Origin of the sequence: Mesorhizobium sp. BR1-1-6 (genome assembly GCF_020165355.1) — a bacterium.
Taxonomy (GTDB): domain Bacteria; phylum Pseudomonadota; class Alphaproteobacteria; order Rhizobiales; family Rhizobiaceae; genus Mesorhizobium.
Genome location: NZ_JAIUHZ010000001.1, coordinates 727,205 through 784,875 on the forward strand (window position 1 = coordinate 727,205; position 57,671 = coordinate 784,875).

Sequence of the window (57,671 nt, forward strand, 5' to 3'; positions counted from 1 at the left end):
TGAAGTACCGCGCCAACAATGGCGAGGACTATATCCTCAACCTCATCGACACGCCCGGCCATGTCGACTTCGCCTATGAAGTGTCGCGCTCGCTCGCCGCCTGCGAGGGCTCGCTGCTGGTGGTCGACGCCAGCCAGGGTGTCGAAGCCCAGACGCTGGCCAATGTGTACCAGGCGATCGACAACAACCACGAGATCGTCGTGGTGCTGAACAAGGTCGACCTGCCGGCCGCCGAGCCCGAGCGCATCCGCGAGCAGGTCGAGGAGGTGATCGGCATCGACGCTTCCAACGCCGTGCTGATCTCGGCCAAGACCGGCCTTGGCATTCCCGACGTGCTGGAGGCCATCGTCCACCAATTGCCGCCGCCGCGCGAGGGCGACGCGACCGCGCCCTTGAAGGCGATGCTGGTCGACAGCTGGTACGACGCCTATCTCGGCGTCATCGTTTTGGTGCGCGTCATCGACGGCGTCTTGAAGAAGGGCCAGACCATCCGCATGATGGGCACCGGCGCCAAATACCTGGTCGAGCGCACCGGCGTGTTCACGCCCGCCCGCATCAATGTCGAGGAGCTCGGCCCCGGCGAGTTCGGCTTCTTCACCGGCTCGATCAAGGAAGTGGCCGACACCCGTGTCGGCGACACCATCACCGAGGACAAGCGCCAGACCGCGCACGCGCTGCCCGGCTTCAAGCCGGCGCAGCCGGTGGTGTTCTGCGGCCTGTTCCCGGTCGACGCCGCCGATTTCGAGGATCTGCGCGCCGCCGTGGGCAAATTGCGCCTCAACGACGCCTCCTTCTCCTACGAAATGGAAACCAGCGCCGCGCTCGGCTTCGGCTATCGCTGCGGCTTCCTCGGCCTGCTGCATCTGGAAATCATCCAGGAGCGGCTGGAACGCGAATTCAACCTCGACCTGATCGCCACGGCACCCAGCGTCGTCTACCGGCTGCTCCTCAATGACGGCTCGGTGAAGGAATTGCACAACCCGGCCGACATGCCCGACGTGGTGAAGATCTCGGCCATCGAGGAGCCGTGGATCCGCGCCACCATCCTCACCCCCGACGACTATCTCGGCGGCATATTGAAACTCTGCCAGGACCGGCGCGGCATCCAGGCCGACCTCTCCTATGTCGGCAAGCGCGCCATGCTGACCTACGACCTGCCGCTCAACGAAGTCGTCTTCGATTTCTACGACCGGCTGAAGTCGATCTCCAAGGGCTACGCCTCGTTCGACTATCACCTCACCGACTATCGCGAGGGCGACCTGGTGAAAATGTCGATCCTGGTCAACGAGGAGCCGGTCGACGCGCTCTCCATGCTGGTCCACCGCACGGCGGCGGAAAAGCGCGGCCGCCAGATGTGCGAGAAACTAAAGGAGCTGATCCCGCACCATCTGTTCAAGATCCCTATCCAGGCTGCCATAGGCGGCAAGGTCATCGCCCGCGAAACCATCTCCGCCCTGCGCAAGGACGTCACCGCGAAGTGCTACGGCGGCGACGTGAGCCGCAAGCGCAAGCTCTTGGACAAGCAGAAAGAGGGCAAGAAGCGGATGCGCCAGTTCGGCAAGGTGGATATTCCGCAGGAGGCGTTTATTCAGGCGCTGAAGATGGGGGATTGAGCGGTCCGGCCTCCGGCCGGACGCATCGACCGGGGGCGATGCGAGCGCAAGTCCGTGTGGGAGCTGCCGGAGGCAGCGGGTCCTACCCCCCCCGGGGGCTGCGGCAGTGCGGTGACCTGATCTGACGCCGCGACAACAGACTACCTGCCGTTGCCCATGCTGTGCGGAGGGCCCATGAGTAGGTCTAACGGTCCAAAAGTATTTTCTCTCATCCGGATATTGATCGGTTCGATGTCATCCGTTGGGAAGTGACTCACTATCGCCCAACCCGAGCCGTCTCGACGAACATACACGGGCCTATGTGTGTCGAGGTCTAGGACCTCCATAGTTCCAAGATGAAGTGCGGTAGGTGTGTCCCACATGACACCATGCAAAATGGAGCCGCCATTGACCCTCTCGACTCTTCTCACAACCAGCGGCAGGAAACCGTTCTCCTGTAGTACGGTTTTGAGCACCCTCAACTTTGGCCGGCCAGTACGGCCGAAGGGCGAATATTTGAGCCTTTTGTTGGTGCAAGGGTGTAATGTCCATGGTGGACCAAGGCAGTCGAAAAAGGCACCCCCGCCGCGCGGCCCGGAAATATAGTAGACGCCAATTAGACAGACCGGGCACTTGGACCACGGGCCGTTGCCGTAGCTTGGGATGGTGGCACGCTTCCATCCTTTCCATCGGAAGGTGTGTGATCGCGAATGTCGGCCGCCGCTAAAGCCGCATGCGCAATTAGGTTGATGGTTCCGACCGTTACAAGGCATGCCCGCCTCCAATCGAACTCAACATACGCGAGTCGCACACCACCGCGAAGTGCTCCCAATATGCCGGCATCCAGTGGCTTGTTGCTTTGGAGTAAAGTGAGATCGTTGGCGTAGAGCTGTGGCTAGCCCCAGTCTCCTGCCGGCATCACTGCTACGCCTCTGCTGCGGGAACTATCTGGAGGCAACACCTAAAGATTGTAGTTTGCAGCACTCCTACTCGCTCAAATAGTAAATAAAGATGGTTAAGATTCGGTTGATTCTCTGGATTCGAATCGCTATATATGGACTCGTTGATGGATTCGAACGAGATATAGCGACTGAATGCGTACCCTTGAAAACGATTTGATAATGCCTGCGCTGAACATTCTTGCCGATGCTGCACAACCGGAGATTGGGATTTCGACCGCCGAATTAGCTAGGAAACTGCGCGAACAAGTGGAACCAACTGCGGAAGATCGGGAAATCCTCCAAGGGCGGACGGATGACCGACTGAGCCAGGTTATCCGCAATCTTGTCAGCCACCGCACCTTGGAGCGCAGAGGCTTAGCCATTTATTACAAAAATCCAATCACAGGTCGCGGCCTCTATCGGCTCACGGAAATGGGGAATCGCACTCTCAACGAGGCTCGCAATGATCGATAGCCAGCCAGATGCACCGTACAGAGAATCTGCCCCGCGCGGTGCATCAAGAAAGTTTTCGGTATCGAGCCCACAACCCCTTCCCGATCTGACGAGGTCTGATCCACCTAGTCAGTTTCGGCAGCCGCCGCTGGGCGGTAGCAGTCGGGGCGCGAATGCTCCGGCTTCATTCACTGACCTGGAAATAGTTTCAGGTCAGAACATGCGAGCGAATGACGGCATACTACAACGAAGTGACCATGATTCATCTGCGAATTGTCGTCAACCGTTATTCCGTCGCACCTTTCTAGAAAGGAAAGGCAATGCACGACCGCAAGGTAACGCCGGACATGGTGCCGGTGATCAAACTGGCCCGGGATTTGGACTATAATTACGCGATAATCGCATCGTACTACCAGATCAATCAGGGCCGCATCGCAGACGTTATGAAGGGGCGCTTGTTCCCCGACATTCCGCCTGCGGTGGCACTCCCGGCCGACTTCCCGATGGCGGTGGCGGCTTAAAGAGATGGAAGCGGGGCGGCCTGTTGGTCGCCCCCTCCAGAGCCGCCTAATTTTAGCCTCCCTTCAACAACACCTTACCTTGGCTTATCCTCTCTCCGGCTTGGGGAGACATCACATGCGCACCACTCTGGACATCGTCGCCTCTCTCGGCCTCGCCATCGGCGGCGTCTTTGGCCTCGCCGGCACCTTCGTCGCCAGCGCGCCACTCCGCGAAACGCTGTGGGCGATCGACGGCGTGGCTCTGGTTGTGGCCGCGGCACTGCTCACCATGAAATATCAGCGGCTTGGCAATGACTGCGTCGCGGCCGGTTTCCTGACCTTCCTGGCCGGCGAGAGCCTGCTTCTGGCCGGCAATGCGACGGGGCTAGAGGCCAGCGTGCCTTCCTATGTTGGGGGCATCACGCTGTGGGCGGCGGCGCTGGTGCTGGTCAGCGCGCAGAAAACCTTCGCTTTATGGATGCGGCTCACCGCAGTCGTTGCTGCATGGGGGCGGGGCGCTGACGCCGCTGACCTTCTCCCCTTGTGGGAGAAGGTGGATCGGCGCGCAGCGCCGAGACGGTTGAGGGGTGTTCCAGCGGAGTGAGGCGGTGGGGTTTTCTGGTTCGGTTGGTTGTCGACGTCCGCGCCAAGCTGGAGCACCCCTCATCCGACCTCGCTTCGCCAGGCCACCGCCCTGGGGCGAGCCACGGGTCTCGCCCCGTCCTTCGGACCCCACAAGGGGAGAAGGAAGAACCAGCGTTGGCGCCGCCTTACCTGACGGTCGAGCGGCTGGCACTGGAGATGCTGATGGGGCGGCAGGATGGCGCTTGTTCCTCGCCCCACGCAGTGGGGAGAGGTGGCCCGGCGAAGCCGGGACGGAGAGGGGCCAGCGCGGCGCTGGGAGGTTGTTTCAGGGGTTCAGGACAGCTCACCATGGTCGCGCCTTCTCCTGCGCCGGCTTTGGCTTCGCGGAGGGCGTCCCCCGCTCCGTCCCGGCTTCGCCGGGCCACCTCTCCCCCACCTTCGTGGGGGAGAGGAAATCAGGGCAGCGCTACCCCTCCAACCAAACCTTCTCGAAATGCTGCTCCAGCGCCTGGTGCTGCTCGCACCCTTCCACCCCTTTGCGATAGGTCCGGTAGACCGAGCGCCAGTAGGGTTGGATGATGATGCCGGAATCGCGCAAATTCTTCTCGATGCCGGCCATGATCTCCTTGCGCTGGGCGGCGTCGGGGGTGGCGAGCGCCTTGTCGAGCAGTTCGTCGAACTCCTTGTTGGCGTAGGCGCTTTCGTTCCAGGCGGCGCCGGATTTGTACGCCAGCGCCAGCACCTGGACGCCGAGCGGGCGGCCGAGCCATTCGGTACAGGAGAAGGGATATTTGCTCCAGTCGTTCCAGAAGGTGGCGGCGGGCAGCACGGTGCGCTTGATCTTGAGGCCGGCCTCGCGCATCTGCGCCGCTATGGCGTCGCCGGTGCTTTTTTGCCATTCGACGTCGACCGAGATGAGGTCGTATTCATGGTCCGCCTTGCCGGATTCGGCCAGCAGCTTCTTGGCCGCCTCGACGTCGCGCTTGGCCGGGCCGATATCGGCATATTCGGGGTGCATGGGGCCGACATGGTGGTTGTCGGCGGGCTTGCCGCGGCCGCCGAGGCCGAGCGCCAGCACGGCCGAGTTGTCGACGGCGAGCTGGGCGGCGCGGCGCATCTTGATGTCGTCATAAGGCGCGTTGGCGACGTTGAAGCGGGCGACGATGGTGGAGCCGGTGGCGATCTCGGAATTCTTCAGGCCCATCTGCTCGGTCTGCGAGACGGCATCGGAGGCGGTCTCGTGGTCGGTGTCGATCTCGCCGGATTCGAACGCCGACAGCATGGCGTTGGGGTCGGAGCCGTAGTCGATCCACTGGATCCCATCCAGGTGGAATTCGCCCTTCCACCAGGGCTTGTCCTTGCGCTTCACCTCGGCTCCCGTCTCGGCATCCCACTTCACCAGCTCGCAAGGGCCGGTGGTGATCGAAAGTGCCTTCAGCGGATCGCCGTCGCCCTCATAGGAGCGGTGCATGATCAGCGCGGGATAATCGGCCATGCCGGCGATCAGGGAAATGTCTGATTTGGGCAGGTTGAGCTTGATCGTGAAGTCGTCGACCTTCTCGATGCCGCCATCGACCACCTTCTTGGTGTCGGCATTGACCAGCGCGCCCATGCGCGCGGCGACCGAATTGCCGGCAACGCCGGCCTCGCACCAGCGGTTGAGGTTGTGGACGACATCGTCGGCGTTGAAGGCATCGCCGTTCGACCAGGTGATACCCTTGCGCACATGCAGCGTGAGCGTCTTGGCGTCGTCGCTCATCTCCCATTTTTCGAGCAGCCAGGGCTCGAACGAGAAGTCGGTGTTCCAGCGCACGAGATATTCGTTGCAATGGCGCGCGACATTGGACATTTCAACGCCGTCGAAGGTGCGCGGGTCCTTGAAACCCTTGACGTTCATGGCGACGCGCAGCACGCCGCCCTTCTTGGGCTCCGCCGCGCGGGCGGGCGTGGGCGCCAGCCCGCCCAGGGCAAAAGCGCCGGCGGCGCTGACGCCGAGCCCGGCCATCAGCGCCAGATATTCGCGCCGGTTGATGGCGCCGCTCCTGAAATCCTCGGCGACGGGTTTGGCTTTCGGGTGCAGTTTCCTGTCGGTCAGCATGAATTTCATCGTCGTTCCCTCTTGTTGGGCGCCCGGCCGACCGCGTGCGCGGGGGCGGATGCGGCTCGCCGGACGCCATTGCCTGAGGGATGATAGGGCGAGCTTACGCAGCGGAGTGTTCTGGAATCCGCAGGACTTGTGCGCTGCTCCGCAGGAGGTTCGCATGAAGGGGGCGCGCGAAGGCCTTCACCTTCGTTATCCACGGGCCTGCGCGGCGTCGCTGCGCTCCTTGCTTCGCCCGTGGATGACGAGGTCACCCCCAGATCATCAGCGCGGCCAGCCCGACGATGCCGACCACCAGCCGCCACCAGCCGAACAGCGCATAGCCCTTGCGCGAGACGTAATCGAGCAGCAGGCGCACCACCAGCAGCGCGGTGACGAAGGCTGCGACGAAGCCGACGGCGATGATCGGCAGGTCGGCCGACGTCAGCACGTTGCGGTTCTTGAACAGGTCGAAGGCGAAGGCGCCGACCATGGTGGGGATGGCGAGGAAGAAAGAAAATTCCGCCGCCGCCCGCTTGTCGACGCCAAGCAGCAGCGCGCCGACGATGGTCGATCCCGAGCGTGAGGTGCCGGGGATCAGCGACAGGCACTGGAACAGCCCGATCTGCAAATAGAGCCGCGTCGGGAAGCGTTCGACGTCGCGGTACATCGGCTTCAGCTTCATGCGGTCGACGACGAGCAGCACCACGCCGCCGATGATCAGCATGATGCAGATCAGCCGCGGCGATTCGAACAGGATGGTCTTGATGAAATCATGCGCCAGCGCGCCGATGATGGCCGCCGGCAGGAAGGCGATGAGGATGCCGATGACGAAATGCCGCGTCAGCCGGTCATGCGGCAGGTCGAGCAGCATCTGCCACAACCGCCGGAAATAGACGCTCAGAATGGCCAGGATGGCGCCGAGCTGGATCAGGATCTCGAAGGCCTTGCCCGTCGAGTGGAAGCCGAGAAAGTGGCCGGCGAGCAGGATATGCCCGGTCGAGGACACCGGAATGAACTCGGTCAGTCCCTCCAGCAGACCGAGCAGCAGGGCTTCGACGATTGTCTGGCTTTCCATTGGCTACCTCGGCATTCGCTGGATGGGCTGACAGGGCTTGCTTGTCATGGCGCCGAACTCCCCCTATAGGTCGCAACACCCTGACGGCCCGCTTACCGGGCGGCCAAGACTTACCGGTGCGCCCGGCGATTCGCCAGTGTAGCAATCCGGAATTCGCCACACCCGGGAGGAGCGCGATGCGCGAATTCCGGATTCTGAGCCACACTGCCAACTTCAAGTTCTGGTGTGGTTTGAATTTGAAGTTCCTGAACGCGGATGCCGTTGAGGGGACAGGAACTTCAAATCCAAACCACCAGTGCGCTTTATCATCGCGGAACCATGCTGACGCTTTTCCATCATCCCATGTTCGCCTCCTGCCGGTTCGTGCGCCTCGCTTTCGGCGAGTATGGCGAGGAACTGGCGCTGATCGAGGAGAAGCCGTGGACGCGGCGCAAGGAGTTCTTGGCCCTGAACCCGGCCGGCACGCTGCCGATCCTTTTGGCCGAGGGCGATGTGCCGATCGTCGGCGCCACGGTCATCTCTGAATATCTCGACGAGACGCGCGGCGTCCTGAAGCGCGACAAGCGCCTGTTCGCCGAGGACCCGATGCAGCGCGCCGAGATCCGCCGGCTGACCGACTGGTATCTCCACAAGGCCGAGAGCGAGGTCACCCGGCATCTGGTGCGCGAGCGCGTGCTGAAGCCGGTCATGCCGGAAACCGCCGGCGGCGGCTCGCCCGATTCGGCCGCCATCCGCGCGGCGCGGGCCAACATCCGCCAGCACATGAAATACACCAACTGGCTGGCCGGCACCCGCCACTGGCTGGCCGGCTCGAGGGTCACCTATGCCGACCTCGCCGCCGCCGCCACCCTTTCGGTGCTCGACTATCTCGGCGAGATCGACTGGCGCGAGCACACCGCCGCGCGCGAATGGTACACGCGGGTGAAGTCGCGGCCTTCGTTCCGGCCGCTGTTGACCGACCGCGTGCGCGGCCTGTCGCCGGTGTCGCATTATGCGGACCTCGACTTCTGACGCCGCAAAACTGCGCGCGCTGATCGACGCGCAGGCGCGGCGCGCCGGTTTCGAGGCGGTCGCCGTCACCACCCCCGATGCGATCCCGCTGGCGCCGGCCCGGCTCGCCGCCTTTGTCGAAGACGGGTTCCACGGCTCCATGGGCTGGATCGCCGAGACGCTGCAACGCCGCAGCGAGCCGTCAAGCCTGTGGCCGCAGGTGCGTTCGATCGTCGTGCTGGCGATGAATTACGGGCCGGACCACGATCCGCGCGACCTGTTGGCCAGGCGCGACCGGGGCGCGATCTCGGTCTACGCGCAAAACCACGACTATCATGACGTGATGAAGGGCCGGCTGAAGGAAATCGCCGGCAAGATCGTCGCGCGGGCGGGAGGTGACGTCAAAGTCTTCGTCGATACGGCCCCCGTCATGGAAAAGCCGCTGGCCGAGGCCGCCGGGCTCGGCTGGCAAGGCAAGCACACCAATCTGGTCAGCCGGCAGCATGGTTCCTGGCTGTTCCTCGGCACCATCTTCACGACGGCCGAACTGGTTCCAGACCTGCCGGAGGAGGACCATTGCGGCTCCTGCCGCGCCTGCCTCGACGCCTGCCCGACCGATGCCTTCCCGGCGCCCTACCGGCTCGATGCGCGGCGCTGCATCTCCTATCTCACCATCGAGAACAAGGAGCCGATCCCGCATGAATTCCGCGAGGCGATCGGCAACCGCATCTATGGCTGCGACGATTGCCTCGCCGCCTGCCCGTGGAACAAGTTCGCCAAGGTGGCGTCCGAGGCCAAGCTTGCTGCGCGCGAGGACCTACGCGAGCCGGCGCTGGCCGATCTCCTGCGGCTGAACGACACGGCCTTTCGCGCTTTCTTTTCCGGTTCGCCGGTCAAGCGCATCGGCCGCGACCGCTTTGTCCGCAACGTGCTGATCGCTGCCGGCAATTCTCGCGATGCCGCGCTTGCCGGCGCCGTGCGCGCCTTGCTCGCCGACGCCTCGCCGCTGGTGCGGGGCGCGGCAATATGGGCGCTGGCGCGGCTGGTGCCCGAGGCCGAATATGCCGAACGCGCCGCGACCGGCCTGGAAACCGAGAGCGACGCGGCCGTGCGTGAGGAATGGGCGCGGCCGGTTCCAGCCAGGGCGCCTGCATGAGCGAAAAGCGGATATTCATCTTCGGCGCCGGCTATTCGGGCAAGGCTTTTGCGCGCGCCAACAGGGAGTCCGCCACGACGGTCGGCGGCACGACGCGCTCCGTGGAAAAATTCGAGGCGCTCCGCCAGGCCGGCATCGCGCCGCTGCTGTTCGATGGCGCGCTGACCGGCGAACTCGGCGACGCGCTGGCGACAACAACCCATCTGGTGATCTCGACCGCGCCCGAGGAGGCCGGCGATCCCGTGCTGAATGCCGCCCGCGAGGCGATCGTCCGGATGCCCGCGCTCGAATGGATCGGCTATCTCTCCACCGTCGGCGTTTATGGCGACCATGGCGGCGCCTGGGTCGACGAGACGGCGCAATGCCGGCCGGTGTCGAAACGCTCGGCGATGCGGGTGGCGGCCGAGCAGGACTGGCTGCGGCTTGGCCGCGAGATCGGCCGGCCGGTGGCGGTGTTGCGGCTCTCCGGCATCTACGGCCCCGGCCGTAACGCCTTGGTCAATCTGGAAAACGGCACCGCGCGGCGGCTGGTCAAGCCCGGCCAGGTGTTCAACCGCATCCATTGCGACGATATAGCCGGCGCGCTGTGGCATCTCATCGGGGATGATACGGGCGGCATCTTCAACGTCACCGACGATGAGCCGGCGCCGCCGCAGGACGTGGTGGCCTATGCCGCCGCGCTGATGGGCATCACACCGCCGCCTGAAATTCCCTTCGAGGCCGCCCAACTTTCGCCCATGGCGCGGTCCTTCTATGGCGAGAACAAGCGCGTCGCCAACGCGGCGCTCAAGGCGACGGGCTACCGGTTCCGCTTCCCGGATTACCGCGCCGCCTTCGACCATATGTGGGCAAGCGGCGACTGGCGCGACGGCGCGCCGCGCAGCCCGATGAAACGCTGACGCATTCCGTGACACGGTTTCGGGCCGGAATGCGTCGGAAAAGAAAACAGGGCGGTTGACCGGTTTGTGAGAAACGGAACCGCTCCGGCGATCGAAGCAACGTCCATTGCGTGCTATGATTCGGGCTTGGGTTTGCGGCGGGGGTTCATGGAGACAGCGATGCGGCTCGGCAAGCGTTCACAGCTGGCGGCTTTTGGCCTGCTCGCCCTCACAAGTCTCGCCGCGCCGCCGGCAATGGCCGAGGAACGCGCCAAGGACCTCTTCGGCGCCGAGAAACTGCCGGCGGCGACCGCCCCGCAATCCTTCGGCTTCTACTCCAAGGGCTGCTTTGCCGGCGGCGTTGCCATCCCCATGGACGGCCCGACCTGGCAGGTGATGCGGCCGTCGCGCAATCGCCGCTGGGGCCATCCGGCGATGATCGCGCTGGTCGAGAAACTGTCGCGCGATGCCGTCGCCGACGGCTGGCCGGGCCTTTTGATCGGCGACATCGCGCAGCCGCGCGGCGGCCCGATGCTGACCGGCCATGCCTCGCACCAGATCGGGCTCGATGCCGACATCTGGCTGACGCCGATGCCCAGCCGGCCGTTGTCGATGGCGCGGCGCGAGACGATGAGCGCGACCTTGATGGTCGACGAAAAGACGCATCTGGTGAAGGACGCGCTGTGGACGTCGGCGCATACGCGGCTTTTGAAGCGCGCGGCGAGCTATCCCGAGGTCGAGCGCATCCTGGTCAATCCCGGCATCAAGAAGAAGCTCTGCGACACCGTCAGGGGCGACCGCTCCTGGCTGCGCAAGATCAGGCCGTTCTGGGGCCACGACTATCATTTCCACATGCGCATCGGCTGCCAGCCGGGCTCGCCCAACTGCAAGGCGCAGGAAGCGACCCCGGCCGACGACGGCTGCGGCAAGCCGCTGGCCTGGTGGTTCACGCAGGAACCGTGGCGGCCCAACAAGAACCCGGATGCGCCCAAGGCGCGCGACCTGATGACCATGGCGAACCTGCCGAGAGAATGCCGCGCCGTGCTCGACGCGCCCGGGCCGGCTTCGGTCGAGGCCGCCACCTATCACGGCGGCGCCGTACCGGTCGCGGTCGCCGCGCCCGAACCCGAGGCGCCGTCGCTGCCCGCCACCGCGGCCAGCGGCACGGCCGGCCTGCCGGGCATGGTGAACGCCTTCACCGCGACGCCCGAGATCGGCGTACCGGTGCCGCGGCCACGGCCGGGAAACTGACCGCGTCAGTTGACGCCCCGGCGCTTCGCCGCCGTTCATTCGTCACCCCGCGAGCAGGAGGGCCGGCATTGCAAACGCAGGATATAGGCCTTCGCCGCGTCGTCCGGTGGGTGGCCCTTCTGAACCTGGGCTACTTCATCGTCGAGTTCGCCGTGGCATCTGCGATCGGCTCCGTGTCGCTGTTCGCGGACAGCGTCGATTTCCTGGAAGATGCCTCGCTCAATTTACTTATTCTCGTTGCCCTTGGCTGGGGCGCACGCAGCCGCGCAAGGGTCGGCATGGCTCTGGCGGCGATTCTTCTGGTGCCTGCCTTGGCAACGCTCTGGACGGCTTGGGTCAAGTTCAACCTGCCGGTCGCGCCGTCGCCGCTGCCGCTGTCGCTTGCGGGCGCCGGGGCTTTGGCCGTGAACCTGTCTTGCGCGTTCATGCTGGCGCGCTTCCGCCATCACGGCGGCAGCCTGACAAAGGCCGCGTTCCTCTCCGCGCGGAACGACGCCTTTGCCAACGTCGCCATAATCGCCGCGGGCCTTCTCACCGCGGTGATCTGGCATTCTGCGTGGCCCGACCTGATTGTCGGCCTGGGAATTGCCGCCATGAACGCCGATGCGGCCCGCGAAGTCTGGTCCGCTGCCCGCGAGGAGCACAAGGCGGCAGCCTAGTCGCGGCCGTTCGGCTTCATAAATCGGTCGTGCGCACCATCGGTTTCGAAAACCGTTTCCCTTTTCAAACTCATGCGCTAGTCAACGGGAGAACGGCAATGGGCCGTCGGGCGCCGGGGACGGACGACAAAGCATGCCAAACACAGGCGACGACGACACGGCGCTGCGGTTCCCGATCCTGATCGGCGACATCGGCGGCACCAATGCGCGCTTCTCGGTCGTGCTCGACGCCAATTCGGAAGCCGGCGAGCCGGCGATCGTCCAGACCGCCAGCTACAACACAATCGACGAGGCGATCCAGGCGGCGGTGCTCGACCGCTCCTCGGTCCGCCCCAATTCGGCGGTGCTGGCGGTGGCCGGCCCGGTCGATGGCGACGAGATCGAGCTCACCAATTGCCCGTGGATCGTCAAACCCCGGCAGATGTTCGCCAGCCTCGGCCTCAGCGACATCGTCGTGCTCAACGATTTCGAGGCGCAGGCGCTGGCCGTCGTGGCGCTCGGCGAAGAGCACATGGAAAAGATCGGCGGCGGCGCGCCGGAGCCCAATGCAGGCCGCGTGGTGCTCGGTCCCGGAACCGGGCTCGGCGTCGCCGGGCTGGTGCACGCGCTGCGCCACTGGATCCCGGTGCCCGGCGAGGGCGGCCACATGGACATCGGCCCGCGTTCTAGCAGGGATTTCGAGGTCTTCCCGCATATCGAGAAGATCGAGGGCCGCATTTCGGGCGAGCAGATCCTGTGCGGACGCGGCCTGGTCAACGTCTACCGGGCGGTGGCCAAGGCGGACGGCAAACCGTCGCCCTTCACCACGCCGGCCGAGATCACCGCAGCGGCACTTGCCAGGACCGATCCGGTTGCGCAGGAAGCGCTGGAGATATTCGTCACCTGCCTTGGGCGCACCGCCGGCGATCTCGCCTTGGTGTTCATGAGCCGTGGCGGCGTGTTTCTCACCGGCGGCATCGCGCAGAAGATCGTGCCGGCGCTGAAACAGGGCAATTTCCGCGCCGCCTTCGAGGACAAGGCGCCGCACAGCGAACTGATGCGCACCATGCCCGTCTATGTCATCACCCATCCGCTGGCGGCCCTTCTGGGCCTCGCCGCCTATGCCAGGAACCCTTCGCTGTTCGGCGTCCAGACCGCGGGCCGCCGCTGGCAGGCCTAGGCTGGGCCGCATGACGGACCAGGCGTCCGTCCGGTCCCCGCGACGAAGTTAATCAGCCGCGGGCATAGGCAAGCCAGCCGCTTGGCGCTAAGAGGGGCGCCAGAAGGGATGCTGTGTGCAGCCCGGTCCCACCAAGCGGAAACCACGAAGCGCTGCCGATTTGACACTCCAAGCTCCACATAAGCAGAAAGCCACTCCCGGCGAGGTCTGGGCGGTGCTGCGCCGTATCATCGCCGAGAACGGCCGCGACTACCTTTGGTCCTACATCTTTGCCGGCGCCTGCCTGCTGGCGGTATCCGCCACGACCGCTTTCACCGCCTGGATCATGAGCCCGGTCGTCAACCAGATCTTCTATGAGCGGCGCGGCGATCTGATCGTGTGGATTTGCGCCGGCGTCATGGGCGCCTTTCTCGTGCGCGGTTTCGCCGGCTACGGCCAGGCGGTGACGCTGGCGACCGTCGGCAACAATCTGGTTGCGCGCTACCAGCGCCGCATCTTCGATCACCTGATGAAGCTCGGCGTCGGTTTCTTCAACGACACGAGATCGGGCCGGCTGGCGGCGCAGGTCAACGAGAACGTCAACGGCATTCGCGACCTGCTGTCGATGACGCTGACGTCGATCGCGCGCGACGGGGTGACGCTGTTCGGGCTGCTCGGCGTCATGATCTACCAGGATCCGGTCCTGTCGCTCAGCTCGCTGGTGATCGGGCCGCCGCTCATCTACACCGTTGTCTACCTGATGCGCCGGGTGCGCCGCATCACCCGCGAATCGGTGCAGATCAACTCCCGGCTGATCGGCGCCATGCAGGAAGCCACGCAAGGCATCGCCATCGTCAAGGCCTTCACCATGGAGGACGAGCTGTCGCGACGCATCAGCCAGCTCGCCAACAGCGCCGAGCACCGCGGCAACAAGATCGCCCGGGTTTCGGAACGGCTGTCGCCGATTTCCGACATGCTGGCCGGTCTCGCCGTCACCGGCGTCATCGCCTATTCCGGCTATCGTGCGCTCGTCCTCGGGCAGCCGCCGGGCGCCGTCTTCTCCTTCATCACCGCGCTGATGCTGGCCTACGACCCGGCAAGGCGGCTGGCGCGCATGCAGGTCGGCATGGAGCGCGCTTTGGTCAATGCGCGCATGATCTACGAAATCCTCGATCTCGAGCCGCAGCAGGGCGATGCGCCGGGAGCCGCCGAGGCCAATTTCACCACGGGCGAAGTGCGGTTCAACAATGTGAGCTTCCGCTATGTCGAGGAGGCACCGGTCCTGCAGGACCTCAGTTTCGTCGCCGCCGCCGGCAAGATGACGGCCATCGTCGGCGCCTCCGGCGCCGGCAAGACGACGCTGGTGGCGCTGCTGCAGCGTTTCTACGACGTCGAGTCGGGCACGATCGAGATCGACGGCCAGGACATTTCCAAGATCACCAAGCAATCGCTGCGCAGCTCCATCGCCTATGTTTCGCAGCAGCCCTATCTGTTCGAAGGCACCATCCGCGATAACATCCGCTATGGCCGGCTCTCCGCCACAGATGCCGAGATCGAGCAGGCCGCGCGACTGGCCCAGGCCGACGGCTTCATCCGCCAGCAGCCGCTGGGCTACGACACGCCCGTCGGCGAAAACGGCGCGTCGCTGTCGGGCGGCCAGCGCCAGCGTGTGTCGATCGCCCGCGCCATCGTCCGCCAGGCGCCGATCCTGCTGCTCGACGAGGCGACCTCGGCGCTTGACAATGAGGCGGAAGCCAAGGTCCAGGAAGCGCTGACCCACGTCATGGAGGGGCGCACCACCATCGTCATCGCCCACCGGCTGTCGACGGTGGTCAATGCCGACCACATCATCGTGCTGGAACAGGGCCATCTGGTCGAACAGGGCACCCATGCCTCGCTGATGGCCGACCCGCACAGCGTCTATTCCCGCTTCCACCGGGTGCAGGGCAGGAAGGGCCTGGGGCTTGTCGATGACGGCGCGCCGATCCAAACTCCGGCGCCAGGGCCGACGCAACCTATCGAGACGCAGGGCATCGCCGGGAGCGCGAGATGAGTGAAACGCCGACAGCCGACAGACCCGCGGGCGATATGGGCCTGGTGGTGGTGGGCGCCGCCGGCCGCATGGGCCAGACGCTGATCCGCGCCATCCACACAATGCCGGGCGCACGCGTCGCCGGCGCGATCGAGCGGCAAGGATCGCCCTATCTCGGCAAGGATGCGGGCGAGCTTGCCGGCATCGGCATCATCAATGTGCCGATATCGGACGATCCGCTGCCGGCCTTCGCCGGGGCGGACGGCGTGCTCGATTTCACCGCCCCGGCTGCGACCGTCGAATTCGCCGGCTATGCGGCGCAGGCGCGCATCGTCCATGTCATCGGCACGACCGGCTGCTCGGTCGACGACAATGCCAGGATCGCCGCCGCGGCGCGCCATGCGACGATCGTCAAGTCGGGCAATATGAGCCTCGGCGTCAATCTCCTGGCGGTGCTGGTCGAACAGGCCGCGCGCGCCCTCGACGCCGGGGATTTCGACATCGAGATCCTCGAAATGCATCACAGGCACAAGGTCGACGCGCCGTCCGGCACCGCTCTGCTGCTGGGCGAAGCCGCCGCCGCGGGGCGTGGCGTGCCGCTTGCCGGCAACGATGTGCGCGTCCGCGACGGCCACACCGGCGTGCGCAAGCCGGGCTCGATCGGCTTCGCAACCCTGCGCGGCGGCTCGGTGGTCGGCGACCACAGCGTGATCCTGGCCGGCACCGGCGAACGTATCACGCTGGCCCACCATGCCGAGGACCGCACCATCTTCGCCCGCGGCGCCGTCAAGGCAGCCCTGTGGGCGCATGGCAGGAAGCCCGGCCTTTACTCGATGCGGGACGTGCTCGGGCTTGCCTGAAACGACCCCGGACCATCTTCATCCACATGCAATTCCGGACAGAAAACCGCTTCCCACTTCTGCTGGAATTGCTCAGATCCCAGAGGAGCAAAAATGTCGAGAACCCTCGTGCTCGTGCGCCATGGCCAGAGCGAATGGAATTTGAAGAACCTGTTCACCGGCTGGCGTGACGTCGACCTGACCGAACAGGGCCACGCCGAGGCCAAGGCAGCCGGGCAGAAGCTCAAGGCACGCGGCCTGAAGTTCGACATCGCCTTCACCTCGGCGCTGGTCCGGGCGCAAAAAACCTGCCAGCACATTCTTGACGCCGTCGGCCAGAGCGACCTGGAAACCGTCCGCGACCAGGCGCTGAACGAGCGCGACTATGGCGACCTCTCCGGCATCAACAAGGACGACGCGCGCAAGAAATGGGGCGAGGAGCAGGTGCATGTCTGGCGCCGCTCCTACGACGTGCCGCCCCCCGGTGGCGAAAGCCTGAAGGACACCGGCGCCCGCGTCTGGCCTTATTACCTGCACGACCTCCAGCCGCATGTGCTGCGCGGCGGCACGGTCCTGGTCGCCGCCCACGGAAATTCGCTGCGTGCGCTGATCATGGCGCTGGACGGCAAGTCGGGCGAGGAGATCGTCAAGCTGGAGCTCGGCACCGGCGTGCCGGTCATCTACACGCTCAACGCCGATTCCACCGTGGCGTCGAAGGAAGTGCTGGAGGGCTGACCGGCAAGCGTCCCGGTCACCAAATTGTCAAAGTCGGCGCCGCCCCTCATTGTCCTGCCGGACATTTCTCCCCGTATAGTGACGGGGAGAAAGGGCTGGCCGCAACGCTGGTGATTGGCGAAACCGTTGATGAAAGCGCCCCTCTCCCCGTCACTATACGGGGAGAGGATGCCGGCAGGCAGGTGAGGGGCGGCGCCAACGCCCGAAACTGAGCCGGCGCGCGGCAGCCCTCGAAAAAAAACCGCGTTGACACGCACCGCTTGCCCGCTTATTGAGCCCGCACCAGCCCAGATGGCGGAATTGGTAGACGCGCACGGTTCAGGTCCGTGTTCCGCAAGGAGTGGAGGTTCGAGTCCTCTTCTGGGCACCAAATTCCCGTTTCGAACCGTTCGACGGTTCAGAGACTCTAAGGAAAAGCCCGGCTCGTCCGGGCTTTTTTCGTACCGCCGATTCGTCGGGCCGCCTGGTTGTCCACCACCCAGGTATAATCCGATATCTGCTACGGGTATGTTGTGCTTACCTTCATAGGTAAAGTGTCGGCATGAGCAGTTATCTCAACGTAAGCGCAGACGATGTCCAAAATCTTTCAGACTCCGACCTTCGCGAGCTCGTTGCTCGCCTTGCACAAGCGGACGTGAGGTCAGCGGGATTCTCAACCAATGCCGTGACATGGGGCGGCGACCAGCGTGCCGAAGACGGTGGTATCGACGTACGAGTTGCCCTTGGAGCTCTAGAGAAAATCTCCGGAAACATACCCGCGTCTCAGACAGGTTTTCAGGTCAAGACTGAAAATTTTGCGAGCGCCGATATCGTCGAGGAAATGATGCCAAGGGGGGCAATTCGGCCATCTATTTCGGAACTCGCGGTAAGGAAAGGGGCCTACGTAATAGTTTCCTCGAAATCGTCAGTCGCGGATAGCGCACACAAGCGCAGATTGGCGACAATGAATAAATGTCTGTCGGAAGCTGGATTGGCAGGTAAAGTAACAGTCGAGTTTTATGATCGCAGACGAATTGCCACCTGGATTGAAAAATATCCTTCACTTGTTGCGTGGGTGCGTGAACTCTGCGGGCGCAGCGCGCAGGGATGGCAATCCTTTGGCGCTTGGGCTCATCGTGAGACCGATGTGAACGCAACATATATGCTCGATGAAAAGGCCAAGGTGCTTGTCCCGGACGCAAGCGATGGCATCACGGTTGCCGCCGCAATCGATCGCATCCGGCGCGATCTCAACAAGGAAAGGGCGTCCGTTCGTATCACCGGATTATCCGGTGTAGGCAAGACCCGCCTTGTGCAAGCTCTTTTCGACGAAAGGCTGATTACGTCAAGCCCGCCCCTCAACCGGAACGAGGTCCTGTATACGGACCTTTCCGACGATCCGCGCCCAGTTCCAATACACCTAGTGGAAGCGCTGCACGCTAGAGAGGACCGTGGCCTGCTAGTCGTCGACAATTGCGGCTTCGATCTTCATCAACGCCTTACCGAGAAAGTACAGCAGCCAAACAGCGTGCTCTCGCTCGTGACTGTTGAATACGATCTTCGAGAACATATTCCGGAGGGTACGAGTTCCTATCGGCTAGAGCCGTGCTCTGATGAGTTGATAAGGCAGTTGGTCAGCAACAGGTATCCGAACCTGACACGCCAAGACGTCGAAACGATCTCGGATTTTTCAGGGGGGAATGTTCGTGTCGCCTTTGCTCTCGCGGAAACGTCATCCATTGGGGGGCAACTGTCGAAGCTTGAAGACGAGCAACTTTTTATCCGCCTCTTCCAACAAACGAAGGCCGAAGACAACGAATTGCTCAGGGCCGCAGAGGTCTGTTCGATGCTCTATTCGTTCGAAGGGGAGCTGGAGGGGGGAGACGATGCAGAGCTACCTATGCTGGCGGCCCTTGCTGGAACGTCCTTTAACCGGCTGTATGCTCATGTTGAGGAGCTGAGAAGGCGCGGGTTAGTTCAGCAGCGAGGCCGATGGCGGGCCGTGCTTCCACCAGCGATTGCCAATCGCCTCGCGCAAAGGGCATTTCAGAACTTCCCCATTCAAACGCTCCAAAGAACTTTTGTCGACAAGGCGAGCAAAAGAATAGCTCGATCGTTCTCTAGGAGGCTGGGGTATCTGCACGACGAAAAGGTGGCCATAACGATAGCATCCGAGTGGCTAGGCCGAGATGGCTTGCTTGGAAAGCCTGACACACTGAACGAATTGGGCCAAGAGATGTTCGGGAACATCGCTGCGGTCGATCCGAGCGCAGCAGTAGCCGCAATTGCTCAAGCTACAGAAAATCCCGATTTTCTTTCTACTAGAAATGCTGCGCGTTCAAAATTTGTTCGAGTGCTCAAGTCAGCCGCCTATGAGCCCCATCTTTTCGAAAAGTGTGTTGCCACATTAATGCTATTCGCGAAAGCGGAGGGGCCAGGATACAATCAGAACTCTGCCAACCAGGCGGTTAAATCGCTGTTTTACGTTCAGTTTTCAGGAACGGAAACTCCTCATCAAGCGCGGGCAGCGCTGGTCCGACGCTATCTCTCGTCAGAGGAGATCAGTGAGCGTGAATTTGGGCTTACGTTTCTCGGCGCAGCCCTCAAGACCTCAAACTTCATGCCCTCACAGACGTTCGATTTCGGCGCTCGCACTAGGAGCTATGGCTGGCACCCGAGAACCAAGGACGATGTGCAAAAGTGGTTCTCGGGTTTCGTTGAGATAGCTATGGAGTTTGGAATTGCGAGGACCATTGTTGGTGCAAAGGTAAGATCGACATTCGCCGACAAATTTCTGGGGCTTTGGTCGCGCACCAGTCTATCAGAAAAGCTTGAAGTCGCGGCCAATGTTTTCTTCTCGATTGACGGATGGCCTGAGGGCTGGCGTGCTGTGAAAACAACCATCCGTAAGGGGGCGAGTGGAAAGGCGTCCGAACGCTTGCTTGTGCTTGAGACTGCGTTAGCACCAATCGACCTTGTGACGGAAATACGAGCGAAAGTACTGACGGGGGGCCAATTTCTGGTGGATGATCTAGCGCCGGGCAGTGATTTGACTCCCTCAGAGCAATATCGGTCCTGGTCGGAAACTATGCGCCAACTCGGACAACGGGCAGGGGCAGACCGAGATGCACTTTCAGAGTTGGCCTCAGACCTGACCATTAACTTTCAGGGGGACGGTTGGAGCTTTGGTGTGGGTGTGGGAGAGACAATTAGTGATCCCGTTTCTTACTTGGAGGAAATCAAACAAGCGATTTGCCGCTCCGGTTCTCGTGATCTGAATTTTGGGTTCATACGTCCCTTTCTACATGGCGCCGGAAAAACGCACGCCTCGGCCATTTCCAAATTTATGGATGTGGCCGTGAGCGACGTACTCTGGGGTCCGTACTTTCCAACACTGCAGACAAGTGTCGAGCTGAATGAAGACGCCGTCGAACGACTGATCTTATCCGCCGATTTGGCATTAACCGCTACCTTTCGCTTTGATAGTTTGGGCGGAGGGATGGTCACGGAGACACTATCCGCAGAGCAAATTTGTCGCCTAGTTCTTGCGATTTCCGCAGCCAGAGATGGTCAAAAATATGCAGCGCATGTTCTCGCAATGGTCATTCATCTTGCCGACGACAAGTCCGAAGATTACAGACGGGAACTTCGGAATACTTGCAGGCGATTCCTTTGCAGTCTCGACTTAGATCAAGACATACGAGACGACCATTATTTCGAAACGGTTTGCAGCTTTGCCTTCGAAGGGGGCGATGCTGAAGCAGACGCTTTGGAAATAGTGCGTAAACTTCAAAGAAAGATCAGTCGACATGAATATTATCGTCTACCTGGTCTTCTAAATCCTATGTTCAAGCATCATGCGCCTGCACTTCTAGACGAGATATTCAAACCAGACAATGATGGTGGATATCGAACCGCTGGCGCCATTATCAGCGCGACTGCTTGGGATTATCATCAGCGGCCGATAAATTCTGCGCCACCTGAAGCCGTAGTTCTTTGGTGCTCGGCGGATTTCGCTACCCGTGGTCCTTTTATTGCACATCATTGCGTCGTTTTTGATCATGATCGGGATGAAAATACAAAGGGTTGGTCCCCGCTAGCCTTGTCATTGATAGATTGTGCAGAAGACCGGTTAAGGATATTTCACATCTTTGTAGATCGGATAGAGCCAACAAGTTGGTCAGGGTCACGTGCAGCGCTCGTCAGATCTCGTGCCGCCCTGCTCGATCAACTTCATGGGAGGCATAAAGACATACCTCTTGATGAAATCAACGAAGCAAAAGCCCGCCTGGAGCAACAAGCAGCCGAATATCAGAGATATGAACGGCAACAGTATCGTGATTGGGACGAACGTTTTGAGTAGCCGCACACGAAACTGCGATCAGGGCTTTCAAATTCCCTTCGAACCGCTCGGTCTGATTCAGAGATCCAAGAAGAACCTCCCCTTCCGGTCAGTCCCCGAAACAAACCACTTCAACCCTGGCGGCCGCTTCGCTGCGGTCCAGCCATGGCCCCTTCCGGCAGCCCGACCATCTGCCGAAGGCCAGAGGTTCTTAAAGGGCTGAAAGGCTGCCGAACCGTTTATCGCACGGAGCCTGTCACCGTCCGGTCGACGGCGGGAACGGATTTGCGGTCGTTGCCGGCAAGTGCGGCGATGATCAGCAGGCTGGCGACGACCGGGACGAACAGAACCGCCACGCGGGCTTGTACGTAAAGAATGGCGCGCCATTCATTGCGCTTGTCAGGGCTGTCGCTCATCATACACTCTCTGTCATGCCCCTCCCGGGCGGTGACATAGCGACGAACGGTTAAACAACCCCTTCCGAAATCGTTAACCGGCGGGAATTGCGCTGGCTCAGTTCAATCCGATCCGCTTTGCGCCTTGCCGGAACAATGCCTCCGCGTCCGCCTCGAAACGGAACGTGCCGATGAAATCGTCGGCGCGGTAGTCCGGCAGCGCCTTGCGGAGGGCGGCGGCGAAATTGTGTGCCTCGTCGAGCCGCCCGGCCAGCGCCAGGCAGTGTGCTGCGATCGCCAGGATGATGGCGTGGGCATTGGGCCGCGCCGCCGCCTTTAGCGCCCATTCTGCCGCTTCCTCGAACTGGCCGAGCCGCACATGCGACATGGCGCGCGCGCCCAGCATGCCGAACAGCAGCGGGTCGAAAGGGCTGAGATGGCGCGAATGGTCGGAAGAGCCGATCGCCGCCTGCGGATCGCCTGACTGCGAGTGGACGAAGGACAGCGCATAGTGGCCGAGCGCGAAATTGGGGCTGAGCTCCACTGCCCGTTCCAATTCGAAGAGCGATCCGTCCTGTTCGCCGCGCAGCCACAGCGCCCGGCCCATCGCCCAGTGCGCGGCAGGGTTCTGTTCGTCAACCAGGAGACTGTGCCCCGCTGTCTCGTAGGCTAGCGCGCTTTCGTGGTCGCGGTCGCCCCAGCGCTGGAAAGCGCTTTGCCAATGGGTGAAGGACAGGCCGGCATGGGCGCGGGCGAAGGTCGGGTCGAGCGCCGTCGCCACGCCGAAGAAATGCTGCGCCAACTCGTTTTCCGGCTGGGTGAAGCGATACATGTGCCAGAGGCCGCGGTGATAGGCCTCCCAGGCGTTGAGCGAGTTGGGCGCCTTCAGCATGGCGCGGTTGCGCTCGACCGTCTCGATCTCGGCCGAGATAGACGAGACGATCGCGTTGCCGATATCGTCGAGCACGCCGAAGAGGTCGTCGGCCCGGCGCTCGAAACTCTCGGCCCAGACGATCCTGGCCGTGCGAACCTCGATGAGCTCGACGGCGATGATGACGCGGCCGGCCACGGTGCCCACCGTGCCGGTGGCGACATAGTCCACATTCAGCTGCCGCCCCGCTTCCTGCGGCGCGATGTTTTTCTCGGCGAGCGCGAAGACCGAGCCGCGCGCGATGACGAAGAAATCCCTGAGCTTGGCCAGACGCGTGATGATGTCATGGGTCAGCCCGTCGGCGATCCCGCCGCGCGTGCCGCAAGGGCCGGCAGTCTCGACGAACGGCATCACCGCCAGCGAGGCGTGGCTGGGCTCCACGCCCGCCGGAGCGGGCGACGGCGGCGATGCCGCGATGCCGGCGGGCTGCGCCGCAAGCCGATCTACCGCCGGCCGATCTACCGACGGCCGATCCGACGGCCGATCCGACGGCCGATCTTCCGCTGGCCGATCTTCCGCTGGCTTGTCGCGCAGCGCCTGCCAAGCCGCGCGCACCGGTCCGAAGTCGAGCCCATCCGATTGGAACAATTGCGCCGTCGCCGTCAGGTGCTGCTCGGCCGCGCCGATGGCGCCGCGCCCGGCCAGATGCGTGAGCAGCGCCAGATGCGCGCGGCCGTCGAACGGCGCCAGCTCCACCCATCGGTCAAGACCGGCTGCTGCCGCCTCCGAACCGGGCGGAACCGCCGCGACAAGGTGCTCCAGCACGGCGGCGTGAGACGACTGGAAGCGGCGGCGCTGCGCGATCAGCCAACTCTCGAAAAACGGACTGCGGTCGAGCTCCAGACCGTCGAGAAAGTCGCCGGCGAACAGCTCCGACAGCGATCGCAGGCGCTCCGCGTCGAGGGAGGCGATCCCTTGCGCGGCGGCGGCGCTAACCTCCAGCGCGTCGACGAAACAGCCGTCGAGGCGCAATGCGACCGTGTCGTCCTGTGTCTCGACCCGACGGTGCCCCGGCTCGTCGAGGACGGCGCGAAGCTTGCTGAGGCACCAACGCAACTCGCCCCTGGGGTCGTTCGGAACATCCCACAAGAGCTCGCACAGCCGAGCGCGTCCGACCGGATGCGGCGCCAGCGCCAGATAGGCAAGCAGCGCGCGCAGCTTGCGCGATGCCGGCAATTCGGCCCGCACGCCATCGCGCACGACCGCAAACGGCCCGAGCAGGCGCACGGCAAGAGCGGGCTTACCGCGATCCAGGCTCGGTCGAGCGGATTCCACGTGCATTTCCACGCTTGCTCCCACGCTTCCTCCCACGTTGGCCGGTCGGCCCTCGTTTATCACCGAACACGGCCTGAACGCACCCGGTTGCGAGTTGCGCGCCGGGATGCGGGCAGCCGCATTGCCGGCACGTCGAGCGACCCTAGCGCGGCAAGGTCTCGAAACCTCGCCGCCCAAGCCGCCGGTTTGTAACCGGCCCGTGACCGCAAGGTACCAACACAGACGAGGAGACCAGACATGTTGCAGCAAGCAAGAATCAGAACCACGGCCGGCCGCGGCCGCCTGTTCGACAGCATTTTGGACACGGTCGGCGACACGCCGGTCATCCGCATCAACAATCTTGGCCCGGCCCACGCGACGATCTACGTCAAGGCCGAGTTCTTCAACCCGGCTGCCTCGGTGAAGGACCGGCTGGCGCTCAACATCATCGAGGAGGGCGAGCGCAGCGGCGCGTTGAAGCCGGGCCAGACCATCGTCGAGGCCACCAGCGGCAACACCGGCATCGGGCTCGCCATGGTCTGCGCGCAGAAAGCCTATCCGCTGGTCGTCACCATGGCCGACAGTTTTTCCGTCGAGCGCCGCAAGCTGATGCGCATGCTGGGTGCCAAGGTGGTGCTGACGCCGCGCGCCGAAAAGGGGTTCGGCATGTACAAGAAGGCCGTGGAGCTGGCCGAGGCCAATGGCTGGTTCCTGGCGCGACAGTTCGAAACCAGGGCCAACGCCGCCATCCACGAGGCGACGACGGCGCGCGAGATCATCAATGATTTCGCCGGCTCGCGGCTCGATTGCTTCGTCACCGGCTACGGCACTGGCGGCACCGTGGTCGGCGTGGCGCGCGTGCTGCGCCGTGAGCGGCCGGATGTCCGTATCATCCTGTCCGAGCCGGCCAACGCCCAGCTCATCGGCAGCGGCAAGGCGCAGCAGCGCGGTGCCGACGGGGCGCCCGCCGCCAGCCACCCGGCCTTCGAGCCGCATCCGATCCAGGGCTGGACGCCTGATTTCATCCCCAACGTGCTGCAGGAAGCGGTCGATGCCGGTCTCTATGACGAGGTGATGCCGATCGCCGGGCCCGAGGGCATCAAATGGGCCAAGGCGTTGGCGCAGAAGGAAGGCATCTTCACCGGCATTTCCGGCGGCGCCACCTTCGCCGTGGCGCGGCAGGTCGCCGAGAAGGCGCCGGCCGGATCGGTGATCCTGTGCATGCTGCCCGACACAGGCGAACGCTACATGACGACGCCGCTGTTCGACGGCATCGATGCCGAGATGGACGCCGACGAGACGGCGCTGTCGCGCTCGACGCCCGGCTGCCAGTTCCCGGCGACTTGACGGGAGGCTGTCATGGACGTCGCGCAGGAAACCCCTGGCACTGTGGCCGAGGAGACGCTTGACCCCCTGGACTGGGCCGATGTGCAGGCCCTGTCGCACCGGGTCATCGACGATGCCGTCGACTATCTGCGCGACGTGCGCGACCGTCCGGTCTGGCGGGAGATGCCGGCTGACGTGAGGGAGGTCTTCGCCGCACCCCTGCCGCGAACGCCGGCGCGGCTAGCCGCCGTCTATGGCGAGGTCTCCCGCACCGTGATGTCATACCCGATGGGCAACATCCATCCTCGCTTCTGGGCTTGGTACATGGGCTCGAGCAACTTCACCGGCGCGCTCGGCGATTTCCTGGCGGCGATCCAGGGTTCCAACCTCGGCGGCGGCAACCATGCCGCCGGGCTGATGGACTGCCAGGTCGTCAACTGGTGCAAGCAAATGCTGGGGTTTCCCGTCTCGGCCAGCGGCACGCTGGTCAGCGGCGGTTCGATGGCAAACATGATCGGGCTGACGGTGGCGCGCAACGTCAAGGCCGGCATCGACGTGCGCGAGCACGGCGTTGCCGCCATCGAGAAGCCCCTGCGCTATTATGGCTCGGACCAACTCCATTCCTGTCACCGCAAAGCCATGGAGGCGCTCGGCCTCGGCAACCGGGCCTTGCGGCGAATACCGACCGATGCCGGGCTGCGCATCGACATCGCGGCCTTGCGGGCGGCAATTGCCGAGGACCGCCAGGCGGGCTTCAAACCGGCCTGCGTCATCGGCAATGCCGGCACCGTCAACACCGGAGCGATCGACGACCTGCGGGCGCTTGCCAAGCTGGCGCATGAGGAAGAGCTCTGGTTCCATGTCGATGGCTGCATCGGCGCCCTGGTCGCCATCGCTCCGCAGAACGCCCATCGCGTCGCCGGCATCGAATGGGCCGATTCGATCGCGCTCGATCCGCACAAATGGCTGCACGCGCCGTTCGAGGCCGGCTGCGCCCTGGTCAGGGACGCCCTCGCGCATCGCCGTACCTTCGCCGTGACCCCCGAATATCTGGAATCGACGCCGCGTGGTCTCGCCTCCGGCGAATGGCTGCACGACTACGGTTTGCAGACGTCGCGCGGCTTTCGCGCGCTCAAAGTATGGATGGCGCTGAAGGAGCATGGCGTCGACAAATTCGGCCGCCTGATCGACCAGAACATCGCGCAAGCGGCCTATCTCGCCGGATTGATCGAGGACGAGCCGTCGCTGGTGCTGATGGCGCCGACCACGATCAACATCGTCTGCTTCCGGCATCGGCTTGCCGGGGCGTCCGGCGAGGAGCTTAAGCGGTTCAACACTGAGATCATGCTGCGTTTGCAGGAACAAGGCATTGCGGCACTGTCGGACACGACGGTGCAAGGCCAGCATTGCCTGCGCGTGGCGATCACCAACCACCGGACCCGGCGCGACGATCTTCACCTGCTGGTGCGGGAAACGCTGCGGCTGGGACGCCAGATCGCGGCGGAGGCGGCTTCCTAGTTCGCGGCGGCCATGCGAGTCTGCCGGCATGATTCGAAAGGTCCAATCGTGACGCTCTTTCGCGCGGCCACACTCGCGGCATTGGTTTTCACCACCTCGGCTGGGGCTGCCGACATGGCTTTCTTCGTCAAGAACCAGCGCGGGCAGGCCGTTGCGGTCGAACTGTTCAGCCGCGACCGCGAAACGGTCTGGCCGGGCGACGACAAGGTGTTCCTGATCGATCCCGGCTCACGCAAATCGGTGCCGATTTCGTGCAATGAGGGCGAACGCATCTGCTACGGCGCGTGGGTCAACGGCAATGACGCCATCTCGGCCGGCGTCGGCCCGGACAACGACCGGCCCTGCGACGATTGCTGTTTCATCTGCGTGCACCATTCGACCGAGACCGTCGACCTGGTGGAGTAGCGCCAATCTCCCCAAAATTAGTCCGGGATTGTCGCGGTCGCCCCCTTTAGCGATCGCTCGCCCCGTGCAATGCCCGCAAGGCGGCCGGGTGGGCCGTTTATTTTTGGGGGATATCATGTTCTACGCCTATGCGCGCCGCTCGCTGGCCGCGCTGTCTCTTGCCATACTGCTGGTGCCGTCGGCCCATGCCGGCGACGTCACCTTCGCCATCAAGAACAGCCATCCCAATGCCATGCGCCTCGAGCTCTACAGCCAGGACCGCGACTATGTGTGGCCGGGCAACGGCAAGGATTTCTACCTCGATGACGGCGAGACCAGGCAATTGCCGGTCTCCTGCGACGAGGGCGAATCGATCTGCTACGGCGCCTGGGTCGACGGCGACGAAGGCACCTATTGGGGCGTCGGCCCCGGCGACAAGGAAAAATGCGACGATTGCTGCTATACCTGCAGCGGCGGCGAGACCGAGGAAATCGAACTGGTTCCCTGACCGGCTTGCCAGCTTGACGCTTTTCCTGCCTGGGGCATAGCCTGCAAGAACAGCACCCAAAGCACGCCGCATCCAGGCGGCGTGCGTCAGGCAACAGGAGCAAGGCGATGGCAGGTCCGGTCGAGGGCGAGAAGATAGACGTCGGCTTTGCCGGCCGGCGCTGCATCCATTCGCGCAATTGCGTGCTGGGCGATCCGCATGTCTTCGTGCCGAACGCGCCGGGAGAGTGGATCCATCCCGACGCGGCCAGCGTCGAGAAGATCGTCGCCATTGCCGAAAGCTGCCCGTCAGGCGCCATTACCTATGTCAGGAAGGATGGCGGGCCGCAGGAAAGGCCGCCGGTGGTCAACACCGTGCGCATCAGGGAAAATGGCCCGCTGGCCGTCCACGCCGAGATTATGCTCGACGGCGAGACGTTACACCGCGCCACGCTCTGCCGCTGCGGCGCGTCGCAGAACAAGCCGTTCTGCGACGGCAGCCACAACAAATCAGGTTTTGCCGCCACCGGCGAGCCGGCGCTGAAGGACACGCCGGCGCTGGACGCGCGCGACGGGCCACTCAAGGTTACGCCGACGAAAGACGGGCCGCTCAAGCTCGAAGGCAATGTCGAAATCGTCACCGGCACCGGCCACACGGTCGACCGCACGCAACGCGCCTTCCTATGCCGCTGCGGCCATTCGGCGAACAAGCCGTATTGCGATGGGTCGCATAAAAAGGTTGGGTTCGTGGGGTAGGTTGACCCTGCCATTGAAGCTGCCAATCTCCCCCCTCGTGGGGGAGATCGAACTCCTCCCGTGGCCCAGCGCTCTCAGCTTTATCGTCCGGCCGCTATAGGTTAAGGGCGAGAAGTATTTTCCTATCTGCTCGGGCCATCATCAGACATGACCAAGACCAAGCCAAAACCTCTTTTCCTCGGCATCGACACCGGCGGCACCTACACCGATGCCGTGCTGTGGTCCGAAACCGAAGGCCCGCAGAGCGGGCCGAACAAGGGAAAGGTGCTGGCCAAGGCCAAGGCTCTGACCACCAGGCACGATCTCGCCGTTGGCATTTCCGGCGCCGTCGACGCGGTTCTGGAAAAAGCGGTCACCGATCCGGCCGCCATCAAGCTTGTCTCCATGTCGACGACGCTTGCCACCAACGCGCTGGTCGAGGGCCAGGGTGGCCGCGTCGCGCTGGTGATGATCGGCTTTTCCGAGGCGGACCTTGCCCGCGATGGGCTGAAGGCGGCATTGGGCACCGATCCGGTCGTGTTCTGCCCCGGCGGCCACGATGTGCATGGCAATACCGCCAAGCTCGATCTGTCCGGCCTCGAGGCGGCGCTGCCCGGACTCGGCGGCTCGGTCTCGGGCTTTGCCGTCTGCGCCTATTTCGCCACCCGCAACCCGGCGCACGAGATCGCCGCCCGCGAGCTGATCCGGGAGAAAACCGGCCTGCCGGTCACCGCGAGCCATGAATTGTCGGCCAAGCTCGGCGGCCCGCGCCGGGCGCTGACGACGCTGCTCAACGCCCGGCTGATCTCGATGATCGACCGGCTGGTGGCGGCGACCGAAGGCTTTCTCGAGGCGCGCGGCATCGCCGCGCCCCTGATGGTGGTGCGCGGCGACGGTGCGCTGGTGTCGGCGGCGTTCGCCCGCCAGCGGCCGATCGAGACCATTCTCTCCGGCCCGGCCGCCAGCCTGGTCGGCGCGCACCACATGACCGGATTGGAAAACGCGGTGGTTTCCGACATCGGCGGCACCACCACCGATGTTGCGGTGCTCGACAAGGGACGGCCGCGGCTCGATCCGGAAGGCGCCACCGTCGGCGGCTTCCGCACCATGGTCGAGGCCGTCGCCATGCGCACCTTCGGCCTCGGCGGCGATTCCGAAGTGGCGTTGGAAGACGGCGCTCTCAACCCCAGGCTCCTGCTTGGACCGCGCCGGCTGGTGCCGCTGGCGCTGGCCGGCATGGTGCATCGCGAGGCCGTTCTGGCGGAACTCGAGCGCCAGCTGCGCGCGCCGAACACCGGCCGCATGGACGGCCGCTTCGCGGTGCGCACCGGCGTGCCCGACCGTCTTGCCGCCGGGCTGACGGCTCCGGAAGCAAGGCTCTATGAAGCGATCGGCGCAATGCCCTTGCCCCTCGACAGGCTTTTGACCTCGAATGCCCAGAACGCTACCCTGAACCGCCTGGTGTCGCGCGGGCTGGTGCACATTTCAGGTTTCACCCCGTCGGATGCGGCGCATGTGCTTGGCAAGCAGGCGAACTGGGATGCCGCGGCCGCCCGCCTCGGCGCAGAGCTGTTTGCCCGCAAGCGCGACGGCCGCGGCCAGGCGATCGCGGCCTCTCCCGAGGCGATTTCGGAGCGCGTGCTGGCGGCGCTGACGCGCTGGTCGGCCGAATATATCCTCCAAACCGCCTTCGCCGAGGACGGGCTCGACGGCGCGGCCACCGTTGCGCATGCGCTGGTGCAGCGCGCCGTCGACGCGCATCCCGGCATTGCGCGCCTGAGCGTCGCGCTCGACCGGCCGGTGATCGGCCTCGGTGCCTCCGCGCCGCTGCACTATGCCGGACTCCCGCCATTGGTCGGCAATGACTGCGTGGTGCCTGATGACACCGATGTCGCCAACGCGCTCGGCGCCGTTGTCGGCCAGGTCCGGGTATCGGCGGAGGCGCGCGTCAGCCAGCCCAAGGAAGGTCTGTTCCGTCTTGCCTCGGGCGAGACCGTGCGCGATTTCCTCGACGAGGCGGCGGCGATCGCGGCCGCCGAGGCCGATGTGCGCAGCATCGCTGCGCAGCGCGCCAGGGATGCCGGCACTGACAGCGCCGAGATCGATGTCGCGACCGAATTCCGCGTCTCCACCGTCGAAGCCCAGCGTATGTTCATCGAGGCACATGTGGTGGCGGTGGCTTCGGGCAGGCCACGGATCGCGGTGTGATGGAGGGTGTAATCTCCCCCCTTGTGGGGGAGATGGCCGGCAGGCCAGAGGGGGGCGCTGTCCCGCCAGCGTCTCGGAGCAGCGCCCGCTCATACTCGACGTCGACCGACTGCACGAAATACCGAAACTTGCCGAGGTCGGCATTCCTTCGCGCCCCCCTCTGCCCTGCCGGGCATCTCCCCCACTTGGGGGGAGATTGGCAGCGTCGCCGCCGGCACCAAGCCTAAAAACCGCGCCTACCTGCCTTGCCTTCACCCTAAGCTGAATTGACCCTGCACTCCCAACATGCCAAAGGCCCGCGAAAGCCTTTCATCTGGAGTAGCCTGATGACCGATCGCGTCGAAATCGCCGGATTGCGGATCGCCCGCGAACTTCATGACTTCGTTGTCAACGAGGCCGCTCCGGGCACCGGCATCGACCCGGACAAATTCTGGAACGGCTTTTCGGCCATCGTCCACGACCTCGCGCCGAAGAACCGGGCACTGCTGGCAAAGCGCGACGCTATCCAGGAAAAGCTCGATGACTGGTATCGCGCCAATGGCGCGCCGGTCGACATGGAAGCCTACAAAACCTTCCTGAAGGAGATCGGCTATCTCGTCCCCGAAGGCCCGGTCTTCTCGGTGACGACCGAAAAGGTTGATCCCGAGATCGCCGTCGTCGCCGGGCCGCAGCTTGTGGTGCCGGTGATGAATGCGCGCTATGCGCTCAACGCCGCCAATGCGCGCTGGGGCTCGCTCTATGATGCGCTTTACGGCACCGACGCGATTCCCGAGACGGACGGCGCCGGGAAGGGCAACGGATTCAACCCCGCGCGCGGTGCGAAAGTCGTCGCCTGGGCCAAGGACTTTCTCGACCAGTCGGTGCCGCTCACATCGGGCAAATGGGCCGGCGTCAACGGCCTTTCGCTGGCCAATGGCGCGCTGCGGCTCAGCGCCGGCGCCGGCTCGACCACGCTTGCCGATGTCAGGCAGTTCGTCGCTTATCGCGGCGATGCCGCCAACCCGCAAGCCGTGCTGCTGGTCAGCAACGGCCTGCATATCGAGATATTGATCGACCGCGATAACCAGATCGGCCGTACCGATCCGGCCGGCATCGCCGACATCATCCTGGAATCGGCGCTGACCACCATCCAGGACTGCGAGGATTCGGTCGCGGCGGTGGATGCGCAGGACAAGGTTGTCGTCTACCGCAACTGGCTTGGCCTGATGAAGGGCGACCTGGCCGAAGAGATCACCAAGGGCGGCCGGACTTTTGTCCGCAAGCTCAACCCCGATCGGTCCTACACCTCGCCAAATGGCGGCACGGTGACGCTGCCCGGCCGCTCGCTGATGCTGGTCAGGAATGTCGGCCACCTCATGACCAATCCGGCGATAACGGACCGAGACGGCAACGAGGTGCCGGAAGGCATCATGGACACCGCGCTGACCGCGCTGATCGCGCTGCACGATATCGGGCCGAACGGCCGCCGCGCCAATTCCCGCGCGGGCTCGATGTATGTCGTGAAGCCCAAGATGCATGGACCCGAGGAAGTCGCCTTCGCCGTCGAGATATTCGATCGCGTCGAGGCCTTGCTCGGCATGGCCAAAAATACCATCAAGATGGGCATCATGGACGAGGAGCGGCGCACCACCGTCAACCTCAAGGAGGCGATCCGCGCCGCCAGGGAGCGCGTCGTGTTCATCAACACAGGCTTCCTCGACCGCACCGGCGACGAGATCCACACCTCGATGGAAGCCGGCCCGATGATCCGCAAGGGCGACATGAAGCAGGCCGCCTGGATTTCCGCCTACGAGGCCTGGAATGTCGACACCGGGCTAGAATGCGGGCTTGCCGGCCATGCCCAGATCGGCAAGGGCATGTGGGCGATGCCCGATTTGATGGCGGCGATGCTCACCGAGAAGATCGCCCACCCCAAGGCCGGCGCCAACACCGCCTGGGTGCCTTCGCCGACCGCGGCGACGCTGCACGCCACCCATTATCACAAGGTCGATGTCCACGCCGTCCAGGCGGCGCTGAAGAGCCGGCCGAAGGCCAAGCTCGACGACATCCTGTCGGTGTCGGTCGCGGTGCGGCCCAACTGGTCTCCGGCCGACATCCAGGCGGAACTCGACAACAACGCGCAAGGCATTCTGGGCTATGTCGTGCGCTGGATCGACCAGGGCGTCGGCTGCTCGAAAGTGCCAGATATCAACGATGTCGGCCTGATGGAGGACCGCGCCACGCTGCGCATCTCCTCGCAACACATCGCCAACTGGCTGCATCATGGCGTCTGCACGGCCGACCAGGTGATGGAAACGATGAAGCGCATGGCTGATATCGTCGACCAGCAGAACCAAGGCGACCCGCTCTACCGGCCGATGGCCGCCGATTTCGACGGCTCCGTCGCCTTCCAGGCCGCCTGCGACCTCGTCTTCAAGGGCCGCATCCAGCCCAACGGCTACACCGAGCCGGTGCTGCACGCGCGGAGGCTGGAACTGAAGGCGAAGGGAGCGGCCTGAACCGGAGATTTGGAGCCGGCGGCGTTCCGTTCCCCTCCTCTCGAGCGAGAGCGCGCTACGCCGCCTGTGCCACCCGCTCCGAACTCATCCGGTAAGAGATCGCTTCGGCCAAGTGAATGCGGCCGACGGTCTCGCTGGCGTCGAGATCGGCCAGTGTTCTCGCCACCTTCAGCACACGGTGATAGGCCCGCGCCGAGAAGCCGAGCTTTTCGCTGGCGTCCTTGAGCAGCGACAGGCCCGATGCGTCGGGCATGGCGATCTCCTCGATGACCGCCGGCGCGCAATGCGCGTTCGTGGTGGCGCTGGTGACGCCGAGCCGTTCGAAGCGCTCGCGCTGGAGGGCGCGGGCACGCGCCACGCGCAGCGCCACGTCGGCGCTCTTCTCCGCCCGGTCGGGCCGGATCAGGTCGCTGGCCGAAACCGCCGGCACCTCGATCCTGAGGTCGATGCGGTCGAGCAGCGGGCCCGAGATGCGGGCCTGGTAGTCGGTGCGGCAGCGATCGCCGCGCAAGCAGCGATAGCCCGGTTCGCCGGCCATGCCGCATCGGCACGGGTTCATCGCCGCCACAAGCTGGATGCGCGCCGGATAGGTGACGCGGTGATTGGCCCGCGCGATCATGCAGTCGCCGGTCTCCAGTGGCTGGCGCAACGCGTCGAGCGTCTGCGGCGTGAATTCGGGAAATTCGTCGAGGAACAGCACGCCGTGGTGCGCAAGCGACACTTCGCCCGGCCGCGCCCGGATGCCGCCGCCGACCATCGCCGCCATCGAGGCCGAATGGTGCGGCGCGCGGAACGGCCGCCGGTCGGTCAGCTTGCCTTCGCCGAGCTCGCCGGCGACGGAGGCGATCATCGACACTTCGAGCAATTCCTTCGGCGCCAGCGGCGGTAGGATCGACGGCAGCCGCTGCGCCAGCATCGATTTTCCCGATCCGGGCGGGCCGACCATCAGCAGGTTGTGCCCACCGGCCGCCGCCACCTCCAGCGCTCGTTTGGCGGTTTCCTGGCCCTTGATATCGGCAAGATCGGGCAGGTCGCGCGCCGCGGCATGGATGCCGGCCTCCGGCCGGGACAGCACCTGCGTGCCGCGGAAATGATTGGCGATGGCAATCAGGCTGCGCGGCGCGAGTATGTCAAAGTCCTTGCCGGCCCAGGCGGCTTCCGGGCCGCAGGCGAAGGGGCAGATCAGGCCCTTGCCTTCAGAATTGGCCCCAATCGCGGCCGGCAAGGCGCCGGCGACGGCGGCGATAGTGCCGTCGAGCGATAGTTCGCCAAGCACGACATAGCCGGCCAGCATGTCGCCCGGAATGGCGCCAAGCGCCGCCATCAGGCCGAGCGCGATCGGCAAATCGTAGTGGCTGCCCTCCTTGGGCAGGTCGGCGGGCGCCAGGTTGACAGTGACCTTCTTGGACGGCATCGACAGGCCGGAAGCATGCAGTGCCGCCTGCACCCGTTCGCGGCTTTCGGCCACCGCTTTGTCGGCCAGGCCAACGATGTGCATGTTGACCTTGCCGGGCGCGATCATCACCTGCACGTCGACCGGCACGGCCTCGATGCCTTGGAAAGCAACCGTGCGAACCCGCGCCACCATGTCTTGCCCCCGGATCTGGGCTTGCCCCAAGCCTTTTGCAATCAGGCCGCGAAGGGCCTGGGCCGGAGACAATCACAGTTCCTCGGCTAAATCAAGAACATTACAGGAACATGCAATCGCTTAAGTTGCGGCGCGATTGTCTCCGGTTGCAAAAACGGAACATGGTTAATACAAAATGAAAACGGCTATTTCCGCTTGGCCTCCACCGCGTCCCAGAACAGGCTGGCGATGTCGGCGCCGCCGAAGCGTTTGACTTCGCGCACGCCGGTCGGCGAGGTCACGTTGATCTCGGTCATGTAGTCGCCGATGACGTCGATGCCGACGAGGATGAAGCCGCGTTCCCTCAGTGCCGGCCCGATGCGGGCGCAGATCTCGCGCTCGCGCTCGGTCAGCTCGGTCTTCTCGGCGCGGCCGCCGACATGCATGTTGGAGCGGGAATCGTGCTCGGCCGGCACCCGGTTGATGGCCCCGACCGGTTCGCCGTCGATCAGGATGATGCGCTTGTCGCCCTTGCGCACGTCCTTCAGGTAGCGCTGCACGATGTAGGGCTCACGGAACAACTGGCCGAACATTTCGAGCAGCGAGGCGAGGTTGCGGTCGGCCTCCAGCAGGTGGAAGATGCCCGCGCCGCCATTGCCGTAGAGCGGCTTGACGATGATGTCGCCGAATTCCTTGCGGAAGGCGGCGACCTCCTGGGGATCCTTGGTGATCAGCGTTTCCGGCATCAGGTCGGAAAACTCGGTGACGAAGATCTTTTCCGGGCTGTTGCGCACCCAGGCCGGGTCGTTGACCACCAGCGTCCTGGGGTGGATGCGCTCCAGTATGTGCGTGGTGGTGATGTAGTTCATGTCGAAGGGCGGATCCTGTCTCAGCAGGATCACGTCCATCTCCGACAGGTCGGTTCGCACCTTCTCCCCCAGCGAATAGTGGCTGCCCTTCTCGTCGCGTACCTGCATCTCCTCGATGCGGGCGAACACCTTGCCGTCGCGCAGCGACAGCCGGTCGGGCGTGTAGTGGTAGAGCTGATGGCCGCGCCGCTGCGCCTCCAGCGACAGCGCGAACGAAGTGTCTCCGGCGATCGACACGGTGGAGATGTGGTCCATCTGGACGGCGATTTTCAGCTTCATGGCAGGTCCCCAGCACGGTCGATGAGAGAGCGATATAAGGGTCCCGGCGCCTTCTGCCAATCGGGCCACGCCTCTAGCGGTCGAAGACCAGCCTGGAATAGCCGAGAAAGGACAGCGCCATGGCGGCCAGCGAAGCGAAAGCAAGGGCGGCCAATGGCGGGGTTGTCGGCAGGACGACAAGGATGGCGCAGTAGACCAGATAGTTGGCGATGCTGGTGGCTATGCCGATGCTGCCATAGCGGGCACCTTCCCGCACCAAGCCGCGGCTCGACGGCGAGAAGGTCAGATGCCGGTTTATCTGCCAGGTGACGCAGAGTGCAAAGCCGATGGACAGCATGCGGGCGCTGAAAGGGCCGAGCGGCGTGACGGCAAGCAGCAGCCAGAGGGCGGCCGCGTCGGCGACGAAGCCGATGCCGCCGGCAAAGAGGAAGCGGATAAGACGGCTCACCGCTTCATGCGGCGCGAGGCGTCTTGCCTGGGCCGGCCTTCGCGGCAGTCGGCTCGCTGGCGCGCTCGCGCCGCTCTATGCGGCCCGAAGGCATCGACAGGTAGAAGATGCGCTTCTGTTCGGCGCGGCCGCGCGACACCGAATCGAGGATCACCCCAGTCACACCAGCCAGCATCGAGAGCAAGAGCAGGCCGACCGACAGCACCCATGTCGGCATGCGCGGCACCAGCCCGGTCTCGGCGAATTCGACCAGCACCGGCGCCATCAGGAACAGGCTCGACGCCAGGAAGACCAGGGCGAAGGCGCCGAAGAAACGTAGCGGTTGCGTTTCCTTCATCAGCATGGCGAACATCCAAAGGATCCTGGCGCCGTCGCGAAACGTCGAAAGCTTCGACGACGAGCCGTCCGGCCGCTTGCCGTAATCGAGCGCGATCTCGCTGACGGGCAATTTGAGCTGCGAGGCATGCACCGACATTTCGGTCTCGATCTCGAAGCCGCCGGAGACGGCCGGGAAGCTCTTGACGAAGCGCCGGGTGAAGACGCGGTAGCCCGAGAAGATGTCGGTGAAATCGCTGCCGAACAGCCCTTTATAGAGGCTGTTGAAGACGCGGTTGCCGAAGGCATGGCCAGTCCTGCCGGCATCGTCGGTGACGCCGCGCCGGGTGCCCACCGCCATGTCGGAGCGCTCGGTCAGAAGCGTGTTGATCAATTGCGGCGCGTCTTCCGGCGCATAGGTGCCGTCGCCGTCGGCCATCAGGTAAATGTCGGCGTCGATGTCGGCGAACATGCGCCGCACCACATTGCCCTTGCCCTGGCGCGGTTCGCGCACCACGATGGCGCCGGCGGCGCGGGCCCTGAGCGCGGTCAGGTCGCGCGAATTGTTGTCGTAGACATAGACCGTCGCCAAAGGCAGCGTCTCGCGGAAGCGCCGCACCACCTCGGCGATCGTCAATTCCTCGTTGTAGCAAGGCAGCAGCACGGCGATGGAGGGTTCGTAGCGAAGCTCTTGCGGCATTTTCCTCTCCGGGTGCCTCGCCGCCACGCGCGGTTCGCGCCGAAAGTCAGGCGCGTTCAGGCGGTTTTACTATTTATTGAAGCCGTTAAGGCTAGGTTTAAGGCCGACTTCACGAGTGTCGATTGGCCGAAAAAGCCCGGCATTCCTGCCAGGGGCGATGGGATGAGCACAGCCAGCAACGGCGCTTCCACCTGGAAGTCCGACATAGCGTTTGCGTTGCTTGCCGCCTTGCTGCTGCTGGCGCTCGATCTCTATGCCGGATTCCCGCAACTGGCCAACCCGGCCGGCGACAATGACAGCCTGCTGCAACTGGTGGAGGTTCGCGACCTCCTGGCCGGCCAGGGCTGGTTCGACCTGCACCAGTACAGGATGGGGCTGGAGGGTGGCTTCGTCATGCACTGGTCGCGGCTGCTCGACGCCCCGCTGGCGCTCGGCATGCTTGCCCTGTCGGCCCAGACGGGCAGTGCCGCTTTGGGCGAGCAGGTCGTGCAGGTGCTCTGGCCGCTCCTGCAATTCTGGCTCGCGCTGTTCTCCATCATGCGCGCCGCGCGCGCTTTCGCTGGCGAGCACGCGGTCTTGCCCGCCGCGGTGGTCGGCGGAGCGGCCCTGTATTATCTCGGAATCTTCTCGCCCGGCGCACTCGATCACCACAATGTCCAGCTGATGCTGACCTTGGCCGGCTTGGCTTTGCTGCTTGAAGCCCCTCGCCACCGGCCCGCCGCCCTGTTTGCCGGCGCGTGCGCCACCCTGGCTTTGGCGATCGGCATGGAAAGCGCCCCCTATGCTGGAACCCTGGGCGCCATCGTCGCCCTGCTGTTCCTCGTCAGCGGTGGCGGCGAAAGGCTGATCGCCAGGGATTTTGGCTTGGGCGTCACCGCCGTCTCGGCCCTTGTTTTCATCACCACCATACCGGCGTCGGCATGGGGGCAGACGCAGTGCGACACCTTCTCGACCGTGCACTTCGTGGTTGCCGCGCTTGCCGGCGCCGGCCTTGCGGTCATCGCCCGATGGGGCGCCGCCAATGCGACGTACGGCCGTCGCCTGGTCTCGCTCGGCCTGCTGGCGTTCGTGCTTATCCTTGTCGTGATGTTTCTGTTCCCGCAATGCCTGGCTGCCCCCTATGCCGGCCTCGACCCGCGCCTCCAGCAGATGTGGCTCGGTCATATCGACGAAGCGCAGTCGATATTCCAGCTCGTCGCGGCCGATCCGGCCAGAGCGGTGGCGCGCTTCGCGACGCCGCTGGTGGCGATCGTCCTGATGGCGCTGCGTCTCGGCAAGGGCGGCTGGCGGCGGCAGGACAGTCTCGTCGGCGCGCTGCTGGTGGTGGCTTTCCTGGTCAGCGCCTGGGAGGTCCGCGGCTCGACCTTCTCCATCGCCTTCGCGGTGATCCCGCTTTGCGCCTGGATCGCCAAATGGCGGCAGCGCGCCGAAAACAGTCCGTCCGGTGGCTCCGTGCTCCGTATGGCCGCAGCCTGGCTGATCTCGGTCAATGCGGTTTGGTCCAGCGCTGCCGAGGCGGCATCGAGCGCCTTCCAGACCGGTGCGGCCGTCACCGACGCCGGCATCGATGCACCTTGCAACAGCAAGGCCTCGTTCGCCGCGCTCGCCCGCATGCCTCACACCACGGTGCTGGCCATCTCCAATCTCGGCTCGCCGATCCTGGCCTTTACCGGTCATCGCGCGCTCGCTGGGCCCTACCACCGCAACGTCGCCGGAAACCTGCTCGTATTCGATGCCTTGCTGGGCTCGGCCACTGACGCGAAAGCCGTCGTGGCAAGCCATCGCGTCGGGATTGTCGCGCTCTGCCGCGGCAATCCCGAAACCAGGCTTCTCGCAACCAAGGCGCCTGACGGCTTTCTGGCCGGGTTGATGCATGGCAGCGTGCCGGATTGGCTGGAACCGGTGGCGGAGACCCAGGGCACGCCGCTGGAGCTCTATCGCGTTCGCCCCGCCGGCTGAGAATCCGCGTGAGCGACGACGCCGTTGAGCCCGGACGGCTTTGCGGAGGGCAACGCGCTCTAGCGGCGAAAAATCGATTTTCCCGATACGTTTCCTAAAGGGTTTGCTGCCAGTCTCGGAAATAAATTCCGACTTCGAGAAACAGGGACACCGATGCAAACTTCGTTTGGCACCGGTCAGGCAAACAGGGAGAGCACGGATCTGGCATTCACCGATCCGTTGACCGGGCTTGGCAATCATCGCCGCTTCTTCGACAAGGTCGATCGCCTGATCAGCGACCGTGCCGACGATCCCGCGCCCTTCACCGTCGGCATTCTCGACCTTGATGGTTTCAAGCCGATCAACGATCTGTTCGGCCACAAGGCCGGCGACGACATCCTGATCCAGGTGGCGATGCGGCTGCGCGCCTCGATGGACGGCCACTCCACCGTCTGCCGCATCGGCGCCGACGAATTCGCCTTCCTCTATCCGCTGGTGTTCAGCGAGGAGGCGGCGGCCGAAAAGTCGCGCATGCTGATCGAAATCCTGTCGGCCCCGTATGATGTCGGCGAACGCACCGCCAGGCTGTCGGCCTCCGTCGGCTGTTCGCTGTTCTATTCCGGCGACGAGACCACCGAGATCCTCATCAACAAGGCCGAAACGGCGCTTTACCATGCCAAGCGGTCCGGCCGCGGGCGGGTCGTTGTCTATACCCGCGAAATGGAAGAGGCGGCCAAGCGCGTCACCCGCATCGAGCAGGCGCTGCGCCGCGCGGTCTCGGCCGGCGAGGTGGAGCCGCATTTCCAGCCGATCGTCGACCTCACCACGCGCCGCACCATCGGCTTCGAGACGCTGGCGCGCTGGACCGACCGCGATCTCGGCTCGGTGCCGCCGACCGTCTTCATTCCGATCGCCGAGGAGCGCGGCATCATCGGCCCGCTGTCGCAGCTAGTGCTGCGCAAGGCGACCGAGGCGGCGAGAAGCTGGCCGAAGGACCTGTTCCTGTCGTTCAACCTGTCGCCCTCGCAGCTCGTCGACCAGAACACCGGCCTGCACATATTGGCGATCCTCGACCGTACGGGCTTCGATCCGCGCCGGCTGGAGATCGAGATTACCGAGACCGGCCTGATGAACGATCCGGCCTCGGCCGCGCAGATCGTCGAGGACCTGCGCCGCGTCGGCATCCGCGTCTCGCTCGACGATTTCGGCACCGGCCAGTCCTCGCTCGGGCGGCTGCGCGAATTCCATTTCGATAAGTTGAAGATCGACCGCGCCTTCGTCTCCTCCATTCTCGATGACCGCCCGTCGGAGCACATCATCCGCGCCATTCTCGCAATGTGCGAAGGGCTCGGCATGGATGTCGTCGCCGAAGGCATCGAGGAAGAGGCGCAGGCCGACCGCCTCGTCCAGTTCGGCTGCGCCGGTGGGCAGGGCTATCTGTTCGGCAAGCCGGCCGATGCCGACGCCACGCTCGGCTATCTCCGCGATTCCTTCCGCGGCGCCTTGCGCGCCAAGGCAATCTGACCGGGCGATTGACCGGTCCTCGATCGAGGACCGGCCGTGCCTGTGCGTGGTCTCCAGGCTTTTTGTCAGACATAAGCCTCAAAATCCGTCTTTTCGCCCTTGCCCGCCGGATCGGTCTGGCTAGGATGCGCGCCGGTCAACCCAGGAGACGAAAACCATGATGCCATCGGCACGTTTTGCCGACCTCGAAGGCGCTTCGGTGCTGATCACCGGCGGCGGCTCCGGCATTGGCGCGGCATTGACCGAGGGTTTCATGCGCCAGGGCGCCAAGGTCGCCTTCATCGACATCGCCGACAAGCCCAGCACCGCGCTTGCCGACCGCATCGAGAAAGAGCTCGGCCGCCGGCCGCTCTACCTCAAGTCCGATCTGCGCGACATCGAAGCGCTCCGGGCGTCTGCCGCGAAGGCGGCCGAAGCGCATGGCGACGTCACCGTGCTGGTCAACAATGCCGCCTGGGACGAACGCCACGCCGTCGAAGACGTGACGGTGGAGTTTTGGGACAACAACCAGGCGATCAACCTCAGACCGCATTTCTTCACCGCGCAGGCGGTGGCGCCGGGCATGAAGCGGGCCGGCGGCGGCTCGATCATCAATTTCACCTCGACCTCCTACCTGATCAACCACCCCGACATGCCGGCCTACACCGCCGCCAAGGCGGGCATACTCGGCCTCACCAAGGGTTTGGCCGGCAAGCTCGGGCCCGACCGTATCCGCGTCAACGCCGTCGCGCCCGGCTGGGTCATCACGGAACGGCAGCAGGAACGCTGGGTGACGGAGCAGGCGCTTGCCTCTCATGTCGCCAAGCAGTGCATCAAGGACGTCATGCGGCCGGACGATTTGGTCGGCACCGTGCTGTTCCTGGCCTCGGACGCCTCGCGCATGCTGACCGCGCAAATGCTGATCGTCGACGGAGGTTTCCTGTGAGCCCCGGGTTTGCCGGCCCCCGATTTGTCGGCAATGTGCCGGCGGTCGCGGCGCTCGATTGGGGCACGACCCGGCTTCGTGCCTGGCTGATCGACGGCGGCGGCAAGGTGCTTGCCGAGCGTCGCGGCGACGACGGACTGATCACCGCGCGCGAGAAGGGCTTTTCCCGGGTTCTCGAGGGTCATCTCGCCGCCATGGGCGCGCCGGAAACGCTGCCCGTCATCATCTGCGGCATGGCAGGCTCGCGCCAGGGCTGGCTCGAAGCGCCCTATGTCACCGTGCCGGCGCCGATCGGCGCCATCCTGGCCGGCGCGGCCCGCATCCCGGGGGAGAGCCGCGACATTCGTATCGTGCCCGGCCTTGCCCAACGCCTGGCCGATGCGCCAGACGTCATGCGCGGCGAGGAGACACAGCTTGCCGGCGCCGGTTTGCCGGCAAAGGGGCGTGAAATCGTCTGCATGCCGGGCACCCATTCGAAATGGGTTCTGGTTGAGGACGGCGCCGTTGCCGGCTTCGGCACATGGCCGACCGGCGAGCTGTTCTCGGTGCTGGCCGCGCATTCGATCCTGCGCCATTCGCTCGGCGAGCATCCCAAGCCGGTCGACCCGCAGAACCCTTTCTTCCGCCGCTGGTGTGGTGCGGCGTTGACCGAAGGTGGCGACGTCACCGCAAAACTGTTCTCGATCCGCGCCGCCGGTCTGCTCCAGGACATGAAGGCCGACGATGCCGCGGCCTGCCTGTCGGGCCTGCTGATCGGCGGCGAGATCGCCTCGGCGAGGCGCCACCAGGCCGCGGGCGCCACATCGGTGGTGCTGATTGCCTCCGGCGCGCTTGCGGCGCTTTATCGGCAGGCGCTCGGCCTTGCCGGGCTTGGCGTGCGGACCGTCGACGCGGATGAGGCGGTGCGTGCCGGCCTGGTCGAGGCGGCGCGCGAAAACGGCATGATCGCCAGAACCGGAGTTGCCTGATGAACCAGACCGCTGCGTTCCCGAAGCTCAAGCGCGGGCTGGTCGCCATCCTGCGCGGCCTCAAGCCTGCCGAGGCGGTGGCGATCGGCCAGGCGGTCTTCGATGCCGGCATCGAGGCGATCGAGGTGCCGCTCAATTCACCCGATCCGTTCGCGTCCATCGCCGCCATCCTCAAGGCGCTGCCGCCGGCCGCGCTGGTCGGCGCCGGCACGGTGCTGACGCCGGCCGATGTCGATGGCTTGCACGAAGCCGGCGGCCGGCTGCTGGTCAGTCCCAATATCGATGCCGAGGTGATGGAACGCGCCATGCAATACGGCATGGTCACCATGCCCGGCGTGTTCACGCCCACGGAGGCCTTCCTGGCGATCCGGCTCGGCGCCTCGGCGCTGAAATTCTTCCCGGCAAGCGTGCTCGGCGCATCCGGTATTTCCGCCATCCGCGCGGTGCTGCCGGCTTCGACATTGGTCGGCGCGGTCGGCGGCGTCTCAGAGAAGGACTTTGCCGGCTACAAGGCGGCCGGCGTCACGGTTTTCGGGCTTGGTTCCAGCCTGTTCAAGCCGGGCATGAGCGTCGAAGACGTGGCCGCGCGGGCCCAGGCGGCGGTGACGGCCTGGGACGCGGTGTTCGGCGGAGACGCAGGATGAGCGAAGCGATCGTTTCGGTTTTTTCCGACCATGTCTGCCAGCTCGGCGAGGGGCCGAGTTACGACCCCGCCACCGACACGCTCTACTGGTTCGACATCGTCAAGGGCCATCTCCTGGAAAAGCGCCTGTCCGGCGGCGCGACCCAGGTGCACGAGCTTGGCCGGATGGCCAGCGCTCTCGCCATCATCGACGACAAGCGCCAGCTGATCGCCACCGAAACCGGGCTTTTTGTCCGCGACGTCGCCACCGGCAGGATGACGCTGCACACACTTGTCGAGGCCGACAATCCGGTCACCCGTTCCAACGATTCCCGCGTTCATCCCTGCGGCGCCCTGTGGACCGGCACGATGGGCAAAAGCGAGGAGAAGCGCGCCGGCGCGATCTACTGGTTCTTCAAGGGCGAATTGCGCAAGCTGTTCTCCGAAATCACCGTGTCGAACTCGATCTGTTTTTCCGCGGACGGGGCGCTCGCTTATTACACCGACACCTCGACCGGCCTGTTGATGCGCGTCGCTTGTGATCCGGCGACCGGCCTGCCGGCGGGCGAGCCGAAAGTGTTCGTTGATCACCGGTCGGCCAAGGGCTTCGTCGACGGCTCCGTGCTCGACCGCGACGGCATCCTGTGGAATGCCGTCTGGGGCGGCAAGGTGGTCAAGGGCTACGCCCCGGACGGCAAGCTGGTGCGCACGATCGCCATGCCGGTGACGCAGCCTTCCTGCCCGGCCTTTGTCGGCAAGAACGCCAGCCGGCTGGCGGTTACATCGGCCTGGCACGGCAAGGACGACAAGCAGCGTCAGCTCGACCCGCAGGCCGGCATGACCTTCCTCCTCGACATCGAGGTCAATGGCCGGTTCGAGCCCCGCGTGCTGATCGCCTAGGGCACCTGATGCCGGCCTTTTCGGCTCGGCCTGACGCGAGTCTCGGTACCCCGATGCACCGGGTCTGACGGGATCATTCGGCCGGCTGTCACGCAGGCGTCCGGCCCGCGTCGGTTTCGCGAAAGCCTGGCGTCTTCGCCATGCGATGGTGTGGAATTGCACCATTGGGAATCATGTCATGTCCAGCCCCAGGCTGATCCTCGTCCACGAGCCGGAAAAGGCCTGCCTCGAGCGGCTCCTCGCCGATGGCCACGCGCCGGAGCGTGCCGCCGAAATCGTTTCTTACCTGGCGCAATCGACCGATCTCGCGCATGAATTCGACGCCCTCGCTTCTGCCTTCAATCGGCGCGATCTCGGCTTCGCGGCGGTGGAGCTGGACGATGCCGCCGATATGCTCGCCAAGGCCGACCCGGCCGCCACGCTGGTCTGGACGCTGACCGACGGCATCGCCTATTTCCGGGGCGGCGCGGCGCCTGCACTTGCCAGGCTGAACGGCCTGAAGGCGATCGGCGCCGAGGATTCGCTGTTCGCGCTCTGCCAGGACAAGTTCCACTCCGGCGCCGTGCTCGGCGCGCTCGGCTTGCCTGTGCCGCGGGCCGGCCTGGCGCGCAACGGACAATGGCTGGTCGAGCCGCCGGTTTCCGCCGCCGGCTGGTTCGTCAAGCCGAACCGGCTCGGCGCCAAGATCGGCATCTGGCCGGATTCGCGCTGCGGCGATCTCGGCCACGCGCTGGAGCTTAGCCGGCGTGTTTTCACCGCCTATCGCGACGACGTCGTCGTCCAGCCCTATGTCGGCGGCCGCAATGCGCGCGCCAGTTTCCTGGGCCTGAGGCCGGACACCGGCGTCGAAGCGCTCGGCGTCGCTTTCGTCGAGTCCGGCGGCGATTTCCAGACCATGGAAGACAGCCTGGCGCTTTACGGCGAGACCGGCGAGGCGGCGAAGGCGGCGGGCAAATACGCCGAGCCGCTTCTGCTTCCGGTCGCCGAAAGCCAGCCGCTCGCCGATGCAAAAGTCCGCGCCATCGCCGAACGGCTGATGAGCGGGCTCGGCCTGCGCGACGTGTTTTCCATCGATTTCAGGATCGAGCCCGACGACACCGTTCACCTCATAGAATTCGAGGTCTGCCCCGGCCTGCCTTGCTTCGATTTCCGCGCCTATTGCCGGTCTCAATGGGGCTTGGAGCTTGCCGACGCCATGGCCGAAACCGCGGCGAACCGAATGACCCGTTAAAGCGCGGCAAGATTGCCTGCCGTACGCTATCCCAAAGGCATTCGCTCGAATGCCTGCAAGGAAGGATCTATCCTGTCCCAGGCATGGCCGCGGATGGCATATGTGACCACCTGCGGATTGAACTGGCCGGGATCGTCAAGGCTGGTCGCGTGAACCGCTATCAGGTCCGGCCTTGCGACCTGCGTCAGGTAGACCGGCGTTCCACAGGTCGGGCAGAAGGCGTGGATCTTTTCGTTGCCGCTGTCGCCCGCCACCCGCCAGGTGCTCGCTTCGCCCGTGATCGTCACATCGGCTCGCCGGGGGAAAGTCAGATAGGAGCTGTGGCCCGTGCCGCTTCGCTTCTGGCACTCGTGGCATTGGCAGTGGTTTTGAAAGATGGGTTCGCTGCTCGTTTCATAGCGGATCGCACCGCATGCGCATCCGCCGCTATAGCGTTTGGTCATTGTCGTTTTCCCGCAGTCGGATTTGCTGGTCAGGCCGATTTCGGCTTGGCGAAAATATCGATGCCGCTGCCGGTTTCCAGGAAGGATTTCATGCTGGACAGCACCGCCGGCCATCCCTGGCTGACGCCCTTCGCCATGCCGCTGCCGGCTTCGAGTTCGTTATGGCTGACGGTCAGCCGCACCATCGTGTCGTATTCCTCGATGGCGAACGTCACCCGGCTGTATTTCGACGGATCGTCGGCCTGCGAAGCGTTTGCCCAGGTCATCACGAGACGGGTCGGCGGCGAGATCTCGACGACCTTGCCGACCAGTTCGACGGTGCGCTCGTCATTGGCGCGGATATGTTCCCATTTCGATCCCGCCTTCCAGTCCGAGACGTTCTCATGGCCCCAGTAACGCCGTGCGATGTCGGGCCTGGTTATGGCCTCGAACACTTTTTGCGGCGTCGAGCGGATGTAGGTCACGTAGACAAAGCTGGTCGTCTCTGCGGTCATTTGTCTTCTCCTTCGAGTTCCTGTTTCAGGTCGTGCAGCAGGCTGAGCCGCTGGCGTTCGAATTTGCGCACCCAGCGCTCGTAGACCTCGTGCAGCGGCACGGGATTGATGAAATGCAGCTTCTCGCGGCCGCGTTTGACCGTGCTCACCAGATTGGCCGCCTCCAGCAGGTCGATGTGCTGGGTGGCGGATTGCCTGGCCATATCGAGATGTTCGCAAAGCTGGCCCAGCGTCTGCCCGTTCTTCTCGCACAGAAGATCAAGCAGCCTTCTGCGTGTCGGGTCGCCCAGCGCCTTGAAAACCTTGTCCGCGTCCATCGGGTTCACTCTGATGTGAAGCCATAATATGCAGGTAAATACCTGCATGTCAACCCGCGATCGGCCGGCATCAAAATTACCCCGTGTAAGGGCTGTTCGGACGCGATTGCTAAAGGGATTATGCGTCAGCCATGTCGTGGCCGTTGTCGAACGACTGTGCCGGTTGTCACTCAAAGACAACCGGTCGGGGCGCCGCCTGCTGGGCCAGGCTGCGGGATGTGAACCTCAGGACTCGTGCAAAGGCCGCGGCCGGCACTGATGCCGGCCGGGATAGCCTCAGACGCCCTCGACCAGCACGATCTCGCCGTCGGCGACCTTCTGGCGAATGGCGGCGGCGCGCTGGTATTCAGGTGAATGGTAGCAGTCATGCGCGGCGGCAAGCGTCTCGAACTCGATGACGACGTTGCGCGCGCGGCCGGCCCCTTCTGCCTTCTCATGCTCGCCGCCGCGCGCCAGGAATTTCGCGCCGAAGCGCTCGAAGGCCGGCTTGGCGGCGGCGACATAATCCTTGTAGCCTTCCGCGTCGCGCACATCGACGCGGGCGATCCAGTATCCCTTGGGCATCCTTCTTCTCCGAAGCCGTTCGTTGGAAATTATGCCGAGCGCATTTCGTCGAGGATGGCTTCAGCCGCCGCGCGTCTGTCCGCCGCGGCGACGATCGGGCGCCCGACGACCAGATGGCTGGAGCCGCTGCGGATGGCATCCGCCGGCGTCATCACGCGCTTCTGGTCGCCATGGTCGCTGCCGGCGGGGCGTATGCCTGGCGTCACCACCGCCATGTCGGGCCCGACGATGCGGCGCACCGCCTCTGTTTCCGCGGCCGAGCAGACGATGCCGCCCATGCCTGCATGCAGCGCCTGTTCCGCGCGCCGCAGCACCAGCGTGTGCGGGTCGTATTCATAGCCCGCGTCGATCACGTCCTGTTCGTCCATCGAGGTCAGCACGGTGACGGCAAGCAGGCAAAGCTCGCTGCCTCTCGCCGCCTCCACCGCCGCCCGCATCGTCTTTGGATAGGCATGCAGCGTCAGCATAGTCATGCCCATCTTGACGATGTTCTCGACCCCCTTGGCCACCGTGTTGTCGATGTCGAGCAGCTTCATGTCGAGAAAGATCTTCTTGCCCCCGCTGGCGAGCTCCTTTGCGAAATCGAGCCCGCCGGCGAAGGCGAGCTGGTAGCCGATCTTGTAGAAGGAGACGACGCCGTCGAGTTCGCAGACCGCCTTCTCGGCCTCTTTCAAGCTCGGCACGTCGAGGCCGACGATCAGCCTTTCGCGCATTGTGTCGGTCTGCATGGCGTTGGCGATCACGGCTCGACCCGGGTCGACAGCATGCGCGAGGTTTCGATCAGCGTGCGGCATAGGTGCTCCATGGTTCGGTGCAGTCGTTCGTCCTTGAAACGCCCGTCCTCGTCGAAGGCGTTGCCGCCTTCCGGCACCGAGCATTCCGGCGTCACCACCTCCATCTGGCAACGCACCAGCACGGCGCGCAGATGGTTGATGCAGCGTATCCCGGCGAAGTGTCCGCTGGAAGACGAACTGAGGCCGGCGACCTTGCCGGCAAACGGCCTCACCGCACGGCCGCCATCCTTGCGCACCCGGCTCACCCAGTCGATCGTGTTCTTGAGCAGCGGCGGAATGGAGCCGTTATATTCGGGCGTGGCGATCAGCAGCCCGTCATGGGCAATGATCATCCGGGCAAGTTTCAGGGCGTTTTCGGGGACGCCTTTTTCCTTCTCCAGATCCTCATCCATGATCGGCAAGGGATAGTCGCCAAGCGAGATGCGAGTGACCTCGGCGCCTTGCACCGCAAGTTCCTTCTGCGCCACGTCGGCGGTCCTGCCACTGAAGGCCCCGGCCCGGACCGAGCCGGCAAAGACGAGGATTTTTGGGATCACTGCCATTGGCCAACCTTGTTCCCGGACAGGTACAGCCAGAGCCCGCTCAAATCAATGCAGATCAGGCAAAGCGTCATCCCCGGGCTTGCCCCGAGGATCTGCCAACGCATCCAAGTCAGACATTTTCGTCCCAATGCCCACCGCATCTGATACCGCTATGCGGCAGATCCTCGGGACAAGCCGCAGGATGACGACTTTCGAAGACATTCGCGGTCGGCTTCGCAATCCCTAATGCGCCTCGCGCCGGTAGATCCACAGCTGCGTCGGCGGGATGTTGCGAATGATGAAGTCGAAATGCTTGACCGTATAGTCGCCGCGGCCGGGCGGGATCGGCGACATCGGGCCGTAGGTCAGCTGCACGATCGGCCGGCCGGCCGGAATGCGGTCAAGCAGGCTTTCGATATAGGCGATGCGCTGGGCGACCGGGAAGTTGAGCAGCGGCACGCCCGAGACCACCGAATCGAACATCATCCCGCTCTTGTCGCCAAGCGTGGCGTTGAGATCGAAGGCGTCGCCCTCGATGACGTTGACGCCGGGATAGAGCCGGCGCAGATGGCGCACGAAATCGGTGGAATATTCGACCGCGTAGAGGTTTTCAGGCTTCACGCCCTGGGCCAGTATGGCGCGGGTGATGACGCCGGTGCCGGGGCCGACCTCGAGCACGGGCAGGCCGGACTTCGGGTCGACGATCGAAGCCATCTTGCGAGCGGTGATGGAGCTGGTCGGCACGATCGAGCCGACCGTCTTCGGCTTGTCGATCCAGCCCTTGAAGAACTTCAGCTCGTCGTCGAACTTTTCGGCAAGCGCCTTCCGCAGTCCCGGACCACGTGTCATGCAAGCTCTCCTCAGCGCTCCCCTGAGAGCTACTTAACACCTAAGCCGCCCAAGGCAAGGCAGGGTCATGCCTATGTCGTGGATAAGATAGTTTTCGTCGCGTCTAAAAATGCGCGCCTACTGCGGTTTTCACGGCGCGTGTTGGCCGCCCGGCAGGTGAGGCGCAGCGCCGACACCGGCAAGGCAAGCCACACGCGCACAGGCCGTCGATCAACGCTCGCCGAACGACTCGAAAAAGTCCTTCATGCGGGCGAAAAAGCCGCTCGACTGGGGGGAATTGTCCTGTGAGGAGAGCTGTTCGAATTCCTCCAGCAGCTCGCGTTGGCGGCGCGACAGGTTCTGCGGCGTCTCGACCGCCGTCTGGATGTAGAGGTCGCCGACATTGGGCTGGCGCAGCACCGGCATGCCCTTGCCCTTGAGGCGGAACTGGCGGCCGTTCTGGGTGCCCTCCGGCACCTTCACCTTGGTCTGCGTTCCGTCCAGCGTCGTCACCTCGAACGAGCCGCCAAGGGCGGCAGTCGTCATCGAGATCGGCACCTTGCAGTAGAGGTCGGCGCCGTCGCGCTGGAAGAATTCGTGCGGCTTGACCGCGAGGAAGATGTAGAGGTCGCCCGACGGCCCGCCGCGCAAGCCGGCTTCGCCCTCATTGGCAAGCCGGATGCGGGTGCCGTCCTCGATGCCGGCTGGGATGTTGACCGACAGCGACCGCTCCTCGGTGACGCGGCCCTGGCCGGCGCATTTCGGGCACGGATCCTTGATCGTCTGGCCGCGGCCCTGGCATTGCGGGCAGGTGCGCTCGATGGAGAAGAAGCCTTGCGTGGCGCGCACCTTGCCGTGGCCGTTGCACATCGAGCACGTGACCGGCTGGGTTCCGGGCTTGGCGCCGGTTCCCGAGCATTCCGAACAGGAGATCGAGGCCGGCACGCGGATCTGCGCGGTCTTGCCGGCAAAGGCCTCTTCCAGTGAGATTTCCATGTTGTAGCGCAGGTCGGCGCCGCGCTCGCGGCCGCCGGAAGAGCGGCGCTGGCGGCCACCCATCATGTCGCCGAAAATGTCCTCGAAAATGTCGGCGAAGCCGCCGGCGCCGAAGCCGTGTGCGCCGCCGTTCATGCCGCCCTGCTCGAAGGCCGCGTGACCGAAACGGTCATAGGCCGCGCGCTTCTGCGGATCCTTCAGCGTCTCGTAGGCTTCGTTGATTTCCTTGAACTTGTGCTCGCAGGCATGGTCGCCCGGATTGCGGTCGGGGTGGAACTGCATGGCGAGCTTGCGGAAAGCGCTCTTCAGTTCCTTGTCGTCGGCACCCTTGTGCACGCCCAGCGTTTCGTAGAAATCAGCTTTCATTTTTTCCCGCTGTCCGGATGCTCAACGTCTTCATGCAGTGTTGCGTCGTTTGCCGGCACGTTGCCACGATTTAGGATCGGCGCAGCCCGGATGCTAGGGCCGGCGCGGAGCTGTTCGTGCTTTTCGACGATTTTTTCCGCACTTTTTCTGCCAGGGTTGCAAAAAAGCCCGGCTTTGCGCCGGGCTTTCCGCTTTATCTTGCCGTCAGCCGGTTCAGGCCGACTTCTTCTTGTCGTCGTCCTCGTCGATTTCCTCGAAATCGGCATCGACCACATCCGAGTCCTTGGCGGCGTCCGCCTTGGCGTCGGCTTCCGCCGCTTCCTTCTGCGAGGCCTCGTACATGGCCTGGCCGAGCTTCATCGAAGCCTCCGCGAGCGCTTGGCTCTTGGCTTCGATTTCCGCTGCGTCGTCACCCTCGGTAGCGGTCTTCAGCGCCGCGATCGCGTCCGATATCGCCGTGCGGTCGGCTTCCGAGACCTTGTCGCCATATTCCTTCAGCGACTTCTCCGAGGAATGCACCAGCGCCTCGGCCTGGTTGCGGGCCTCGACCAGCGCGCGCCGCTTCTTGTCGGCGTCGGCATTGGCTTCGGCATCCTTCACCATCTTCTCGATGTCGGCGTCCGAAAGGCCACCCGAGGCCTGGATGCGGATTTGGTGCTCCTTGCCGGTGCCCTTGTCCTTGGCCGAAACATTGACGATACCGTTGGCGTCGATGTCGAAGGTGACCTCGATCTGCGGCACGCCGCGCGGGGCCGGCGGAATGCCGACCAGGTCGAACTGGCCGAGCGCCTTGTTGTCGGCGGCCATTTCGCGCTCGCCCTGGAAGACCCGGATGGTCACGGCCGACTGCGAATCCTCAGCCGTCGAGAACACCTGGCTCTTCTTCGTTGGAATCGTCGTGTTGCGCTCGATAAGCCGGGTGAACACGCCGCCCAGCGTCTCGATGCCGAGCGACAGCGGGGTCACGTCGAGCAGCAGCACGTCCTTGACATCGCCCTGCAGCACGCCGGCCTGGATGGCGGCGCCGAGTGCGACGACCTCATCGGGGTTGACGCCCTTGTGCGGCTCCTTGCCGAAGAACTGCTTCACGATTTCCTGGATCTTGGGCATGCGGGTCATGCCGCCGACCAGCACCACTTCGTCGATCTCGCCCGCCTTCAGGCCGGCATCCTTGAGCGCCGCCTTGCACGGGTCGATGGTGCGCTGGACGAGGTCTTCGACCAGGCTTTCGAACTTGGCGCGCGTCAGCTTCAGCGTCAGGTGCTTGGGCCCGGTGGCGTCGGCGGTGATGAACGGCAGGTTGATCTCGGTCTGCGTCGTCGACGACAGCTCGATCTTGGCCTTCTCGGCAGCCTCCTTGAGGCGCTGCAAGGCAAGCTTGTCGTTCTTCAGGTCGATGCCCTGTTCCTTCTTGAACTCGGCCGCCAGATACTCGACGAGGCGCATGTCGAAATCCTCGCCGCCGAGGAAGGTGTCGCCATTGGTCGACTTCACCTCGAACACGCCGTCACCGATCTCGAGCACCGAAATGTCGAACGTGCCGCCGCCAAGGTCATAGACGGCGATGGTCTTGCCGTCCTTCTTGTCGAGGCCGTAGGCGAGGGCAGCCGCGGTCGGCTCGTTGATGATGCGCAGCACTTCGAGGCCGGCGATCTTGCCGGCGTCCTTGGTCGCCTGGCGCTGGGCGTCATTGAAATAGGCGGGAACGGTGATGACCGCCTTCTCGACCTTCTCGCCGAGATAGGCTTCCGCCGTTTCCTTCATCTTCTGCAGGATCATGGCCGAGATCTGGCTGGGCGACTGCTTCTTGCCGCCGGCCTCGACCCAGGCATCGCCATTGTCGCCCTTGACGATCTTGTAGGGGACAAGCTTCTTGTCCTTTTCCGTCACCGGATCGTCATAGCGGCGGCCGATCAGGCGCTTGACCGCGAAGATGGTGTTTTCAGGATTGGTGACCGCCTGGCGCTTGGCCGGCTGGCCGACGAGACGTTCGCCGTCGCCCGAGATGGCGACGATGGAAGGCGTCGTGCGCGCGCCTTCCGCATTCTCGATCACCTTCGGCTCCTTGCCGTCCATGATGGCGATGCAGGAGTTGGTGGTGCCGAGATCGATACCGATTACTTTTGCCATTTTTCTAGTCTCTCCGCTAAGCAGGCTCTCAGGACCCGTAAGGCGTTCCGACGAAAGCCCCTGTTCACAAGAAATCCCGTTCGGCAACCGCTGCTGCGGCGCTGGACGGCTTGGCGCGTATATAAGAACAGGCGGCATCGGGCGCAAGCATTCTGCGCAAGGCTTCCACCATCCTCGACAGCGGATGGCGAAACGGCCCGATTACGCCTGCGCCCGAGGCATCGCGTCCGCCCGCTTCGCGACGTCTGAAAGAATAGCCGGGCCCCACAGTGAACCTTTCCGCCTCCGCGTGCGACTGACGCTCAGGCGCCGCATGATGTGGCCACGGGAAAGGGAGCCACCATGACCAGCACCCCAGGGACGCCATGGCCTCCCCGACCAACAGGAGCTCGGCGCGACCATCGTCTTCGCGACAGGGTCGATGCGCTTGGCTTTCCGCTGGTTCCGTTGACCCTGCACAGGAGCAGGCGTATCGTAATTATGAGGAAAGCAGACAATTCGATCGGGGACGAACGTGCTGGAACGCCGCGCCTTGCGCTGGTTTGCGCGGCAGGATCGGTTGGTTCTCCGTTAGACTTCGGGGGGAGTTCCATGTCTCGCGATCACCGCCGGTTCGCGCCCTCTCGTGCCGGCCGTTTGGGCGGCGTGGCGAAGGCCGCCAGCGCCTTTCTTGTCCTGGCGCTGACCGCCGGCCTATGGCTTGGCGGCCCCGCGCGGGCGCAGGAAACCCGGATCATCTATCCCGGCTCGATGGCGGTCACCGGATTTTCCGGCACCGTCATTCCCGATTTCGACTCTTCAGATTCCGAAAAGGGGGGCCTGCCGCCCGGCGTCGATCCGGTCGACGAGACCTTCATCGACACGGCGCGCGCCACCTTGCGCGTTTTCGACGTTTCAAGCCTGGGCGGGCCGGCCTCCGGCCAGCTCGTCTACACGCCGCCGCCTTTCGAGGTGACATCAGGCCAGATCGGCCAGGTGTTCGGCCTCACCTATGATGACGGCATGCGCGGTGGCGTCCCGTCAGGCATTCCCAATCTCTATGCCGGCGCCACCTCGCTGCACGGCATCCGCATCGTCACGCCTGACGCCGACGATGACGGCCGTCCGGAGCGGCAGCGCCGCGGCATGGCAGGCGCTGCCTTCATGGAGGGCCAGTTCGGCACCGAGAACGGCGGCGGGCCGGGCACCATCTGGAAGGTCGACGGCATCAGCGGCCAGGTCGCCAAATTCGCAGACATCGACACCAACAGCGGGCCCGGCATCGGCAATCTCACCTTCGACCCCATCCACCGCCAGGTCTTCGCCTCCGACCTCGATACCGGTCTGATCCATCGCATCGACCCCAATGGCGCGTTGGTCGACACGTTCGACCATGGCGTCGCCGGGCGCCCGGCGCATGGCCTGGCTCCGGTCGCCGACGATGGCGCGGTCATGGACATACAGGGCGCGGCCTTCGACACGGAAGATCCCGAGACCTGGGGCTACACCCAGGACGAGCGCCGTGTCTGGGCCGTCGCCTATCATGGCGGCCGGCTCTATTATTCCGTCGGCGAGAAGGCCGAGATCTGGTCGGTGGGCATTGCCCGCGACGGCCGCTTCGCCGGCGATCCCCGTTGGGAGCTGACGGTCAAGGCCGACAAGGACTACGCCGTCACCGACATCGCCTTCGACGATAGCGGCTTCATGTACCTGGCCCAGCGCGGCCCGGTCGAGAACCGCTACGACTACAGCCAGTTCGCCGATTCCGGCAGGGGCGAGGTCATCCGCTACTTCAGCGAAAACCCGGACGATCCGGCAACGGAATCGGTCTGGGTGAAAGCGCCGCAGGAATATGCCGTCGGCTTCCCGCAAGGCTTCAGGCAGTCGGCCGGCGGGCTGGACCTGCAATATGGCTATGGCGCCGAAGGCGATCTCGACACGTCGGCCTGTGCCCAGACGCTGGTCAACACCGGCGACAAATTGCGCGACAATCCGGCCCTTGCCGAACGGCTCGCCGCTGGCGGGCCGCTCGCCGTGCACGGAGTGCAGATCACGCCCAGGGAACTGGTCAAGCCGGCCAATGTGCCGCCTTTCGGCTCCTGGTTCGTCGACTTCGACGGCTATTTCGAGGACCCGGAAGTGGAAGGCCATGTCGGCGACGTCGCCGTCTGGCATCCCTGCGAGGGCCGCGCCGGCTATTATGAGGAAATCCCGGGCGGCTATCTGCCACCCTTCTATCCGCCGGACTTCCCGCCGCCCGGCAACCTGCCCTCCTGTCTCGATGTCGACGATGTCAGGTATTTCTGCACACCGCGCGGGCTCGAGGCGGACCTCTACCTTCATGACCATGCTGGCTTCGGCGGCGATTCGATCAAAGCCCAATCCAGGACGCCAGGCGTCGGGGTGACCTCGCCCATGTCACATGCGCCGGGCAAGCCCTACACGATCGGCATCACCGGCCACGATCCGGGCGACACGGTCGATGTCGGGCTCTGCTTCTACAGGAAGTCCGACAAGGACAAGGGCGGCTACTACCCTTGCTGCAAGATGACCTTGCCGCTCAGAACGCCAGCCGTCAGCTGCGAACGCTGAGGAGGGGACGATGAACAATCTCGCACTCTCCCCGCTGGGCGTCGCCGACAAATCAACCGTCATGAACACGAGGCGCCTGTCATATGCCAGGCGCGGCGCGCGCTGGCTGGTGGCCGCCGGTATCGCGGTCGCCATGCTGCCTGCGCTGCCGGCACTTGCCGAAGACACGGCTCCGGCCAGGACCGTCCAGGCCGCCAGCCCGAATATGGAATTCAAGCTGGACAATCTGCACATCATCAATCCGGAGCCCGGACGGGCCGTGCCGTTCTTCACCAAGACCGGCGGCCAGCGAAGCTGCGACTATGTCTTCTACACTTTGAGCTTCGGCCTGCGCGGCGCACCGCAAGGCTTCGCCAGCCCGGGGTTTGCGGCTTCGCTGCAGACGGTCCGGCTCGACTTCAAGGACCAGCTCCGGCATGGCTTGCAGATCGTCAACATGCAGGTCTCCGGTGACGGCACCGATGCGTCGGGCGGACCTCTGCCTGGCGCCGTCATCAGCAATTCGGCCGGCCCCAACGACATGGCAACGGTTTCGGATTTCCGGATTTCCGCTTCCGACCTCGACGGCTCGGGCGCACCGGACGAACGCGTCATCACGTTCCGCATCACCGCCAGGATCGACCACGCGGCGTTCCCCGCGCCGGCGACGGTCGACAATCAGGGCCTGATCAAAGTCACCGTCGGCACCGGCACGGGAACCATTATTCCCTCACAGGATCCGGGCAAGCCGGACGACGGCAATTTTCTCACCGGCGAAAAAACCTCGATCCGGGTCGACCTGACCAAGTGCAATCCGCCACCGCCACATCCCGGCAAGGAATGCTTCAAGGTGGAGCGCGGCACGGTCGACTGCGTGCCCGGCGGCGGCGCGTTCATCTACCATATGCCTGTCGGTCCCGAGATGGGCGGCAGGTGGGTGCAGCTTTCGACCGCCACGCCAGGCATCACGATCGTCCCCGACACACAGAAGGTGCCGGCCGGCGGCGGTGTGCTGAACTGGAAGATCGTCGGCGCCTCGCCCGGCGACGTCATCCACCTCGTCGTCACCGGCATCGAGACCTATGCCGGGCCGAAAGAGGGTTGGGGGCTCTGCTGCACGCAGACCATCGACATCGTCATCCCGCGCGACCAGAGATGTCCGCCCAAGGACAGGGAACCGGACCTGAAGGTCGAGAAACGCGCCGATGTCACGCGCTGCACGATGGGCGGCGGCTGCGACTTCAGCATCCGGGTCACCAATGTCGGCGACGCGCCCTACAACGGCAAGATCGTGCTCGACGAGGTGACGCTGCCGGCGGGCTCGACGCTCGATTCGGGACCCAATCCGCCCTGGACCTGTGTGCCCGGCGCCACCCCGATGATGTGCACCCATCCGGTGACCACGCTCAATCCGGGGGCTTTCATCGACCTGGAGTTCGGCTTCAAGCCGGCTGGCGGCTGGCAAGGCAGCAGCTTGCGCAACTGTGCCACCTATAACTATGCCGCCAGCGGCAAGCCGCTGTTCGGCAGCCAGGCCAACGACCGTGGCTGCGCCTCGATCCCGATCTGCCGGCGTGGCGATCGCGATCGCGACTGCCGGCCGCCGGTCGAGAAGAAGGCCGACCTGATCCTGAAAAAGCGTGCCCGCGCGGAAGCCTGCACCGCCGATGGCGTGTGCAGCTTCGTCATCGACATCATCAACAACGGCACCTCGACCTATAACGGGCCGCTGACCGTGGTCGACACCTATCCCGGGGGCGCGCCGGCCTCCTCGACCTTTGGCCCGAGCCCACCCTGGACATGCGGTCCGAACGGCCCCGGCCAGTTCCGTTGCGACAATGCCGGCATCTCGCTGCCGCCGGGCGCTTTGACGGCGATCGTCGTCAAGGCGGTGGTGCCGGCCGGCTACCGGTCGGACACGGTCGAGAATTGCGCCGAGGTGAAACCGATCCCCGGCGAAACCGACCTCACCAATAACCGGGCCTGCGCCAAGCAACGCATCCCTCGTCCCAATGGCGGCCAGCCTGTCCTGCGTATCACCAAGACATGCGGCGGTTCGCTGGCGGGTGCCGCTTTCGTCTCCTGCCGCATCACCGTCAGCAATGCCGGCACGGCTGCCCCCACCGGTCCGGTGCGGGTCAACGATGCCGCCACTTTGGTGTCGGGCGGCGCGCCCGTCCAGATCCAGACCGTCACATCAGACGGCGCGGAATGGGCATGCGGGCCGGTTCCGGCCGACACGCTGGCGTGCCAGATTCCAGGCGCCGTCATGACACCCGGAACCAGCAGGCACTTCGACGTGACGGTTTCGGCCAACGGCGAGTTCGAGAATTGCGCGCGGGGCTCCTACGGCCCGGCGCAGGGCGAGGACGTCGTCCATCCGGTCGGCCGGGCCTGCGCCAAGGGCGGCGGGGTCTCG

At 64.5% G+C, this 57,671-nt stretch carries 47 protein-coding genes and 1 tRNA gene (2 of these 48 running past the window's edge); 31 read left to right on the forward strand and 17 right to left on the reverse strand.

The genetic code is table 11. The features are described 5' to 3' along the window. The 4 genes from lepA to LB545_RS03615 all read left to right on the forward strand — a co-directional run. Positions 1-1,613, forward strand: partial view of a translation elongation factor 4 gene (lepA, locus tag LB545_RS03600; protein WP_140514160.1) — the 3' portion only. It extends 193 nt beyond the left edge of the window; 1,613 of the gene's 1,806 nt are visible here — the last part of the coding sequence; the start codon falls outside the window, past its left edge; its stop codon occupies positions 1,611-1,613. Positions 1,614-2,686: 1,073 nt separating this feature from the next. Next, positions 2,687-3,007, forward strand: a complete 321-nt coding sequence (locus LB545_RS03605) for a hypothetical protein (protein WP_224704434.1) — start codon at positions 2,687-2,689, stop codon at positions 3,005-3,007. Positions 3,008-3,306: 299 nt separating this feature from the next. Beyond that, the gene (locus tag LB545_RS03610; protein ID WP_224704435.1) at positions 3,307-3,507 is read left to right on the forward strand and encodes a hypothetical protein; all 201 of its coding nucleotides are present in this window, start codon (positions 3,307-3,309) and stop codon (positions 3,505-3,507) included. A 115-nt stretch (positions 3,508-3,622) separates the two neighbouring features. Next, the gene (locus tag LB545_RS03615) at positions 3,623-4,090 is read left to right on the forward strand and encodes a hypothetical protein (protein ID WP_224704437.1); all 468 of its coding nucleotides are present in this window, start codon (positions 3,623-3,625) and stop codon (positions 4,088-4,090) included. Between the two features lie 447 nt (positions 4,091-4,537). Here the strand turns inward: LB545_RS03615 and LB545_RS03620 are convergent, their stop codons facing one another. Together LB545_RS03620 and LB545_RS03625 are read right to left on the reverse strand one after the other, a co-directional pair. Further along, positions 4,538-6,178 (reverse strand): ABC transporter substrate-binding protein, encoded by a 1,641-nt coding sequence (locus tag LB545_RS03620; protein ID WP_224704439.1) that lies wholly within the window; start codon positions 6,176-6,178, stop codon positions 4,538-4,540. A 244-nt stretch (positions 6,179-6,422) separates the two neighbouring features. Continuing rightward, complete coding sequence (locus tag LB545_RS03625) at positions 6,423-7,229, reverse strand: undecaprenyl-diphosphate phosphatase (protein WP_140649544.1); 807 nt, start codon at positions 7,227-7,229, stop codon at positions 6,423-6,425. A 318-nt stretch (positions 7,230-7,547) separates the two neighbouring features. Here LB545_RS03625 and LB545_RS03630 point away from each other — a divergent pair, with 318 nt between their 5' ends. The 11 genes from LB545_RS03630 to LB545_RS03680 all read left to right on the forward strand — a co-directional run bounded on the left by LB545_RS03630 (position 7,548) and on the right by LB545_RS03680 (position 21,249). Next, positions 7,548-8,240: a glutathione S-transferase family protein gene (locus LB545_RS03630; protein ID WP_140491712.1), complete on the forward strand. Its 693-nt coding sequence runs from the start codon at positions 7,548-7,550 to the stop codon at positions 8,238-8,240. Further along, complete coding sequence (gene queG, locus LB545_RS03635; protein WP_224704442.1) at positions 8,221-9,375, forward strand: tRNA epoxyqueuosine(34) reductase QueG; 1,155 nt, start codon at positions 8,221-8,223, stop codon at positions 9,373-9,375. The genes LB545_RS03630 and queG overlap by 20 nt, the downstream gene beginning before the upstream one ends. Then, entirely contained in the window at positions 9,372-10,274 is a 903-nt protein-coding gene (locus LB545_RS03640) for an SDR family oxidoreductase (RefSeq protein WP_140728755.1), read from the forward strand. Before queG ends, LB545_RS03640 begins: the two co-directional genes overlap by 4 nt. A 147-nt stretch (positions 10,275-10,421) precedes the next feature. Next, positions 10,422-11,504: a penicillin-insensitive murein endopeptidase gene (mepA, locus tag LB545_RS03645; protein ID WP_140524361.1), complete on the forward strand. Its 1,083-nt coding sequence runs from the start codon at positions 10,422-10,424 to the stop codon at positions 11,502-11,504. 68 nt (positions 11,505-11,572) lie between these two features. Further along, positions 11,573-12,163 carry a cation transporter gene (locus LB545_RS03650; RefSeq protein WP_140524360.1) on the forward strand — a complete coding sequence of 197 codons (591 nt, stop codon included), beginning with the start codon at positions 11,573-11,575 and terminating at the stop codon, positions 12,161-12,163. 133 nt (positions 12,164-12,296) lie between these two features. Beyond that, positions 12,297-13,322 (forward strand): glucokinase, encoded by a 1,026-nt coding sequence (locus LB545_RS03655; protein ID WP_140524358.1) that lies wholly within the window; start codon positions 12,297-12,299, stop codon positions 13,320-13,322. A gap of 160 nt (positions 13,323-13,482) precedes the next feature. After that, positions 13,483-15,354: an ABC transporter ATP-binding protein gene (locus LB545_RS03660; RefSeq protein ID WP_224704445.1), complete on the forward strand. Its 1,872-nt coding sequence runs from the start codon at positions 13,483-13,485 to the stop codon at positions 15,352-15,354. Beyond that, entirely contained in the window at positions 15,351-16,193 is an 843-nt protein-coding gene (gene dapB, locus LB545_RS03665) for a 4-hydroxy-tetrahydrodipicolinate reductase (protein WP_140554689.1), read from the forward strand. Before LB545_RS03660 ends, dapB begins: the two co-directional genes overlap by 4 nt. Before the next feature lie 93 nt (positions 16,194-16,286). Continuing rightward, complete coding sequence (locus LB545_RS03670) at positions 16,287-16,907, forward strand: 2,3-bisphosphoglycerate-dependent phosphoglycerate mutase (protein ID WP_224704447.1); 621 nt, start codon at positions 16,287-16,289, stop codon at positions 16,905-16,907. A 285-nt stretch (positions 16,908-17,192) separates the two neighbouring features. Beyond that, positions 17,193-17,277, forward strand: a tRNA-Leu gene (locus LB545_RS03675). Between the two features lie 171 nt (positions 17,278-17,448). Further along, entirely contained in the window at positions 17,449-21,249 is a 3,801-nt protein-coding gene (locus LB545_RS03680; RefSeq protein ID WP_140824732.1) for a hypothetical protein, read from the forward strand. A gap of 218 nt (positions 21,250-21,467) precedes the next feature. On the opposite strand, the gene LB545_RS03685 is transcribed toward LB545_RS03680, so the two are convergent. After that, on the reverse strand, positions 21,468-21,644 hold the full coding sequence (locus LB545_RS03685) for a hypothetical protein (RefSeq protein ID WP_181165187.1): 177 nt from the start codon (positions 21,642-21,644) through the stop codon (positions 21,468-21,470). Between the two features lie 97 nt (positions 21,645-21,741). Next, positions 21,742-23,835, reverse strand: a complete 2,094-nt coding sequence (locus LB545_RS03690; RefSeq protein WP_224704575.1) for a transcriptional regulator — start codon at positions 23,833-23,835, stop codon at positions 21,742-21,744. A 231-nt stretch (positions 23,836-24,066) separates the two neighbouring features. Here LB545_RS03690 and LB545_RS03695 point away from each other — a divergent pair, with 231 nt between their 5' ends. The 7 genes from LB545_RS03695 (at position 24,067) to LB545_RS03725 (ending at position 32,963) form a co-directional block, all read left to right on the forward strand. Then, positions 24,067-25,155, forward strand: coding sequence for a PLP-dependent cysteine synthase family protein (locus LB545_RS03695; RefSeq protein ID WP_140551729.1), 1,089 nt, complete (start codon positions 24,067-24,069; stop codon positions 25,153-25,155). Positions 25,156-25,167: 12 nt separating this feature from the next. Continuing rightward, the gene (locus LB545_RS03700) at positions 25,168-26,652 is read left to right on the forward strand and encodes a pyridoxal phosphate-dependent decarboxylase family protein (protein ID WP_140628506.1); all 1,485 of its coding nucleotides are present in this window, start codon (positions 25,168-25,170) and stop codon (positions 26,650-26,652) included. Between the two features lie 48 nt (positions 26,653-26,700). Further along, a complete protein-coding gene (locus LB545_RS03705) occupies positions 26,701-27,057 on the forward strand; it encodes a hypothetical protein (protein WP_140524348.1) in 357 nt (118 codons plus the stop codon). A 115-nt stretch (positions 27,058-27,172) separates the two neighbouring features. Then, a complete protein-coding gene (locus LB545_RS03710) occupies positions 27,173-27,544 on the forward strand; it encodes a hypothetical protein (protein WP_140559118.1) in 372 nt (123 codons plus the stop codon). Between the two features lie 107 nt (positions 27,545-27,651). Continuing rightward, positions 27,652-28,278, forward strand: a complete 627-nt coding sequence (locus LB545_RS03715) for a CDGSH iron-sulfur domain-containing protein (RefSeq protein WP_140491673.1) — start codon at positions 27,652-27,654, stop codon at positions 28,276-28,278. Positions 28,279-28,425: 147 nt separating this feature from the next. After that, positions 28,426-30,465 (forward strand): hydantoinase/oxoprolinase family protein, encoded by a 2,040-nt coding sequence (locus LB545_RS03720; RefSeq protein ID WP_140879359.1) that lies wholly within the window; start codon positions 28,426-28,428, stop codon positions 30,463-30,465. 326 nt (positions 30,466-30,791) lie between these two features. After that, positions 30,792-32,963 carry a malate synthase G gene (locus LB545_RS03725; RefSeq protein WP_224704449.1) on the forward strand — a complete coding sequence of 724 codons (2,172 nt, stop codon included), beginning with the start codon at positions 30,792-30,794 and terminating at the stop codon, positions 32,961-32,963. Between the two features lie 55 nt (positions 32,964-33,018). On the opposite strand, the gene LB545_RS03730 is transcribed toward LB545_RS03725, so the two are convergent. From LB545_RS03730 to LB545_RS03745, 4 genes are all read right to left on the reverse strand, one after another. Then, a complete protein-coding gene (locus LB545_RS03730; RefSeq protein ID WP_140738977.1) occupies positions 33,019-34,551 on the reverse strand; it encodes a YifB family Mg chelatase-like AAA ATPase in 1,533 nt (510 codons plus the stop codon). 185 nt (positions 34,552-34,736) lie between these two features. Continuing rightward, entirely contained in the window at positions 34,737-35,678 is a 942-nt protein-coding gene (gene gshB / locus LB545_RS03735) for a glutathione synthase (RefSeq protein ID WP_140514181.1), read from the reverse strand. Positions 35,679-35,751: 73 nt separating this feature from the next. Beyond that, positions 35,752-36,126, reverse strand: a complete 375-nt coding sequence (locus LB545_RS03740; protein WP_140514183.1) for a GtrA family protein — start codon at positions 36,124-36,126, stop codon at positions 35,752-35,754. Positions 36,127-36,130: 4 nt separating this feature from the next. Further along, positions 36,131-37,141, reverse strand: a complete 1,011-nt coding sequence (locus LB545_RS03745) for a glycosyltransferase (protein ID WP_224704450.1) — start codon at positions 37,139-37,141, stop codon at positions 36,131-36,133. 162 nt (positions 37,142-37,303) lie between these two features. Here LB545_RS03745 and LB545_RS03750 point away from each other — a divergent pair, with 162 nt between their 5' ends. The 7 genes from LB545_RS03750 (at position 37,304) to LB545_RS03780 (ending at position 45,249) form a co-directional block, all read left to right on the forward strand. Further along, positions 37,304-39,100, forward strand: a complete 1,797-nt coding sequence (locus LB545_RS03750) for a GtrA family protein (RefSeq protein ID WP_224704452.1) — start codon at positions 37,304-37,306, stop codon at positions 39,098-39,100. 153 nt (positions 39,101-39,253) lie between these two features. Continuing rightward, positions 39,254-40,603 (forward strand): putative bifunctional diguanylate cyclase/phosphodiesterase, encoded by a 1,350-nt coding sequence (locus LB545_RS03755; protein WP_140491655.1) that lies wholly within the window; start codon positions 39,254-39,256, stop codon positions 40,601-40,603. A 157-nt stretch (positions 40,604-40,760) separates the two neighbouring features. Next, positions 40,761-41,528: an SDR family NAD(P)-dependent oxidoreductase gene (locus tag LB545_RS03760; protein ID WP_140491653.1), complete on the forward strand. Its 768-nt coding sequence runs from the start codon at positions 40,761-40,763 to the stop codon at positions 41,526-41,528. Beyond that, complete coding sequence (locus LB545_RS03765; protein ID WP_140655185.1) at positions 41,525-42,496, forward strand: 2-dehydro-3-deoxygalactonokinase; 972 nt, start codon at positions 41,525-41,527, stop codon at positions 42,494-42,496. The genes LB545_RS03760 and LB545_RS03765 overlap by 4 nt, the downstream gene beginning before the upstream one ends. Continuing rightward, on the forward strand, positions 42,496-43,140 hold the full coding sequence (locus tag LB545_RS03770; RefSeq protein WP_140491649.1) for a 2-dehydro-3-deoxy-6-phosphogalactonate aldolase: 645 nt from the start codon (positions 42,496-42,498) through the stop codon (positions 43,138-43,140). Before LB545_RS03765 ends, LB545_RS03770 begins: the two co-directional genes overlap by 1 nt. Beyond that, a complete protein-coding gene (locus LB545_RS03775; RefSeq protein ID WP_140554678.1) occupies positions 43,137-44,018 on the forward strand; it encodes an SMP-30/gluconolactonase/LRE family protein in 882 nt (293 codons plus the stop codon). The genes LB545_RS03770 and LB545_RS03775 overlap by 4 nt, the downstream gene beginning before the upstream one ends. Positions 44,019-44,196: 178 nt before the next feature. Further along, on the forward strand, positions 44,197-45,249 hold the full coding sequence (locus LB545_RS03780; protein ID WP_224704454.1) for a D-alanine:D-lactate ligase-like protein: 1,053 nt from the start codon (positions 44,197-44,199) through the stop codon (positions 45,247-45,249). A 26-nt stretch (positions 45,250-45,275) separates the two neighbouring features. On the opposite strand, the gene LB545_RS03785 is transcribed toward LB545_RS03780, so the two are convergent. From LB545_RS03785 to dnaK, 9 genes are all read right to left on the reverse strand, one after another. Then, positions 45,276-45,692 (reverse strand): GFA family protein, encoded by a 417-nt coding sequence (locus tag LB545_RS03785; RefSeq protein ID WP_140514192.1) that lies wholly within the window; start codon positions 45,690-45,692, stop codon positions 45,276-45,278. Between the two features lie 29 nt (positions 45,693-45,721). Next, entirely contained in the window at positions 45,722-46,186 is a 465-nt protein-coding gene (locus LB545_RS03790) for an SRPBCC family protein (protein ID WP_140514194.1), read from the reverse strand. Continuing rightward, the gene (locus tag LB545_RS03795; protein ID WP_140491640.1) at positions 46,183-46,503 is read right to left on the reverse strand and encodes an ArsR/SmtB family transcription factor; all 321 of its coding nucleotides are present in this window, start codon (positions 46,501-46,503) and stop codon (positions 46,183-46,185) included. The genes LB545_RS03790 and LB545_RS03795 overlap by 4 nt, the downstream gene beginning before the upstream one ends. 276 nt (positions 46,504-46,779) lie before the next feature. Continuing rightward, a complete protein-coding gene (locus LB545_RS03800) occupies positions 46,780-47,067 on the reverse strand; it encodes a DUF1330 domain-containing protein (protein WP_140491638.1) in 288 nt (95 codons plus the stop codon). Between the two features lie 29 nt (positions 47,068-47,096). Then, positions 47,097-47,795 carry an orotidine-5'-phosphate decarboxylase gene (pyrF, locus tag LB545_RS03805; protein WP_140563966.1) on the reverse strand — a complete coding sequence of 233 codons (699 nt, stop codon included), beginning with the start codon at positions 47,793-47,795 and terminating at the stop codon, positions 47,097-47,099. An 11-nt stretch (positions 47,796-47,806) separates the two neighbouring features. Then, entirely contained in the window at positions 47,807-48,403 is a 597-nt protein-coding gene (locus LB545_RS03810; protein WP_140491631.1) for an NADPH-dependent FMN reductase, read from the reverse strand. Between the two features lie 222 nt (positions 48,404-48,625). Beyond that, positions 48,626-49,231: a phospholipid N-methyltransferase PmtA gene (gene pmtA, locus LB545_RS03815; RefSeq protein WP_140563748.1), complete on the reverse strand. Its 606-nt coding sequence runs from the start codon at positions 49,229-49,231 to the stop codon at positions 48,626-48,628. Between the two features lie 210 nt (positions 49,232-49,441). After that, a complete protein-coding gene (gene dnaJ / locus LB545_RS03820) occupies positions 49,442-50,572 on the reverse strand; it encodes a molecular chaperone DnaJ (RefSeq protein ID WP_140491627.1) in 1,131 nt (376 codons plus the stop codon). A gap of 213 nt (positions 50,573-50,785) precedes the next feature. After that, on the reverse strand, positions 50,786-52,702 hold the full coding sequence (dnaK, locus tag LB545_RS03825; RefSeq protein ID WP_140514198.1) for a molecular chaperone DnaK: 1,917 nt from the start codon (positions 52,700-52,702) through the stop codon (positions 50,786-50,788). Between the two features lie 591 nt (positions 52,703-53,293). Between dnaK and LB545_RS03830 the strand changes: the two genes are divergently transcribed. Together LB545_RS03830 and LB545_RS03835 are read left to right on the forward strand one after the other, a co-directional pair. Continuing rightward, on the forward strand, positions 53,294-55,273 hold the full coding sequence (locus tag LB545_RS03830; RefSeq protein WP_411971063.1) for a hypothetical protein: 1,980 nt from the start codon (positions 53,294-53,296) through the stop codon (positions 55,271-55,273). Positions 55,274-55,283: 10 nt separating this feature from the next. Next, positions 55,284-57,671 carry the 5' portion of a DUF11 domain-containing protein gene (locus tag LB545_RS03835; protein WP_224704457.1) on the forward strand. The gene runs 1,371 nt beyond the window's last position, so 2,388 of the gene's 3,759 nt are visible here — the first part of the coding sequence; it begins with the start codon at positions 55,284-55,286; its stop codon lies beyond the right edge, outside the window.

Coding starts and splice junctions, on each gene's coding strand:
- LB545_RS03640 (WP_140728755.1), top strand. CDS start 9,372: ATGAGCGAAAAGCGGATATTCATCTTCGGCGCCGGCTATTCGGGCAAG.
- LB545_RS03690 (WP_224704575.1), bottom strand. CDS start 23,835: ATGCACGTGGAATCCGCTCGACCGAGCCTGGATCGCGGTAAGCCCGCT.
- LB545_RS03790 (WP_140514194.1), bottom strand. CDS start 46,186: ATGACCGCAGAGACGACCAGCTTTGTCTACGTGACCTACATCCGCTCG.
- LB545_RS03760 (WP_140491653.1), top strand. CDS start 40,761: ATGATGCCATCGGCACGTTTTGCCGACCTCGAAGGCGCTTCGGTGCTG.
- LB545_RS03670 (WP_224704447.1), top strand. CDS start 16,287: ATGTCGAGAACCCTCGTGCTCGTGCGCCATGGCCAGAGCGAATGGAAT.
- queG (WP_224704442.1), top strand. CDS start 8,221: ATGCGGACCTCGACTTCTGACGCCGCAAAACTGCGCGCGCTGATCGAC.
- pmtA (WP_140563748.1), bottom strand. CDS start 49,231: ATGACACGTGGTCCGGGACTGCGGAAGGCGCTTGCCGAAAAGTTCGAC.
- LB545_RS03775 (WP_140554678.1), top strand. CDS start 43,137: ATGAGCGAAGCGATCGTTTCGGTTTTTTCCGACCATGTCTGCCAGCTC.
- LB545_RS03685 (WP_181165187.1), bottom strand. CDS start 21,644: ATGAGCGACAGCCCTGACAAGCGCAATGAATGGCGCGCCATTCTTTAC.
- dapB (WP_140554689.1), top strand. CDS start 15,351: ATGAGTGAAACGCCGACAGCCGACAGACCCGCGGGCGATATGGGCCTG.
- LB545_RS03755 (WP_140491655.1), top strand. CDS start 39,254: ATGCAAACTTCGTTTGGCACCGGTCAGGCAAACAGGGAGAGCACGGAT.
- LB545_RS03630 (WP_140491712.1), top strand. CDS start 7,548: ATGCTGACGCTTTTCCATCATCCCATGTTCGCCTCCTGCCGGTTCGTG.
- LB545_RS03785 (WP_140514192.1), bottom strand. CDS start 45,692: ATGACCAAACGCTATAGCGGCGGATGCGCATGCGGTGCGATCCGCTAT.
- mepA (WP_140524361.1), top strand. CDS start 10,422: ATGGAGACAGCGATGCGGCTCGGCAAGCGTTCACAGCTGGCGGCTTTT.
- LB545_RS03810 (WP_140491631.1), bottom strand. CDS start 48,403: ATGGCAGTGATCCCAAAAATCCTCGTCTTTGCCGGCTCGGTCCGGGCC.
- LB545_RS03745 (WP_224704450.1), bottom strand. CDS start 37,141: ATGCCGCAAGAGCTTCGCTACGAACCCTCCATCGCCGTGCTGCTGCCT.
- LB545_RS03750 (WP_224704452.1), top strand. CDS start 37,304: ATGAGCACAGCCAGCAACGGCGCTTCCACCTGGAAGTCCGACATAGCG.
- gshB (WP_140514181.1), bottom strand. CDS start 35,678: ATGAAGCTGAAAATCGCCGTCCAGATGGACCACATCTCCACCGTGTCG.
- dnaK (WP_140514198.1), bottom strand. CDS start 52,702: ATGGCAAAAGTAATCGGTATCGATCTCGGCACCACCAACTCCTGCATC.
- LB545_RS03615 (WP_224704437.1), top strand. CDS start 3,623: ATGCGCACCACTCTGGACATCGTCGCCTCTCTCGGCCTCGCCATCGGC.
- LB545_RS03620 (WP_224704439.1), bottom strand. CDS start 6,178: ATGAAATTCATGCTGACCGACAGGAAACTGCACCCGAAAGCCAAACCC.
- LB545_RS03725 (WP_224704449.1), top strand. CDS start 30,792: ATGACCGATCGCGTCGAAATCGCCGGATTGCGGATCGCCCGCGAACTT.
- LB545_RS03720 (WP_140879359.1), top strand. CDS start 28,426: ATGACCAAGACCAAGCCAAAACCTCTTTTCCTCGGCATCGACACCGGC.
- LB545_RS03730 (WP_140738977.1), bottom strand. CDS start 34,551: ATGGTGGCGCGGGTTCGCACGGTTGCTTTCCAAGGCATCGAGGCCGTG.
- LB545_RS03700 (WP_140628506.1), top strand. CDS start 25,168: ATGGACGTCGCGCAGGAAACCCCTGGCACTGTGGCCGAGGAGACGCTT.
- LB545_RS03770 (WP_140491649.1), top strand. CDS start 42,496: ATGAACCAGACCGCTGCGTTCCCGAAGCTCAAGCGCGGGCTGGTCGCC.
- LB545_RS03715 (WP_140491673.1), top strand. CDS start 27,652: ATGGCAGGTCCGGTCGAGGGCGAGAAGATAGACGTCGGCTTTGCCGGC.
- LB545_RS03655 (WP_140524358.1), top strand. CDS start 12,297: ATGCCAAACACAGGCGACGACGACACGGCGCTGCGGTTCCCGATCCTG.
- pyrF (WP_140563966.1), bottom strand. CDS start 47,795: ATGCAGACCGACACAATGCGCGAAAGGCTGATCGTCGGCCTCGACGTG.
- LB545_RS03795 (WP_140491640.1), bottom strand. CDS start 46,503: ATGGACGCGGACAAGGTTTTCAAGGCGCTGGGCGACCCGACACGCAGA.
- LB545_RS03830 (WP_411971063.1), top strand. CDS start 53,294: ATGTCTCGCGATCACCGCCGGTTCGCGCCCTCTCGTGCCGGCCGTTTG.
- LB545_RS03780 (WP_224704454.1), top strand. CDS start 44,197: ATGTCCAGCCCCAGGCTGATCCTCGTCCACGAGCCGGAAAAGGCCTGC.
- LB545_RS03610 (WP_224704435.1), top strand. CDS start 3,307: ATGCACGACCGCAAGGTAACGCCGGACATGGTGCCGGTGATCAAACTG.
- LB545_RS03695 (WP_140551729.1), top strand. CDS start 24,067: ATGTTGCAGCAAGCAAGAATCAGAACCACGGCCGGCCGCGGCCGCCTG.
- LB545_RS03625 (WP_140649544.1), bottom strand. CDS start 7,229: ATGGAAAGCCAGACAATCGTCGAAGCCCTGCTGCTCGGTCTGCTGGAG.
- LB545_RS03605 (WP_224704434.1), top strand. CDS start 2,687: ATGCGTACCCTTGAAAACGATTTGATAATGCCTGCGCTGAACATTCTT.
- LB545_RS03710 (WP_140559118.1), top strand. CDS start 27,173: ATGTTCTACGCCTATGCGCGCCGCTCGCTGGCCGCGCTGTCTCTTGCC.
- dnaJ (WP_140491627.1), bottom strand. CDS start 50,572: ATGAAAGCTGATTTCTACGAAACGCTGGGCGTGCACAAGGGTGCCGAC.
- LB545_RS03680 (WP_140824732.1), top strand. CDS start 17,449: ATGAGCAGTTATCTCAACGTAAGCGCAGACGATGTCCAAAATCTTTCA.
- LB545_RS03800 (WP_140491638.1), bottom strand. CDS start 47,067: ATGCCCAAGGGATACTGGATCGCCCGCGTCGATGTGCGCGACGCGGAA.